53 protein-coding genes and 1 pseudogene (2 of these 54 cut by a window edge) are annotated in these 56,965 nt (G+C 58.4%); 32 read left to right on the forward strand and 22 right to left on the reverse strand.

Going from position 1 to position 56,965, the window contains the following annotated elements:
- The 17 genes from DQ405_RS13310 to DQ405_RS13390 form a co-directional block, all read left to right on the forward strand.
- On the forward strand, positions 1-222 hold the end of the coding sequence (locus DQ405_RS13310; RefSeq protein WP_168424653.1) for a CheR family methyltransferase. 603 nt of this gene lie to the left of the window's left edge; only the last 222 of its 825 coding nucleotides appear in the window; the start codon falls outside the window, past its left edge; it ends in the stop codon at positions 220-222.
- A gap of 215 nt (positions 223-437) precedes the next feature.
- Positions 438-842, forward strand: a complete 405-nt coding sequence (gene flgB / locus DQ405_RS13315) for a flagellar basal body rod protein FlgB (protein WP_168424654.1) — start codon at positions 438-440, stop codon at positions 840-842.
- Between the two features lie 14 nt (positions 843-856).
- Positions 857-1,300: a flagellar basal body rod protein FlgC gene (flgC, locus tag DQ405_RS13320; RefSeq protein ID WP_168424655.1), complete on the forward strand. Its 444-nt coding sequence runs from the start codon at positions 857-859 to the stop codon at positions 1,298-1,300.
- A gap of 19 nt (positions 1,301-1,319) precedes the next feature.
- Positions 1,320-2,000, forward strand: coding sequence for a flagellar hook assembly protein FlgD (gene flgD / locus DQ405_RS13325; RefSeq protein WP_168424656.1), 681 nt, complete (start codon positions 1,320-1,322; stop codon positions 1,998-2,000).
- Positions 2,001-2,031: 31 nt separating this feature from the next.
- Positions 2,032-3,396 (forward strand): flagellar hook protein FlgE, encoded by a 1,365-nt coding sequence (gene flgE, locus DQ405_RS13330; RefSeq protein ID WP_168424657.1) that lies wholly within the window; start codon positions 2,032-2,034, stop codon positions 3,394-3,396.
- Positions 3,397-3,592: 196 nt separating this feature from the next.
- Positions 3,593-4,333: a flagellar basal-body rod protein FlgF gene (gene flgF, locus DQ405_RS13335; RefSeq protein ID WP_168424658.1), complete on the forward strand. Its 741-nt coding sequence runs from the start codon at positions 3,593-3,595 to the stop codon at positions 4,331-4,333.
- A 45-nt stretch (positions 4,334-4,378) separates the two neighbouring features.
- The gene (flgG, locus tag DQ405_RS13340; protein WP_025241209.1) at positions 4,379-5,164 is read left to right on the forward strand and encodes a flagellar basal-body rod protein FlgG; all 786 of its coding nucleotides are present in this window, start codon (positions 4,379-4,381) and stop codon (positions 5,162-5,164) included.
- Between the two features lie 29 nt (positions 5,165-5,193).
- Complete coding sequence (gene flgH, locus DQ405_RS13345) at positions 5,194-5,889, forward strand: flagellar basal body L-ring protein FlgH (protein WP_168424659.1); 696 nt, start codon at positions 5,194-5,196, stop codon at positions 5,887-5,889.
- A gap of 13 nt (positions 5,890-5,902) precedes the next feature.
- Positions 5,903-7,006, forward strand: a complete 1,104-nt coding sequence (locus tag DQ405_RS13350; protein WP_168424660.1) for a flagellar basal body P-ring protein FlgI — start codon at positions 5,903-5,905, stop codon at positions 7,004-7,006.
- 10 nt (positions 7,007-7,016) lie between these two features.
- The gene (gene flgJ / locus DQ405_RS13355; RefSeq protein WP_168424661.1) at positions 7,017-8,216 is read left to right on the forward strand and encodes a flagellar assembly peptidoglycan hydrolase FlgJ; all 1,200 of its coding nucleotides are present in this window, start codon (positions 7,017-7,019) and stop codon (positions 8,214-8,216) included.
- Positions 8,217-8,218: 2 nt separating this feature from the next.
- A complete protein-coding gene (flgK, locus tag DQ405_RS13360; RefSeq protein WP_168424662.1) occupies positions 8,219-10,216 on the forward strand; it encodes a flagellar hook-associated protein FlgK in 1,998 nt (665 codons plus the stop codon).
- An 11-nt stretch (positions 10,217-10,227) separates the two neighbouring features.
- Positions 10,228-11,442 carry a flagellar hook-associated protein FlgL gene (flgL, locus tag DQ405_RS13365; RefSeq protein WP_168424663.1) on the forward strand — a complete coding sequence of 405 codons (1,215 nt, stop codon included), beginning with the start codon at positions 10,228-10,230 and terminating at the stop codon, positions 11,440-11,442.
- A 127-nt stretch (positions 11,443-11,569) separates the two neighbouring features.
- Positions 11,570-11,884, forward strand: coding sequence for a ComEA family DNA-binding protein (locus tag DQ405_RS13370; protein WP_168424664.1), 315 nt, complete (start codon positions 11,570-11,572; stop codon positions 11,882-11,884).
- 486 nt (positions 11,885-12,370) lie between these two features.
- Positions 12,371-12,838 (forward strand): YkvA family protein, encoded by a 468-nt coding sequence (locus DQ405_RS13375; RefSeq protein WP_168424665.1) that lies wholly within the window; start codon positions 12,371-12,373, stop codon positions 12,836-12,838.
- A gap of 141 nt (positions 12,839-12,979) precedes the next feature.
- Positions 12,980-13,303, forward strand: coding sequence for a helix-turn-helix domain-containing protein (locus DQ405_RS13380; protein WP_168424666.1), 324 nt, complete (start codon positions 12,980-12,982; stop codon positions 13,301-13,303).
- Positions 13,285-13,680 (forward strand): hypothetical protein, encoded by a 396-nt coding sequence (locus DQ405_RS13385; RefSeq protein ID WP_168424667.1) that lies wholly within the window; start codon positions 13,285-13,287, stop codon positions 13,678-13,680. Before DQ405_RS13380 ends, DQ405_RS13385 begins: the two co-directional genes overlap by 19 nt.
- Positions 13,680-14,147 carry an SEL1-like repeat protein gene (locus DQ405_RS13390; protein ID WP_168424668.1) on the forward strand — a complete coding sequence of 156 codons (468 nt, stop codon included), beginning with the start codon at positions 13,680-13,682 and terminating at the stop codon, positions 14,145-14,147. The genes DQ405_RS13385 and DQ405_RS13390 overlap by 1 nt, the downstream gene beginning before the upstream one ends.
- Here the strand turns inward: DQ405_RS13390 and DQ405_RS13395 are convergent.
- Positions 14,114-14,584: a diguanylate cyclase domain-containing protein gene (locus tag DQ405_RS13395; protein WP_342030416.1), complete on the reverse strand. Its 471-nt coding sequence runs from the start codon at positions 14,582-14,584 to the stop codon at positions 14,114-14,116. The genes DQ405_RS13390 and DQ405_RS13395 overlap by 34 nt on opposite strands.
- A gap of 191 nt (positions 14,585-14,775) precedes the next feature.
- Here DQ405_RS13395 and DQ405_RS13400 point away from each other — a divergent pair, with 191 nt between their 5' ends.
- On the forward strand, positions 14,776-16,392 hold the full coding sequence (locus DQ405_RS13400) for a hypothetical protein (RefSeq protein WP_168424670.1): 1,617 nt from the start codon (positions 14,776-14,778) through the stop codon (positions 16,390-16,392).
- A gap of 59 nt (positions 16,393-16,451) precedes the next feature.
- Here the strand turns inward: DQ405_RS13400 and DQ405_RS13405 are convergent, their stop codons facing one another.
- The 4 genes and pseudogenes from DQ405_RS13405 to DQ405_RS13420 form a co-directional block, all read right to left on the reverse strand.
- The gene (locus DQ405_RS13405) at positions 16,452-18,227 is read right to left on the reverse strand and encodes an ATP-binding protein (RefSeq protein ID WP_168424671.1); all 1,776 of its coding nucleotides are present in this window, start codon (positions 18,225-18,227) and stop codon (positions 16,452-16,454) included.
- 819 nt (positions 18,228-19,046) lie between these two features.
- A complete protein-coding gene (locus DQ405_RS13410) occupies positions 19,047-19,424 on the reverse strand; it encodes a hypothetical protein (RefSeq protein WP_168424672.1) in 378 nt (125 codons plus the stop codon).
- Between the two features lie 267 nt (positions 19,425-19,691).
- A pseudogene (locus DQ405_RS13415) lies at positions 19,692-21,035 on the reverse strand (GGDEF domain-containing protein); the annotation flags it as partial.
- A 99-nt stretch (positions 21,036-21,134) separates the two neighbouring features.
- A complete protein-coding gene (locus DQ405_RS13420; protein ID WP_168424674.1) occupies positions 21,135-23,231 on the reverse strand; it encodes a carboxy terminal-processing peptidase in 2,097 nt (698 codons plus the stop codon).
- A gap of 300 nt (positions 23,232-23,531) precedes the next feature.
- Between DQ405_RS13420 and DQ405_RS13425 the strand changes: the two genes are divergently transcribed.
- A complete protein-coding gene (locus DQ405_RS13425) occupies positions 23,532-24,494 on the forward strand; it encodes an NAD(P)H-quinone oxidoreductase (RefSeq protein ID WP_168424675.1) in 963 nt (320 codons plus the stop codon).
- A gap of 33 nt (positions 24,495-24,527) precedes the next feature.
- Here DQ405_RS13425 and DQ405_RS13430 read toward each other — a convergent pair whose 3' ends face one another.
- From DQ405_RS13430 to minC, 5 genes are all read right to left on the reverse strand, one after another.
- Positions 24,528-25,817: a M18 family aminopeptidase gene (locus DQ405_RS13430; RefSeq protein ID WP_168424676.1), complete on the reverse strand. Its 1,290-nt coding sequence runs from the start codon at positions 25,815-25,817 to the stop codon at positions 24,528-24,530.
- Positions 25,818-25,926: 109 nt separating this feature from the next.
- Positions 25,927-26,562, reverse strand: coding sequence for an RluA family pseudouridine synthase (locus tag DQ405_RS13435; protein WP_168424677.1), 636 nt, complete (start codon positions 26,560-26,562; stop codon positions 25,927-25,929).
- Between the two features lie 82 nt (positions 26,563-26,644).
- Positions 26,645-26,902, reverse strand: a complete 258-nt coding sequence (minE, locus tag DQ405_RS13440; RefSeq protein ID WP_019341568.1) for a cell division topological specificity factor MinE — start codon at positions 26,900-26,902, stop codon at positions 26,645-26,647.
- Complete coding sequence (minD, locus tag DQ405_RS13445; RefSeq protein ID WP_168424678.1) at positions 26,899-27,714, reverse strand: septum site-determining protein MinD; 816 nt, start codon at positions 27,712-27,714, stop codon at positions 26,899-26,901. Before minD ends, minE begins: the two co-directional genes overlap by 4 nt.
- 92 nt (positions 27,715-27,806) lie before the next feature.
- A complete protein-coding gene (gene minC, locus DQ405_RS13450) occupies positions 27,807-28,538 on the reverse strand; it encodes a septum site-determining protein MinC (RefSeq protein ID WP_168424679.1) in 732 nt (243 codons plus the stop codon).
- 159 nt (positions 28,539-28,697) lie between these two features.
- On the opposite strand from minC, the gene DQ405_RS13455 reads away from it, so the two are divergent.
- Positions 28,698-29,648, forward strand: a complete 951-nt coding sequence (locus tag DQ405_RS13455) for a lipid A biosynthesis lauroyl acyltransferase (protein ID WP_168424680.1) — start codon at positions 28,698-28,700, stop codon at positions 29,646-29,648.
- On the opposite strand, the gene DQ405_RS13460 is transcribed toward DQ405_RS13455, so the two are convergent.
- From DQ405_RS13460 to DQ405_RS13475, 4 genes are all read right to left on the reverse strand, one after another.
- Positions 29,638-30,483 (reverse strand): pirin family protein, encoded by an 846-nt coding sequence (locus tag DQ405_RS13460; RefSeq protein WP_168424681.1) that lies wholly within the window; start codon positions 30,481-30,483, stop codon positions 29,638-29,640. The two genes, DQ405_RS13455 and DQ405_RS13460, sit on opposite strands and share 11 nt — an antisense overlap.
- A gap of 94 nt (positions 30,484-30,577) precedes the next feature.
- Entirely contained in the window at positions 30,578-31,333 is a 756-nt protein-coding gene (locus tag DQ405_RS13465; RefSeq protein ID WP_168424739.1) for an MlaA family lipoprotein, read from the reverse strand.
- Between the two features lie 7 nt (positions 31,334-31,340).
- On the reverse strand, positions 31,341-32,633 hold the full coding sequence (locus DQ405_RS13470; protein WP_168424682.1) for a serine/threonine protein kinase: 1,293 nt from the start codon (positions 32,631-32,633) through the stop codon (positions 31,341-31,343).
- Positions 32,634-33,136: 503 nt separating this feature from the next.
- Positions 33,137-33,361 (reverse strand): DUF2061 domain-containing protein, encoded by a 225-nt coding sequence (locus DQ405_RS13475; RefSeq protein WP_168424683.1) that lies wholly within the window; start codon positions 33,359-33,361, stop codon positions 33,137-33,139.
- A 256-nt stretch (positions 33,362-33,617) separates the two neighbouring features.
- Between DQ405_RS13475 and DQ405_RS13480 the strand changes: the two genes are divergently transcribed.
- The 5 genes from DQ405_RS13480 (at position 33,618) to DQ405_RS13500 (ending at position 38,406) form a co-directional block, all read left to right on the forward strand.
- A complete protein-coding gene (locus DQ405_RS13480) occupies positions 33,618-33,932 on the forward strand; it encodes a DUF485 domain-containing protein (RefSeq protein WP_168424684.1) in 315 nt (104 codons plus the stop codon).
- Complete coding sequence (locus tag DQ405_RS13485; protein ID WP_168424740.1) at positions 33,932-35,587, forward strand: cation acetate symporter; 1,656 nt, start codon at positions 33,932-33,934, stop codon at positions 35,585-35,587. The genes DQ405_RS13480 and DQ405_RS13485 overlap by 1 nt, the downstream gene beginning before the upstream one ends.
- Before the next feature lie 202 nt (positions 35,588-35,789).
- Positions 35,790-36,596 (forward strand): SDR family oxidoreductase, encoded by an 807-nt coding sequence (locus DQ405_RS13490; RefSeq protein ID WP_168424685.1) that lies wholly within the window; start codon positions 35,790-35,792, stop codon positions 36,594-36,596.
- A 110-nt stretch (positions 36,597-36,706) separates the two neighbouring features.
- The gene (locus tag DQ405_RS13495) at positions 36,707-37,852 is read left to right on the forward strand and encodes an MFS transporter (RefSeq protein WP_168424741.1); all 1,146 of its coding nucleotides are present in this window, start codon (positions 36,707-36,709) and stop codon (positions 37,850-37,852) included.
- 131 nt (positions 37,853-37,983) lie between these two features.
- Positions 37,984-38,406, forward strand: coding sequence for a hypothetical protein (locus DQ405_RS13500; RefSeq protein WP_168424686.1), 423 nt, complete (start codon positions 37,984-37,986; stop codon positions 38,404-38,406).
- 3 nt (positions 38,407-38,409) lie between these two features.
- Here the strand turns inward: DQ405_RS13500 and DQ405_RS13505 are convergent, their stop codons facing one another.
- The 5 genes from DQ405_RS13505 to DQ405_RS13525 form a co-directional block, all read right to left on the reverse strand.
- Positions 38,410-38,640 (reverse strand): YheU family protein, encoded by a 231-nt coding sequence (locus DQ405_RS13505; RefSeq protein WP_168424687.1) that lies wholly within the window; start codon positions 38,638-38,640, stop codon positions 38,410-38,412.
- 143 nt (positions 38,641-38,783) lie between these two features.
- Positions 38,784-41,552, reverse strand: a complete 2,769-nt coding sequence (locus DQ405_RS13510) for a hybrid sensor histidine kinase/response regulator (RefSeq protein ID WP_168424688.1) — start codon at positions 41,550-41,552, stop codon at positions 38,784-38,786.
- A 219-nt stretch (positions 41,553-41,771) separates the two neighbouring features.
- Positions 41,772-42,971: an osmoprotectant NAGGN system M42 family peptidase gene (locus DQ405_RS13515; protein WP_168424689.1), complete on the reverse strand. Its 1,200-nt coding sequence runs from the start codon at positions 42,969-42,971 to the stop codon at positions 41,772-41,774.
- A gap of 124 nt (positions 42,972-43,095) precedes the next feature.
- Entirely contained in the window at positions 43,096-44,838 is a 1,743-nt protein-coding gene (ngg, locus tag DQ405_RS13520) for an N-acetylglutaminylglutamine synthetase (RefSeq protein ID WP_168424690.1), read from the reverse strand.
- A gap of 89 nt (positions 44,839-44,927) precedes the next feature.
- The gene (locus DQ405_RS13525; protein WP_168424691.1) at positions 44,928-46,700 is read right to left on the reverse strand and encodes an N-acetylglutaminylglutamine amidotransferase; all 1,773 of its coding nucleotides are present in this window, start codon (positions 46,698-46,700) and stop codon (positions 44,928-44,930) included.
- A 220-nt stretch (positions 46,701-46,920) separates the two neighbouring features.
- On the opposite strand from DQ405_RS13525, the gene DQ405_RS13530 reads away from it, so the two are divergent.
- Complete coding sequence (locus DQ405_RS13530; RefSeq protein ID WP_168424692.1) at positions 46,921-47,394, forward strand: MarR family winged helix-turn-helix transcriptional regulator; 474 nt, start codon at positions 46,921-46,923, stop codon at positions 47,392-47,394.
- 34 nt (positions 47,395-47,428) lie between these two features.
- On the opposite strand, the gene DQ405_RS13535 is transcribed toward DQ405_RS13530, so the two are convergent.
- Positions 47,429-48,283 (reverse strand): LysR substrate-binding domain-containing protein, encoded by an 855-nt coding sequence (locus DQ405_RS13535; RefSeq protein ID WP_168424693.1) that lies wholly within the window; start codon positions 48,281-48,283, stop codon positions 47,429-47,431.
- Positions 48,284-48,377: 94 nt separating this feature from the next.
- Between DQ405_RS13535 and DQ405_RS13540 the strand changes: the two genes are divergently transcribed.
- On the forward strand, positions 48,378-48,617 hold the full coding sequence (locus DQ405_RS13540; protein ID WP_168424694.1) for a DUF1127 domain-containing protein: 240 nt from the start codon (positions 48,378-48,380) through the stop codon (positions 48,615-48,617).
- Between the two features lie 64 nt (positions 48,618-48,681).
- Here the strand turns inward: DQ405_RS13540 and mnmC are convergent, their stop codons facing one another.
- On the reverse strand, positions 48,682-50,655 hold the full coding sequence (gene mnmC, locus DQ405_RS13545; RefSeq protein ID WP_168424695.1) for a bifunctional tRNA (5-methylaminomethyl-2-thiouridine)(34)-methyltransferase MnmD/FAD-dependent 5-carboxymethylaminomethyl-2-thiouridine(34) oxidoreductase MnmC: 1,974 nt from the start codon (positions 50,653-50,655) through the stop codon (positions 48,682-48,684).
- Between the two features lie 199 nt (positions 50,656-50,854).
- Here mnmC and pap point away from each other — a divergent pair, with 199 nt between their 5' ends.
- Positions 50,855-52,342, forward strand: a complete 1,488-nt coding sequence (gene pap, locus DQ405_RS13550) for a polyphosphate:AMP phosphotransferase (protein WP_168424696.1) — start codon at positions 50,855-50,857, stop codon at positions 52,340-52,342.
- Positions 52,343-52,471: 129 nt separating this feature from the next.
- Positions 52,472-53,656 (forward strand): thiolase family protein, encoded by a 1,185-nt coding sequence (locus DQ405_RS13555; protein ID WP_168424697.1) that lies wholly within the window; start codon positions 52,472-52,474, stop codon positions 53,654-53,656.
- A 224-nt stretch (positions 53,657-53,880) separates the two neighbouring features.
- On the opposite strand, the gene DQ405_RS13560 is transcribed toward DQ405_RS13555, so the two are convergent.
- Entirely contained in the window at positions 53,881-55,272 is a 1,392-nt protein-coding gene (locus DQ405_RS13560) for a class II fumarate hydratase (protein WP_168424698.1), read from the reverse strand.
- 190 nt (positions 55,273-55,462) lie between these two features.
- On the opposite strand from DQ405_RS13560, the gene DQ405_RS13565 reads away from it, so the two are divergent.
- From DQ405_RS13565 to trhO, 3 genes are all read left to right on the forward strand, one after another.
- Positions 55,463-55,930, forward strand: coding sequence for a DUF2059 domain-containing protein (locus DQ405_RS13565; RefSeq protein ID WP_241729996.1), 468 nt, complete (start codon positions 55,463-55,465; stop codon positions 55,928-55,930).
- 15 nt (positions 55,931-55,945) lie between these two features.
- Positions 55,946-56,245 carry a BolA family protein gene (locus DQ405_RS13570; protein ID WP_168424699.1) on the forward strand — a complete coding sequence of 100 codons (300 nt, stop codon included), beginning with the start codon at positions 55,946-55,948 and terminating at the stop codon, positions 56,243-56,245.
- A gap of 133 nt (positions 56,246-56,378) precedes the next feature.
- On the forward strand, positions 56,379-56,965 hold the 5' portion of the coding sequence (trhO, locus tag DQ405_RS13575; protein WP_168424700.1) for an oxygen-dependent tRNA uridine(34) hydroxylase TrhO. The gene runs 349 nt beyond the window's last position; 587 of the gene's 936 nt are visible here — the first part of the coding sequence; the start codon lies at positions 56,379-56,381; its stop codon lies beyond the right edge, outside the window.

A 56,965-nucleotide genomic window follows, 5' to 3' on the forward strand; every position in this document is an offset into this window, starting at 1 on the left:
CTCGATAGTTATGCGGTGCTGGGAAAATTCGATGTGGTGTTTTGTCGAAACGTCCTGATCTATTTCTCGGCCGATGTTAAGAAAGACATTCTCAAACGCATCCATGCGACTTTGAAGCCGGGCGGGTATCTATTTCTCGGGGCATCCGAGGCGCTTAACGGGCTGCCCGAGCTGTACCAGATGGTTCAATGCAGCCCAGGCATCATCTATAAAGCGAAATAGCTCTGTCTGTTTCCGTGTGCCCGCGGCAACGCGGCGGCAGAAATCTGTCGGAGGCGAGTAAGGGAGGGCGGCAAAGCTGGAAAAAGCTTGCCGCTTTTGACGCGTTGCTCGTTGGGCCCTCTATAAAAATCCTTATAGATCAATTATCTAAAGTTATGGCATGACCTTTGCTGGCGGTTTGCTAAGCAGACCTGTATCCGGCAGAGGGCCAGATCATGACCATCAGTTTCGACAAGGCACTTGGCATCCACGAGAAGGCGCTCGGCTTTCGCGCTCAGCGTGCCGAAGTGCTGGCGAACAATATCGCGAACGCCGACACGCCTAACTACAAAGCACGTGACCTTGAGTTCGGCGCCGTTCTCGCCGCGCAGCACAGCAAGAATCAGGGTGGGTTCGGCGTCGCCATGACTAGCAGTAAGCACATTACTGCCGAAGGCATGGAAATTGCCGATCCGGGATTGCGGTTCCGCACCCCTGCACACGCCTCACTTGACCAGAACACTGTCGATGCACAGGTCGAACAAGCCGCCTATGCCGAGAACGCCATCGACTTCCAGGCAAGTTTCACCTTGCTCAACAGTAAGTTCAGGGGGCTCATGAGCGCCCTGCGCGGCGAATAAAAGGAGCGGATTCCATGTCCCTTAGCAGCGTATTCAACATTGCCGGCAGCGGCATGAGCGCCCAGAGCACTCGTCTAAATACCATATCGAGCAACATCGCCAACGCCGAAACGGTTTCTTCCAGCGTTGACCAGACCTACCGTGCGCGCCATCCGGTGTTCGCCACGATGCTCCAGCAGGCCAATGGAGAGCCGAATCAATCCCTCTTCGCTGAGCAGGACCAGGCGGGCGCAGGTGTTCAGGTGCTAGGTGTCGTTGAGGACCAGAGCGAGCTGCAAGCCCGTTATGAGCCTAACCATCCGGCTGCGAATGAAGAGGGGTATGTGTATTACCCGAACGTCAATGTCGTGGAGGAAATGGCCGACATGATTTCCGCGAGCCGCTCGTTTCAAACCAATGCCGAGCTGATGAATACGGCCAAGACCATGCTGCAGAAAGTTCTGACGCTGGGCCAGTAACCCCTTACGAGAGATAGCCATGAGCACGACAGGCGGCGTCAGCGGTACCGGTTCGGTACTCGACCAGTATCAAGTGAAGGATCGCGAGGTCAAAAGCAACGATCTCGGCAAGAATGAATTTCTCGAACTGCTGGTCACCCAGCTGAACAATCAGAACCCGCTAGAGCCGCAGGAAAACGGCGAGTTCATCGCCCAACTGGCGCAGTTCAGCACCGTTGAAGGTGTGGAAAAGCTGAATTCAAGCATGGAAACCATGCTGTCGGGCTATCAGTCGTCACAGGCGTTGCAGGCATCTTCGCTGGTTGGTCGCAAAGTGATCGTGCCGACCGACAAAGCGGTTGTCGATACCAGTGAGACCTTCAAGGCCAGCCTGGTGCTGCCAACATCGAGCAGCAACGTTGCGGTCAATGTCTATGACAGCGCCGGTACCGTGGTGAACCGGATCAACATGGGGCAGCAAGAGGCCGGCAACGTTTCGTTCATGTGGGACGGCAAGGACTCGAACGGCAAAACGTTGCCGCCGGGTACCTATAAATTCGAAGCACAAGCTACCTACCAAGGCGAGACCAAGGGGTTGTACACCATGCTTCCCGCCAACGTAGACAGCGTCACTCTCGGACAGAACGGCGGGGAGCTGATGCTCAACCTGGCCGGTGTTGGCAGCATTGGGCTGTCTCAAGTCCAAGTCATTGGTCAGTAACTGCCGGCACACCCGGTAACAGGAGCAATTCATGTCGTTCAATATCGGCCTTAGCGGCATGCGTGCCGCCAGCAAAGACCTCAACGTTACAGGTAACAACATCGCTAACGCCGGGACTGCTGGCTTTAAACAGTCACGTGCGGAGTTTGCTGATGTGTATGCCTCGTCTATGGGCGTAAACAAGAACTCGGTCGGAAGCGGGGTACAGCTGGCGAATATTTCCCAGCAATTTACCCAGGGCAACGTCAACTACACCGGAAATGCGCTGGATTTGGCAGTTAATGGAAAGGGTTTTTTCCAGGTCAGTAACAACGGCGCAATGAGTTACACCAGGGCCGGTTATTTTGGAACTGACCGCGAGGGTATGTTAGTCGACAATTTCGGCTATAAGCTTCAGGGCTACATGACTGATGCCAACGGAAGACTTGGCGACACCGTTGGAGATTTGCGGATTCAATCCGACAGTCAGGAGCCCAAGCCAACCAGCACGATGGATCAGGTGTTTAACCTGAACTCCACTAGCGCTCCACTGGACCCGACGTTGTTTAGTCCGTCCGACCCCTCCACTTACCATTCGTCGACCTCGACCAACGTTTATGACTCTCAAGGCAACGCGCATGTGCTAACCCAGTACTTCGTTAAGACCGATGCAAATACTTGGAATATGAACGTACTGATCGATGGGCGAAATCCGGCCGATCCAGCGAGCGAGACTCCGTACCATATGGCGCTTGGTTTCACGTCCAATGGCACATTGTCAAGTGTGGAGAATCTTGATGCCGACCCTGATGCCACGCCGCCCGTTTTGCCGCTCTTTAACGTTGGCGCTGATTTGAAGCTGACTTTATCTGGTGACACGAACCTCGCTGATAATTCCACTCCTCAAGGTTGGGTCCCTGCCATGTTTGATGAGGCGGCAGGTGGCTGGGTTTCGAACGGCGCTATGGCCAATCCGGATGGTGTCGTCATGGATTTTTCCAAGTCCACCCAGTACTCCAGTGCTTTCGCCGTAAACAGCGTTAGCCAAGACGGCTATACAACTGGTGAATTGGCTGGCTTGGAAATCGACGAGGGAGGGAGAATCTTCGCTCGGTATACAAACGGCCAATCTAAGGTTCAAGGTCAAGTGGTACTTGCCAGTTTCGCCAACGAGCAAGGCCTGACCCCAGTTGGCAAAACTCAGTGGGTGCAATCCTTTGAATCTGGCGAACCGGTGCGCAATCCGCCAGGTGTCGGCACGATGGGTGCCTTGCAAGCCGGCGCCCTGGAAGACTCCAACGTCGAGCTGTCGGACCAGCTTGTCAACCTGATCGTCGCACAGCGTAACTATCAGGCAAACGCCAAGACCATCGAAACTGAAAGCGCCATTACCCAGACGATTATTAATCTACGTTAATCCGAGGTGGGGCAGCCCTGCCGCATGCGGCGGGATTCTGCCGCCTCTCTCTTTCTAAGGCCCTTCGGGGCCTTTTCTTTTTAAAGAAATCGTCTGGTAATTACGCAGTTAGGTATTTTTTTTAGTTCTGGCATGAGCATTGCTATTTCGATCCTATTAGACCAGAAAGTGTCAATTACCGCGTCTCGGAGGTTCGATGGACAAGATGCTCTATGTGGCCATGACAGGGGCGAGCCAGAACGCTCGCGCTCAGCAGGCCCATGCCAACAACCTGGCGAATATCTCGACCACCGGATTCCGTCGTGACTTCGAACAGGCGCGATCCATGCAGGTCTTCGGCGACAGTTTTCCGGCACGCGTCTATGCAATGACGGAACGACCCGGTACCGATTTCAGCGCCGGCACCTTACAGGAAACGGGGCGGGACCTGGACGTTGCCGTCGAAGGCGAGGGCTGGATCGCGGTGCAAGCGCCCGATGGCAGCGAGGCTTATGCCCGTACCGGCAGCCTCAATATCGACACGCTCGGCATGCTGCGGACCGGCGACGGTTTGCCGGTGCTCGGCAATGCCGGGCCGATTGCCGTGCCGCCGGAAGAGAAGGTGGAGATCGGCGCCGACGGGTCCATCAGCATTCGTGCGCTCGGAGAAGACCCGAACGTGGTGGTTACGGTCGACCGTCTCAAGCTCGTCAATCCCGATCCAAAGCAGTTGGAGAAGGGCACCGATGGTTTGATTCGGATGAAGGACGGCCAGCCCGTCGAGGCTGACGCCGCGGTCCGTGTGACGTCCGGTTTTCTCGAAGCGAGCAACGTCAACGCGGTGGCCGAGATGACCTCGATGCTGGCGCTGTCCCGACAGTTCGAGCTTCACGTGAAAATGATGCGCACCGCCGAAGAAGATAGTGCCGCTGCGGCCCGAGTCTTGCAGATCAGCTAGTAAACAACGCGTTGCGCCCGATTTCCGGCGTACGAGGAGAAGAACATGCTTCCAGCACTGTGGGTGAGTAAGACCGGTTTGTCCGCCCAGGACATGAACCTGACGACCATTTCCAACAACCTGGCCAACGTTTCCACCACGGGCTTCAAGAAAGACCGCGCCGAATTCCAGGATCTGCTGTATCAGATCCGTCGGCAGCCAGGTGGCCAGTCGACCCAGGACAGCGAGCTTCCGTCCGGCCTGCAGCTGGGGACAGGTGTTCGCATTGTCGGCACGCAGAAGCAGTTCACCGCTGGCAGCCTGCAGACCACCGAGCAGCCGCTCGACATGGCGATCAATGGCCGCGGCTTCTTCCAAGTGCTGCTGCCCGACGGCACCGTGTCCTACTCGCGTGACGGTAGCTTCCACCTGAACGCCGACGGCCAGATCGTGACCTCCAACGGCTATGCCCTGGAGCCGGCGATCGTCGTACCGCCGGAAACCCAGACCTTCACAGTCGGCGAGGACGGCACCGTCTCGGTTACCACGCTCGGCAACCCGGCGCCGCAAATCATCGGCAACCTTCAGACCGCCGACTTCGTCAACCCGGCGGGCCTGCAGGCCATGGGTAGCAACCTGTTCCTGGAAACCGCCGCAAGCGGCGCGCCGCAAGTCAGTACTCCCGGTCTCAATGGGCTGGGCACGGTGCTGCAGAACACATTGGAAAACTCCAACGTCAGCGTCGTCGAGGAGTTGGTGAACATGATCACCACTCAGCGCGCCTACGAGATGAACTCGAAAGTCATCTCCACGGCCGATCAGATGCTGTCTTTCGTTACCCAGCAGCTGTAACAGCTGTCAGCCGCTGGATTGAGGTGAGTATGCGCCGCTTGTTGATCGTTTTTCCTCTGATGTCCGCCGTGGTCCTGGCCGGCTGCGTGGCGCCAGCCCCGAAGCCCAATGATCCTTACTATGCCCCGGTGCTGCCACGCACGCCGCTGCCGGCTGCGCAGAATAACGGTGCTATCTATCAGGCGGGTTTCGAGACCAATCTCTACGACGATCGTAAGGCTTATCGGGTTGGCGACATCATCACCATCACGCTCAACGAAAGGACTCAGGCGAGCAAGAACTCCAACTCGAAGATATCCAAGGACAGCAGCGCCAATATTGGACTCGGATCGCTGTTCGGCGGCGCCGTTTCGATGGCCAATCCGCTGACAGGAAACAGCATGAGCCTCGGTGCCGAGTACGAAGCGGCGCGTGATACCTCCGGTTCCGGCCAGGCGGGACAGAGCAATAGCCTGTCCGGCTCGATCACCGTGACTGTCTCGGACGTGCTGCCCAACGGCATTCTGGCGATCCGCGGCGAGAAATGGATGACGCTCAATACCGGCGATGAGCTGGTACGCATTGCCGGCCTGGTGCGTTCGGACGATATCGCCACCGACAACACCGTACCTTCGACCCGTATCGCCGATGCGCGCATCACCTATTCCGGCACTGGGGCCTTCGCCGATGCCAGCCAGCCTGGTTGGCTGGATCGTTTCTTCATCAGCCCGTTGTGGCCGTTCTAAGCAGGTGCAGGCAATGAAATTGTTCAGCTCGATCGTAGTTGCCCTGCTGTGCCTGGTCGCCTTTCCGGCCCAAGCCGAGCGGCTCAAGGACATCGCTACCATTCAGGGCGTGCGTAGCAACCAGTTGATCGGCTACGGCCTGGTGGTCGGCCTCAATGGCAGCGGCGACCAGACCACTCAGACGCCGTTCACGGTGCAGACCTTCAATAACATGATGGCGCAGTTCGGCATCAAGGTACCGGCGGGTGGCAACGTGCAGCTGAAGAACGTGGCGGCCGTGTCGATCCATGCCGATCTGCCACCCTTCGCCAAGCCGGGACAGACCATCGATATCACCGTTTCGTCGATCGGTAATGCCAAGAGCCTGCGTGGCGGTAGCCTGCTGATGGCGCCGCTAAAGGGTATCGACGGCAACGTTTACGCCATCGCCCAGGGCAACCTCGTGGTGGGCGGCTTCGATGCGGGCGGTGCGGACGGTTCGCGGATTACCGTCAATATTCCGTCTGCCGGCCGTATTCCCGGTGGCGCGACGGTCGAGCGGCCGGTGCCGAGCGCATTCAATCAGGGCACGACCCTGACAATGAACCTCAACCGCCCGGACTTCACCACGGCCAAGAACATCGTCGACCACATCAATGAGCTGCTTGGCCCGGGCGTGGCCCAGGCGCTGGATGGCGGCTCGATCAGCATTACCGCGCCTCTGGACCCGAGCCAGCGCGTCGATTACCTGTCGATCCTGGAGAACCTCGAAGTCGACGTTGGTCAGGCGGTGGCCAAAGTGATCATCAACTCGCGTACCGGCACCATCGTGATCGGCCAGAACGTCCGTGTGCAGCCAGCCGCCGTAACCCATGGCAGCCTGACGGTAACCATTTCCGAAGATCCACAAGTCAGCCAACCGAACCCGCTGTCGGACGGGCAGACGGTGGTCGTGCCCAACTCCAAGGTGAAGGCGGAGCAGGAAGCCAAGCCGATGTTCAAGTTCGGCCCGGGCACCACGCTGGATGAAATCGTTCGAGCGGTGAATCAGGTGGGTGCAGCGCCCAGTGACCTGATGGCGATCCTCGAGGCGCTCAAGCAAGCCGGTGCGCTGCAAGCCGATCTGATCGTGATCTGAGGAACGGGACATGGAAAATCGTCTGGGACAGGGTCGGCGTACGCCTGACAGCGGTAGCTACTCCGATCTGAATCGGCTGAATCAGCTCAAGGTGGGCAAGGACCGTGACGGTGCGGAGAATGTGCGCAAGGTCGCGCAGGAGTTCGAGTCCTTGTTCATGAACGAGATGCTCAAGTCGATGCGCTCGGCCACCGAAGTCCTGTCCCAGGACAATCCGTTGAACAGCCAGGCAAGTAAGCAATATCAGGACATGCACGACCAGCAATTGTCGGTCACGCTTTCCAAAGAAGGCGGCGGTATTGGCCTGGCCGACGTTCTGATCCGTCAGCTGAGCAAACTGCAGGAACCCGACGAGAAGCCCAACCCCTTTGCCCAGGTTGCTGCGCAGACCGAAGACGTCACGTGGTCGAGCAGCAACCCCAACGCCACGCTCGCCAAGGTGGATCCTGCTCGCAACGATTCTCAGCTGCTCAATCAGCGTCGTCTGGCGCTGCCGGGCCGTCTGGCCGAGCGTGAAGCGGTTGAAGTTGCAGCCACGAACTTCCAGGCCGAACAGACCAACCAGAGCGGCGGCGTCCAGCCGCTGGTCAATCTTGATTGGAAGCCGGCTACTGCCTTCGCGGCGCCGCAGGACGTTCCGTTGATCGTCAACGGTGTCGAGGCAGCGGCTCCGAGCGCGCCGAGCAAGACGCGTTTCAGTTCTCCGGCCGAATTCATTGCAACCATGCTGCCTATGGCTGAAAAAGCGGCCAAGCGTCTCGGCGTCGAACCACGCTTCCTGGTTGCACAGGCTGCGCTGGAAACCGGCTGGGGCAAATCGATGATCAAACAGAAGGATGGCAGCAACAGCCACAACCTGTTCGGTATCAAGGCAAATGGCTGGAACGGAGAGTCGGCGAAAGTCACCACGACGGAATATATCAACGGAAAAGCGACCAAGCAGGTAGCGGGCTTCCGGGCTTACGACTCGTTTGAGCAAAGCTTCAATGATTACGTCCGGCTGCTAGAGAACAATGATCGCTATAAGCCTGCGATTCAGGTGGCGAGCGCCTCGGGCGACTCCGAGCGTTTCGTCAACGAATTGCAACGGGCGGGTTACGCAACCGATCCGCAGTATGCGCGCAAGATCAACCAGATCGCCCGCAAGGTACAGACCTACCAAACCATCGCCGACGCCAGTTCGGCTCCCGCCATGCGGACTAGAGGCTAATCATGGCTGATCTATTGAATATTGGCCTGTCGGGCTTGAGTGCGAGCAAGAGCCAGCTGTCGATCACTGGCCACAACATCAGCAACGTCAATACTCCCGGCTACAGCCGCCAGGATGCGACCCAGGCAACCCGGACCCCTCAATTCAGCGGGGCAGGTTATGTCGGCTCGGGCACCACGCTGGTGGAAATTCGCAGGACCTATAGCGAATTCCTGACCAGCCAGTTGCGCAGCAGCACCTCGCTGAGCAGTGACGTTGAAGCCTACAAGAGTCAGATCGACCAGCTCGATTCGCTTCTGGCAGGCAGCACGACCGGCATCACGCCCTCGCTGCAAAAGTTTTTCTCGGCATTGCAAACGGCAGCGGAAGACCCCGCCAACATTCCGGCACGTCAGTTGGTACTGGCGGAGGCTGAGGGGCTAGCGCGCCGATTCAATACCGTTTCCGATCGGCTGACCGAACAGAACAGCTTCACCAACAAGCAGATGGCTGCGGTCACTGACCAGATCAATCGTCTGGCAGGTAGCATCGGTAGCTTGAACCAAGCCATCGCGACAGCTTCGGCCAACGGCAAACAACCCAATGACCTGCTCGATGCGCGCGACGAGGCGGTGCGCCAGTTGTCGACCTACATCGGCGTCACCGTAACGCCGCAGGACGACAATAGTTTCAATATCTCGGTCGGTACTGGTCAGCCCCTGGTAGTGGGGAGCGCCGTCAGCCGGCTGGAAATCGTGCCGGGGCAGGGCGATCCCAACCGTCATGAGATCCAGTTTGTCAGTGGCGGCTCACGCCAGGGAATTACGTCGCAGATCACCGGTGGCGAGCTGGGTGGGCTGATTCGCTATCGACAGGAAGTGCTGGACCCCACGCTCAATTCGCTGGGGCAGCTGGCGTTGGCTGTGAGTGATCAGGTCAATACGCAGCTGGGACAAGGGCTGGATTTGAAGGGCAACGTTGGTGCTGCTCTTTTCAAGGATATCAACGCAGCCGATTTGATCGATAAGCGCAGTTATCCGACGGGTTTGGATGTGCGTATCGAAAATACTTCTCGCCTGACAACCAGTGACTATGAGGTTGAGTTTCTTGATGGGTCGACAGATGAGTTTCGTATTCGTCCGATAGGTGGATCTTGGATCAGCGACGCCGGTGGGCCGAGAACCTTTCGTGCCAGCGAAGGAGAAATAGGCGGCTTGGGTTTCAGTATCAGCGCTGCCGATGTGGCTGGGGCAACCTACACCGTCATGCCGACCCGTCGTGGCGCCTCTGAAGTCGGCGCAGTGCTCGATCAGGCTGATCAGCTTGCTTTCGCGGCGCCCCTGCGGGCCAAAGCGGAGTTGCAGAACGGAGGCAATGGCGTGATTGGCCAGCCTTCCATCGACAACGTACAGAATCCACTTGTCCCGAAGGATCTGAGTGATCTGTCGCCATTGACCCTCACCTACGCTGCGCCAGTCGCACCGGCTACAACGGGGACGTTCACGCTGAGCGCGCCTGCTGGTGTCACTATCTCACCGGCCACCCTGAGCATTACCCCTGGACAAAGCAACACGCTCAGATACACCGTTACCTCTGGTGGCAGTAGTGTTGAAATTTCGCAGACCTTCAGCGGCCGCCCCGCCGAAGGGGATGAGTTCACTGTGGAATATAACCAGAGCGGTGTTTCGGACAACCGCAACGCGCTGAAGCTGGTCGATTTGCAGACAAAGCAGACGATCGGAGTTGATGGCGCTGTTGTCGGCTCGGGCTTCAGCTTTACCGACGGCTACGGTGAGCTGGTCGAGCGAGTCGGCACGCTAACCGCTCAAGCGCGCATGGATAGTGATGCCACTGGAGCGATCCTCAAGCAGGCGACCGACAACCGGGACTCACTCTCGGCCGTGAACCTCGATGAAGAAGCCGCCAACTTGATCAAGTTCGAGCAGTACTACAATGCCTCGGCTCAGATCATTCAAGTTGCGCGCTCTTTGTTCGATACATTGATCAGCACCTTCAGGTAACAGGCCCGCCCATGCGCATCTCGACCTTGCAAGCATTCAATAACGGCGTGACCGGCATCCAGCGAAACTATGCCAACGCCACGCGCACCCAAGAGCAGATCAGCACTGGCAACCGCATCCTTACGCCGGCGGACGATCCGGTTGCCTCGGTGCGCCTGCTGCAATTGGAACAACAACAGAACGTGCTTGGCCAGTACAACTCCAACCTGACGGCTGCGAAGAACAGCCTGACCCAGGAAGAAGTGACACTTAACTCGGTCAATACTGTGCTGCAGCGTGTCCGCGAGTTAGCAGTGCAGGCCGGCAACGGTGCGCTCGATCCGCAGGATCGCAAAGCGATCGCCGCGGAGCTGGGTGAGCGCGAGGATGAGCTCCTGTCGCTGATGAATACGCGCAATGCGCGCGGCGAGTATTTGTTCTCGGGCTTTCAAGGAAAGACCCAGCCCTTTGTTCTCGAAAATGGCAACTACGTTTATAAAGGCGATGAGGGGCAGCGGAAGCTGCAAATTGCCAGTTCGTTGAACATTCCGATCAGCGATAACGGCAAGTCCATTTTTGAGAACGTAACCAACGCCGGTCGTCTTGGTGCTGCTGTGTCTGACCAGGCTGCTTCGACTTTGAATGTTTCAGGCGCGCTGGTCAGCGATGAGGTCGCTTTTGCAGGCCTTGGAGGATTGGAAATCACGTTCGGCGCGAGTCCGAACGAGAAAAACTATAGCGTGGCCGACGCCAACGGAAATGTCCTCAGCACTGGTAGCTTGGATAGTGACGGTGAAAAGGAGAACAAGCTGGTAGTGGGCGGAGTGACGCTTTTCATCTCTGGCGAGCCGACTGCTGGCGAGGTAATTGCGATTCCTGAAAGCGAGAATCCAAAGCAAGGTGTTCTCGACACGATTGCCAACCTCCGTAAGGCCTTGGAGGATCCTTCATCCGTCAACACCGGTGTACGCGACGCCGTGGCCGTCGCCCTGACCAACCTCGACCACGGCATGGTCAGCGTCGACGCGGCGCGCGGCAATATCGGCGCACGGTTAAATACCATCGACACCACCCTGACCGACAACGAAGACGTCGCGCTGGTTAACAAAGGCGTCCAGGCTGAGCTGCGCGAACTGGATTACGCCGAGGCACTGTCCCGGCTATCCATGCAGACGGTCGTACTCGAGGCCGCGCAGCAGAGTTACGTGAAGATCGCCGGCCTGAGCTTGTTCAACGTCATGCGTTGACCGGGCCAGCGGGGCCTGGATCACAGAATGATGGCCCGGATTTGACTTGCCATTGTCACGGCTTAGAGTGTCGGTGCGGCGCATGGAGTACCGCGTCGACAATCCACCACTCATAGGGATGTGAACAATGATTAAGTCTTTTTTCTCCGCCGCCATCTTTGCACTGGTCGCCAGCGTTTCCATTAGCAGCTACGCAGCCAAAGCTGAGCCTGTTCAACCGGTGAAAGTTGCAGTAGCCCAAACTGGGGCAATCAACCTTAATACCGCCGATGCCGAAACCTTGACTCGTGAGCTCAAGGGAATCGGTGCAACAAAGGCCAAGGCTATCGTCGCGTACCGTGAAACTAACGGTCCATTCGGCTCGATCGATGAGCTCTTGGAAGTCAAAGGGATTGGCGCCGCAACCTTAGAGAAAAACCGAGCCAAGCTCAGCTTGAATTGATAAGGCGAATCACCTCAGAAGCCGGTCTCTTGACCGGCTTTTTTGTTTTGATATTTCCTGCGCATACCGTTTCGATGGCTTTGATGATGGCGGCCGGAGCTGTAGCCAAGTAAGGGCATGACTGGAAGTCCCACCTGAACGCCAAAGGCCGGAGAGTGTCTTTGTTAGATCGACCAGCCGGACTTGTTCACCCCTCATCAAGCCAAAATCGACTTAAAAAAGCGTTGACATGTTACGGTTATGCACATTCTTGAAATCGTAACCTATCGCTTCAGCTCATAAGGTTATGTAACTTGCTGGATATTCTTAAATCATTGATTTTAAAGGGTTTTGTGTCGCTGAGCAAAAACTCGCCGATCTGTTTGTAGGCCGCACCAGACGGGCGTTTGAGGCAGCCATCCAGAATTTGTTCACAAGGTTATCCACAAGAACTGTGGATAAACCGTTCGGCTCTTTGTGTGGCATGGCTTTGAGCGGGAGGTATCGATGAAAGCACCTTGGAAATTTCTCAAATACCTACCAATGGCACAGCGGGTGCTCGCTCGCGGACGGTTACCGGTAGTGCTTCTTGCTGTCGCGCGTAAGCGCTCGGCGCGAGGAGGGCTCATCAAGGGATTGCGAGAGGATCTTGGCCTGCTACAGGCATTGTGCGTGGCTTGGTGGCGCGGAGAGTACCGGGCTATCAGCAGGCCCGCGCTGGTCGCTGCGGTGGCTGGTCTGCTGTACTTCCTGTCACCGATGGATGCCATCCCGGACTGGATACCCGGTCTGGGTTTCATCGACGATCTAGCGGTACTCGGGTGGGTAATGCGCAAGTGGTCCGGCGAGCTGCAGGCCTTCCGGACCTGGAAGGACAGCCAATCGGCTGATGTTCAGGCCGATATGGACCGCTTACCATCGGCAGATGAGCCGATGGCGGACGGCGTTAGCCAGGCGCGCAGCAACCAAACATAGGAAACGGCAGTTAGGATTAATCCTTTCGTGTGGTTTGGGCTCGCTGGCGCTTTCACTCTTAAGTGCGGCTTCGTAGCCTAAAAAACCGCTCTCAGGCTGTTAAGATCCGCTTACATTCTCGGACAATGAGCGGAGTAGCGGATGAGTATCCAGGTCATCATGCGTGACGGCATGCCAGAGTATGCCGTGCTGCCTTGGGATGAATATCAGGCTTTGCTGAATGCGAGCGCTCAATGCGTTGCTGTCCCGGCCGGATCTCATGCTTCGGTCGCCCTACCCAGATTCAATGAGCTGTCTGAGCTGCGCGAAGCCAAGGGTATAAGTCGGGAAGCCTTGGCGCGTTCTGTAGGCATCAGTCCTTCCTATCTGGCCCTTATCGAAAACGGTGAGCGCGATCCCGGTGAGGCCATACGCCGCTCGCTGGCGCGCGCGATGGAGATTGAAGGATGGGAACAGGAAGCTTGAACGACGCCGCGCCGTTAATTCGCATTAGTCGGCCGCACTGGCAGGCGTTACTGGCCGAGCTGACCGAAGCCCGGCGTCAACGGCATCTGGTGACTTATCGTGCCCTGGTGGAGCGGCTCGAGCTTCCACCGCCCGCGATGCAGACGCTGACGGCTGCGCTAGAGCATCTGGCGGCGCTGGACGCGCGGGCTGAGCGGCCGTTGCGTAGTGCTCTGGTTATCAGCCAGGGAGCCAGCCGGTTGCCCAGGACGGGGTTTTTTGAATGTGCTACCCGTCTTGGGCGCTTTTCTGGCCCAGCGGACGGGGCAGCCGCCGCTTCCTGGCATGCAGGCGAAGTTGCCCGCGTATTCGAATTCGATTATCCGGAGGTGCCCTGATGCTGCAGGCAATTCGGGCGAAAGCCGGCTATTGGACTGCTCGAAAACTGTTGGGCATGCGTTGGGCTGTGCGGAGGCCGAAGTTATGGCGCTGGATGGAGGGCCAGTTTTCTCGCATGGCCGCTATTGGTGATCGGAAGGCGCAAAGCTTTTACGGTCACATCCTGCTTTTTCGAGGTCAGGGATACGGTGCAAAGCAGGAGGGTATCCGCTTGCTGTGTTTGGCTGCCGAGGGTGGCGATGCCAAGGCTGCCTATCAGATGGGTGTCATCAGTCTTGGCGAAGATGCCAATCATGGCCCGGACGGCGCTCAGGCGGCACGGTGGTGGAAGATGGCTGCCGACGCAGGCCATCCGCTGGCGGCGACTCGTCTGGCTCAGCTCTATACAGCGGGGGGGTATGGGTTGCCTCCTGATCGGCAGCAGGCTGAGCGCTACAAGGCTGACGCCGCCAGGCTCGGACTCTGATCTACGGCCAGTCGCTGTTCAACGTCAATTGTGTACAGGCTGAATCCCGCGTCTTGCTTGGCCTGGCGCTTGGCTTCGGAGGCCAGGCTGGCAAGGCGGGCCGCGCCGAGTTCGGCGGGCGGATCAGGCTTCAGGTGAACCGCACCGACGGAGAGCGAAAGCAGGGGATAGCGTTGCTGGCCGCCTTGCCGACCCTCGGCAATAAAACACCCCTCAATAAGATGCTCGGCACGGTAGAACGACCGACAACGTCGTTCGAATGTCTCGAATAGTTGCTTAACCCTCGCTGCCCAGTCGTTTGAGCTGATCACTAGCATGAAGTCGTCTCCGCCGATATGGCCGACGAAGTCACAACTCGAGTCGATTTGCTCACCGAGACAGTGAGCGAGACACAGCAGGATTTCGTCACCCTTGGCGTAACCGTAAAGGTCGTTCAACGGCTCAATTCGTGAAATTTCATGCCCTGCTGCACAGGCATACCGCAACAAGACCGTTGAAGTATCGTGTTATACGAAACTACTATGAGTATCAAAAGCTGATCTAAATCTAGGTTAGTGTTTTGGCCCAAGCGTGGCTGTCTGATCAATTAATATTGAGTGCTTTTGGTTAAAGCTATTAGGAGTGGTGAGTGGCCAAAAAAGACGCTAAGAAAAGGGATGACTTTAGCCCAGCGACAATTAGAAAAATTAAAGAAATGGCTGGGGATGTGTGTTCTATGCCCACCTGCAGAGTGATAACGGGTGGTGCAAAGAAGCTACGCGACAATTCATTCAGCATTGGTGTTGCTGCTCATATATGTGCAGCCTCTCCCGGTGGCCCTCGTTATGATTCTAATATGAGTAAAGAGGAACGGAGAAGTTATGGGAATGGCTTATGGTTGTGTCAAACACATTCTAGGTTGATTGATGTTGATCCAGCTAGATTTCCTACCAGCATGTTGAAAGCTTGGAAGGAAGAAGCTGAAGCATGGTCGATGAGTAATGTGGGGAAGAAATTAATAAGTCAGTTTGAGCACGACAAGGCCATTAGAGTCGCAGTTGGGCGTTCCATTGCTGAATTCGTAGGTGGCGGAGACTCTATAAAAGCACCAATTCAAGATATTGTTCTTGGTTATGAAGAGGGGCTTAATGAACTGGACTCAAGATTTCTTGTTAAGGTTGCAAGGCGAAGTGACGGAGTTCTAGAACATCAGATATTTTCAAGGCCCGGTGAACAGGGGCGATTCAAATTAGAATTTAAAAAGGAATCGATTAAAAGCGATATAGCGGGGTCGATTCGACGTATGATTGAGTCTGGGGAAAGGGTTAGCTTTGATCGGGGTGATTTTGAATTTTCTGGGTCAAGGTTGCTTGAGGAGATTTCTGCCGGGAAAAGCGGTCGCTTGCATATGGGGGGGGAGGGTAAGGAAGTTGAGTTTGTTGTTTATTTGATGTTGAGGGATGGTGACGAAGAAGAGTTTGCTAATTTTAAATCTACTATGGTGTCAGGTACGAAGTATGGGAAGGTCACTGGGCAAGCTTTTTCCGGTTTGCTGTCAGTAAATTTCAACTTTTCACTGCTTGGAGAATTGCCAAGTTTAAACATCACTTTCAACTCCAGTGCGTGGGTTGGTCAGGATGTTAGCCGGCTGGGGTATTTTTCCAATATTAAGAGAATTGCAAAATATCTGCGTGGGAGTGATGTTGTTGGTTTTGCTTTTGAGGTGGTTAGAGATAGGCAGGCATATAGGATTGGGAAAGGAGATCTAGAAGGTGTAACGCCATTTGTTGAAGCGATGATTTGGCATGTTGATGTGCTGCTCGCTGTGCGGAAAATTTCGAATTTTATTTTTCAGCCAATTATTGTCAAGAATTTCAATATGTCTACTGAGGATGAAGAATCGTTGATGAGATATGCCTCACTGTTGGAGGGGGATATAGTCGAGTCCGTTCGCTCGGGGCATGAATTTTGTCAGGGGGCTTTCTCTTCTGATGGGCTTAAAAATTTTGATGAGGTGCAGCATAAAGATGGTGAATTTGAGGTGCGTTTCGTTGAGGACGAAGGGGGGTTCTTCAATGTTCTTGGTAATGAGATAAAACCACCACCCGTTGATGTGAATATCGAAAAGTGTGTAGTAAATAGATTTAGTTATATTGAGCGTGATAATTTTAAAGGAAATGGGTTTGTTGTTTATGCCGTTGACGATACGAAGTGTGTTGTTTCGCTTCAAAAGGATCGGCAATGGGTGTTGGACTCGGTAGATTGATATTTTGAAAAGCCGACCATTTTCGTGATCGGCTGATGTGTTTTTCTTAAATTTTAGATTTACTCTTTTCTCCAGCGTTTAATTACGTCATCGAATTTAATATCCTTCCAGTTCTCTTTCCACTCCTTGTGAACCTTTACGCTTGATGAGTGTGGCTCTGGCGAAGGTAATGGCATTTTAATGACTGCTGGAAGTAATATTGCGTCGCCTACGGCAATGCATTCGCCGGGGGAAAGATTTGGCAGGATGTCTGTAATAGAATTGGTGTTGTCTGGGAAAAGTCGTTTGACGTAATTTTGGTCGGCATCATTGGTTAGTCTGAGTGACAGAAAATTGTTGCACTGGGCAAAAATAGTTTCCGATACTTCGGATGGTCTTTGGCTGACAATCATTAAGCTAAGGCCGTATTTTCTGCCTTCTTTCGCAATTCGTTCGATAGATTTTCGAGATGACCTGTAAGCGACATCATTGCTTCTTGGTATATAATTGTGTGCTTCTTCACAAACAATCATCACGGGAATGTCGTTAAGAGACTGCTTTGCATGTTGTAGTTTTGAATAATGAAAGCAGAAGTCAAAGATTAGTCTTGATACGAGGCTGACGGTGATGCTAAGAACCTCAAAGGGTATTCCGCTAAGGTCTATGATGGTGACGTTAGATTTATTTAGGTAACCAATAAATTGCTTCATTAAATTTGTGAAGTCATCGGTTTTGTACGGAGTGCCGTCGCTCTTTTCTGCATCAAGAAGGAACTTCAGCCTTTTATCAGAGAGCTTTGTCTCTAGCCTAGAGACAAATCTATTGAACTCTCCATTGAATGGGCCATTGCCTGCTTTTGTTGCCGCCGCTGTAGATGGTGCAACGAAAGTTAATTTCTTATCAAAATAAAAATCGGATCGGTTGGTTATAAGTTGTCCATCGGCAAGCTTCGGGCGGTCTTCTCCGTCGAGTCGACCAATGACTTCTCGATTTAGATTTTCAATATATTGATAGACTTCCTTGATGCTGAAATATGCAGGTGTGTCGTATGTTATTCCTAGTAGAGAAGGATTGTGCTTCTCTTTGTTTAGAGTTACGGCGTTTTTGAATTGACTCACTTGGTTGTGTGAGTTTGACTCGTTACTCTCTATAAACATGCTCTCCAGTTCTTCTGAGTTCATTAGCCAGTAGGGGAGCTGTAATGAGTCAATGTCTAATCGGTTTAGTGAGAATTTCTCGTCTTCATGTAAGTTACATGCTGCTGTGTATTCGTCGTGAATATCGAAAATTACAATGTGAGAGTTATTTTGAGCTGTGATGCTCTTGTTCTGTGATTCTGAAATTCCGACTGCATCTTGTAAGATTTTAGCAACAGTGCAGGATTTTCCGGAGCCAGTTGATCCAACAATTGCTATATGTTTTCCGAAGAATCGATTTCCATTAATTTTTAGCGAAATGTCTTTATTTAGGGATAAGTTTCCCAGTGGGAAATCATGCTCGTTATCTTCAGCGAAAAGCTTTTCTATAGTGTCGTGGTCTGCTATATATGCAGGCTCTGTGGGTACGGGTAATAAAAGACTACCTCTGTCAAACTTCCCGTCGAAACTCATTGTTCCTATTGCTTGGCACTCTACCTGAAATTGCCAGAAGAGAGTGCCATCACTTTGGTAGGCGTCAATACCTTTTATGTTTCTTATCGTGGCAATGGTGAAGTCGCTGTTGCCTTGGGATATTTTTAGAAGTCTCCCTATTTGTAGATCTTTCTTGTTTTCCTCGAATGTCTCTAATCCATCGATTGCGATAGATATTGAGCTGGGTGAGCAAGAGATTACTTGTCCTATTTTATTCAAAGACATGGCTTATCCCCATCATGTACTTGATTTCTTGTAAGGATCGGGTGGAAAGAACCTCGACGTTTACGTCTCTTGTGTCCAGTTCTTTGGGAGTCGAGCTGGCTATAACAAAAATGTCGTCTGCTTTCCTATTGTTTAAAATTTGAGTCGCGTTATCCCAGCATATGATTCTAAGATCGAACTCCCTTTGCATTTCTGCTCCCTTGGGTTTTTTTATAATAGGATCTTTGAAAAAACGACTCTCATCAAATTTAATCCCTGCAATTATTCCGTCGTGGCATGTGATGCCTTTCATTTCAAGCCGGAGCTGAATTTCTTTGGTTTCATCAGGTGTTGATAGTAAGCAAAGGATGGGGGTTTGGTTGTGTGCAGGCTTGAAATGGTATTTTTCTTGGTAGTCTTGGATAAATAAGATGAAATCATCTTCGAAATTATCTATCTCGTCGGGTGCGACTATTAGATAGCGAAGTCGAGAATTTTTATCCAGATTTTGTTTTAATTGTTTTCTTCTTTCTCTTAGTAATTGGCTCTTCGATTTTAGTGCGAGCGTCCATTTAGAAATTGCTGTTTTCTTTATGTCATTCAGAAGTTTTACTGTTTTGTGTCTTGTTGTTTGGCGTTCTTCGGAGGCATGCTTAATGCTTAATTCAGCTATGTGCTGAATTGCGTTGGGGTAGGCGAGTATTTCTATGTCGTCGGCAGGGATGCCTAGCTGTTCTAAAAGTAGGTGGATTTCTTTTGTTAGATCTTCTAGTGAAGAGCCTATCTCAATAGAGATATTGTTTTAGAAAGCTGTCTAGATCTACTTTTCCATTAAGTTCCTCAACATATTTTTCGAATAATTTGTTTTTGGTTTTTTAATGTTGTTTCTAAATCGGTTTTTGTAATGTCTATTTGAATGTTTGGGTCTAATGGGAAATGACAGAAAAGCTTGTATTTTATTTGTTTGTCATTGTTCAAATGAAAGTGTTGCATCATTTGAAGGAGAGGTTTGTATATGGTGCTTAGGGAGAACTTATCTTGTGTTTCGTGATATTTACATTGAATCGCCTCTATGCTTGAGGTCGTATGTACTTCAATGTCTTCAACTATGCCTTCTATTTTTATTATCGCATCGTCAGGAGATTTGAGTATTTCAAGAAGGGTTTTGTTGAACTGGTATAGGAAGCCCTGGATCGTATAGTCGGCAGTCCTCGACATTTAGCTAGCTCTCCGTTGCCATTCATATGATCAGCTAGACATTATCGGATTCAGCTTGTGATGTCGATTGGCTATTGGTCTGGCTTAGTTTGGTTACGCCTGGTCTGGGGGGAGGGGATGACTAAGGTGACAGCGAAGAGTGAGGTCAACTCTGGCCCGTGCAGATCTAGCTGAATCTCCATGCGGAGCCAAAGCAGCTTTGCTCACCCCTCCGCAGCATTTGCATATCCTGACAGTAGAATTGAGCAATTTCAGGTCATAGTGAAGCCCAACCAAGTCGTTGAAGGGCTTGAAGTGATCGATGTCCACGTAGCAGATCACCGCCTCGCGGCCCTGTCGTAGTAGGCGCGTCAAGCATTGCTGAATCGGCACATTGCCCGGCAGCAAGGTCAACGGGTTCGCATGGCGGGCCTGTTGGACTTTCAGTTCGGTAATCAGTCTGAGTACGTCGATCACCCGTCCCAGCCCGTGATAACGGCCGTTGCAGGTGATGACAAAATCTTCGTCGATGCGCTGCCGGGCTCGACTGGTCAATAGTCGGCTGACTTGTTGCAGAGACTGGCCAAGCTCCACTGCGAGGTAGTCATTGCTCATCAGCCTGCTGATGGGTTTACGCGCCATTAGGTCGGTTGCAAAGGGCTTTAGCAGTGCGTCGGATAACAGGCTCCGATGAACAACACCGATGGGCACGTTCATGGCATCGAGCACGGCGATGGTGTTCAGATTGACCTGCAGGCGGAATAGCTCCAGTACATCCACTATCGGATGCGAGGTGGTCACCGCGGATTGCTTCATGACCAGCACCGATAAGTCGGGATGGTTCTCGTCAGAGGTCTCGTCGCGATTGTCGGCGGCAGGTAGAAGGACCGCGGCATCCGTGGCTGGTAGCTCTTCTGGCCGGCCGAGCAGATAGCCCTGTACCAGGTCGACGCCCATGTCGGAGAGGACTCGGAATTCCTCGATCAGCTCGATGCCTTCTGCGACGACCTGCGCACGCGAAGCCCTGGCGATTTTCATGATCGATTCGACGAATTCACGTTTGACGGCGTCCCGGTGAATGCCGTCCACGAAGTAGCGATCGATCTTGACGTAGTCGGGGCGCAGCTCCGACCACATGCGCAGGCTGGAATAGCCGGCGCCGAGATCATCTAAGGCGATTGAAAACCCCATGTTGCGGTAGTGATGCAGAGCGGCATCGAGCAGTTCGAAGTCGTCGGTGGGGGTCTGCTCGGTAAGTTCGATCACGACTCGGTCCGCCGAAATGCGGTACTTTTGTAGCAACTCCAGCGTGCGACCCGGCTTGTGGGTTGCGTCCAACAAGGTTTCCGGCGATGCATTGAGAAACAGCTTGCCTTGCAGCTGCAGTTGGCTATAGCGGCGGCACGCATTTTCGCGGCAGATCATCTCCAGCTCATTGAGCCGACCCGCGTGCCGAGCCGCAGCGAGAAGGTTGATGGGGGAGTGCAGGGCCGTATTGGACGGCCCGCGTGTCAGTGCTTCGTAGCCCAGGATGCGTCGCTCGGAAAGCGAGACGATCGGCTGAAAAAGGCTGGTGATGTCGCCGTGAGCAAGGATGTTAGCTAGCGTGCTCAACTGCTCGGTGACGGTCATGGTGGTCTCGTGGTGGCCGTTGAAATGCGAAGGGCCGCACAACGGCGGCCCTTCGTATTTCACGACGGAATGATGTCATTTTGATGACATTTAGGGCTACTACCGCTCTACGGCGCTGTTTTTCGCCATTGCGTTGTCCAGGCCCAAATAGTCCAGCAGAATTCGGCCGGTCTCAGAGAGATAGGCATCGTCCTCTGGCTTGATCTTCTTCTCGTCGACCGGTGGCATCGCTTCATCTTCCCGTTCGAGTTTAGCCAACGGCTCTTCACCCTTGGCCTGGCGCAGCGTATTTTCCAGCGCCAGCTGACGTTTCTCGATACGTTCCTGCTGCGCGCGGCGCTTTTCTTCGTTGAGGCTGACGGTTGTCTCGTGCGTAAGCTCCTGGGTGAGCGCAAGGCGATCGCGAGTGAAGACGAAATCAGGGTTCTCGTTGGTCCGCGCTTCGTGGCGCGCCTTGAGTTCGGCGAGGAACGGCTTGAAGGGGTTCATGTCCGGATTGATAGCAGCGCGGATGCTGTCCCACGGTAGTGCTTCGGGCAGTGCGCTTTCGCCGATTTCCTTGGTGTCGACTTCGGCTGGATAGGAAATGTCCGGAATTACCCCCTGGTGCTGAGTGCTCTGTCCGGAAACCCGATAGAACTTGGCGAGTGTCAGCTTCAACTCCCCATGATTGAGTGGCTGGACCGTCTGCACGGTGCCCTTGCCAAAGGTCTGCCCACCGACGATGAGTGCGCGATGGTAGTCTTGCATGGCGCCTGCGAAGATTTCCGATGCCGACGCGGAAAGACGATTGACCAGTACGGCCAGCGGCCCTTTGTAGAAGGCGCCTTGCTGCTCATCAGCCAGGACATCGACACGGCCGTCGCTGTTGCGAACCAGGACCGTCGGCCCTTGATCGATAAACAGGCCGGTCAGCTCCGTGGCCTCCTGGAGCGAGCCTCCACCGTTGTTGCGCAAATCGATAACGACACCGTCGACGTTTTCTTCCTTCAGCTCCGTCAGCAGCTTCCTCACGTCTCGCGTGGTGCTCTTGTAATCCTTCTCGCCAGCGCGCAGCGCCTTAAAGTCCAGGTAAAACGCAGGGATCTCGATGATCCCGAGCTTGTAATCGCGGCCGTCCTGCTCGAGATTGAGCACGGATTTCTTCGCTGCCTGCTCCTCGAGTTTCACCGCTTCGCGGGTGATGGCGACGGTCTTGCTGCTTTGGTCGTTCGGCGCATTGCTCGCCGGGATGACTTCAAGGCGGACGACCGATCCCTTCGGGCCGCGGATCAATTTGACGACTTCATCGAGGCGCCAACCGATCACATCGACCATTTCCTCGTCTGCCTGCCCTACGCCGACGATCTTGTCGGCCGGAGCGATCTGCTTGCTCTTTTCGGCAGGGCCGGCGGGGACCAGGCGTACCACCTTGACGTACTCGTTGTCGCTCTGCAGTACGGCACCGATGCCCTCCAGGGAGAGGCTCATGTTGATGTCGAAATTTTCCGCATTGTCGGGCGACAGATATTGAGTGTGGGGATCGTAGGATTGCGCGAACGCATTGATGTAAGTCTGGAAGACATCCTCGCCACGGGTCTGCTCCAGGCGCGATAGCTGGTTCTTATAGCGCTTGGTGAGCAACTCCTCGATGGCCTTCGGCTCCTTGCCAGCGATCTTCAGTCGCAGCACCTCGTCCTTGACGCGTTTGCGCCAGAGATCATCGAGTTCCTTTTCATCCTTGGACCAGGCGGCGTTCTCGCGATCGACCAGCAGCTCCTCGTCGAGGGTGAAGTCGAAGCTTTCCACGCCTTTTTCCAGCAGGCTCAATGCGTACTGGAGCCGGCTCTGCAGGCGCTCCAGGTGGACCTTGTAAATCGCAAAGCCGGGCTCAAGGTTGCCATTCTTGAGGAAATTATCGAACTCGTTGCGCCAGGCCTTGAACTCGGCCAGATCACCGGCGGTGAAGTAACTGCGCGACGGGTCGAGCATCTGGATATAGCTGTCGAAGATCTTTGCCGAGCGGGCGTCATTGAGCGGTGGCTTGTTGTAATGATGGCGCTTGAGCAGTTCGACAACGTTGAGGCTGGCAATCACCTGATCGCGGTCAGGCTGCAGATAATCCCAATCGTGCCCATCGGCAGGTTTTGCCAGGGTGGCGTTGGCCTGAAGCCCTAGCAGCAGGGCTAGAAAGCCCGCGGTCAAAGATCGTTTCATTTTGATTGGGCGACGCGAGGCTGAGTAATAACGCATATTAGGCCATCAAATCAGGCGCCGGGCGGGATCCGTCCGGCGGAAAAAACAAACAGCCCGATGGTACCTGGCGGCTAGCACGCCGCGACACAGATCGCACCAGGATGGCAGGGCGAGCCCTGTACCACACCATACCTAATCGGTAATCAATGGTTTTAGACGGGCGTATCGCTATGTAGCCTGAAGCAGAAATTTATCAGCGGCCTGCACTGCCAGCGGAGTAACGGTTGAGCGGGCGCAGGTGTGAACCACTATGGAGGCAGCATGAAGGCATTGCAAGGCGTCGAGGGACAGGTCGAATGGGCGGAGCGAGCCGCCCCGGAGTGCGGTGAAGGGCAGGTTAGGATCCGCGTGGCGGCTGCAGGCTTGAATAGAGCCGATCTGCTGCAGCGCGCGGGGCATTACCCGCCACCCGCAGGCGTGACTGATGTCCTGGGATTGGAGTGCGCCGGGGTGATCAGCGAGGTGGGGGCTGGCGCGTCATACAAGATCGGCGATAGGGTTTGTGCACTGTTGGCGGGTGGAGGGATGGCCGAAGAAGTGGTGGTCGATGCCCGCCATGTCCTTCCGGTACCGCAAGGCTTGTCATTGGCGGAGGCGGCCGTCATTCCGGAAGTCTATGCGACGGCGTGGCTGAATCTGTTCCGCCTAGGGGCGCTGCAGCCCAGCGAGAAGGTGCTGTTACATGCCGGTGCCAGTGGTGTTGGCTCAGCGGCGATTCAGCTGTGCAAAGCGTTTGGCAATCCGTGCTGGGTCAGCGTCGGCTCGGCAGAGCGTCTGGCCTACTGCGAGTCGCTGGGTGCCCAGGGGGGTGTGTTGCGGGGGGAGTCGCTGGAAGCACTGCGCGATTTCGGTCCCTTCAGCATGATCCTCGATCCGGTCGGTGCCAAGTACGCTGCGCTCAATAGCCAACTGCTTGCAACGGATGGGCGCTGGGTGATCATTGGCCTGATGGGCGGCCGCAAGACCGAAATGGATCTGGCGAGTCTGCTGGCCAAGCGCATTCAGTTGATCGGATCGACGCTGCGTAGCCGCAGCGCGGACGATAAAGCCGGCCTGCTGGCGGAAATGCACGAAAAGCTCTGGCCGTTATTCGTTGATCAGACCCTGTCGCCCCGATTGGAGCGAAGCTACCCGGTCCGCGATGTGGAAGCCGCGTTTGCGGCGTTGGCAAGCAACCAAGTCTCCGGCAAGGTCGCCTTGGTGATCGACGGCAATCTTGAGTGAACGATCCAGGCGCATGCGCCCGGATGTCTGGTGTCAGGGCAGCTCGGCGCTCGAATAGAACGCGCTGAGCACCTTGACCAGCTGCGCCAGGTCCTGGCTGCCGGCCAGTTCGCGAATCGAATGCATACCAAAGGTCGGCAGGCCGATGTCCACGGTCCGCACGCCAAGCTGGCTGGCCGTGATCGGGCCGATGGTCGAGCCGCAGCCCATATCGCTACGAGTAACGAAGCTCTGTACCGACACCTCGTTCTCCAGGCACAGATGACGGAAGAAACCGGCGGTTTCGCTGCTGGTGGCGTAACGCTGGTTGCTGTTGACCTTGATCACCGGCCCGGCATTGAGTTTCGGGCCGTGATTGCCGTCATGCTTGTCAGCGTAGTTCGGGTGCACCGCATGCGCGTTGTCTGCCGAGATCAGCAGGGAGCGATTGATGCTGCGTTGAAATGCCTCGCCCTCGGGCAGTACGCGTCGCAGTACCTGCTCCAGGAATGGTCCGTCCGCGCCGCACATCGATGTGGAGCCGACTTCTTCATGATCATTGCACACCAGTACGCAGGTTTGCTCCGAGCCGGCCCGTAGCAGGGCCTGAAGGCCGGCGTAGCAGGACAGCAGATTGTCCAGGCGTGCGCCGGCGATGAAGTCGCCATTCAAACCGATGACGGCCGCGCTCTGGGTGTCGTAGAAGCTCAGCTCGAAATCCAACACAACGTCCGCTACCAGCCCGTGTTCGCGGCTGAGTTGATCAGCCAGCAAGGCGCGAAAATCCGGACTGTCTTCGCTGGCGACCTGCGCAAGTATCGGCGGCAGCTCGGTCTGAGGATTGATCGCCCAGCCTTGATTGGCGTCCCGGTTGAGGTGGATCGCCAGGTTCGGGATCGTCGCGATTGGCAGCTTGAAATCGATCAGCTGGCTTTCGATCCGGCCGTCACGGCTATAGGTCACACGGCCCGCGAGCGACAGATCGCGGTCGAACCAGGGCGCAAGCAACGCGCCGCCGTAAATCTCCACGCCAAGTTGCCAGAAGCCGTGGCGCTGCAGCTCCGGCTGAGGTTTCACCCGCAGGCAGGGGCTATCGGTATGGGCACCAACCAGACGCATGCCCTGCTCAATGACCGATTTGCTGCCGAGTTGAAAGGCGATGATCGCGGAGTCGTTACGAGTAACGTAATAACGGCCGCCAGGCTCTGTATGCCACGTCTCGCTTTCGTCGAGTGCTTTGTAACCGGCGGCCTGTAGGGCCTGGGCAAGGCTGGCGGTGGCATGGAATGGGGTGGGGGAGGCCTTGAGGTAATCGATCAGGCCCTGATTGAGTTCATCGCGCATGGGGGACTCCGGACGGCAAGGCTACGGAGTTTACCGTATTGACGGCCATTGGCTCGACGACCGTGCGCCGGCTGACGGCTATCGTTGTCAGCGCGTCGGGCCTCGGTGTCTAGAACGGTGAGGGGCACTCGAAGCGTAGGCGCTCGCCGCTGTGCGGGTGGGTCAGTGCAAGCATGCTGGCGTGCAGGCAGAGCCGTTCATGGGCAACCAGCGCCTGTTCGTGTGCATAGAGCCGGTCGCCGAGCAGTGGATGACCAATCGATAGCATGTGGACGCGCAGCTGGTGGGAGCGCCCCGTAATTGGTGTCAGCTCGACGCGACTGTAGTCGCCGTAGCGTTCCAGTACGCGCCAATAGGTCAGGGCATGCTTGCCCAGCTCATGGTCGACCACGTGCCGCGGCTTGGTCGGCGGGTCGTAGCGCAGCGGCAGATCGATGCTGCCGCTGTGCTGCTGTGGTTCGCCCCAGCACAGTGCGGTATAGGCCTTTTCGGTTTCGCGGTCGTGAAACTGCCGCGACAGCTCGCGGTGACTATCGGCATCGCGCGCGAGCACGATCAGGCCGGAGGTTTCCCAGTCTAGGCGATGGACGATACGCGCTTCGGGGTAGCCGTTTTCCTGCAGGCGGGTAACCAGGCAATCCTTGTTGTCATCGGCGCGACCGGGCACCGACAGCAACAGGGTGGGTTTATTGATGACCAGCAGGGTGGCGTCCTGGTGGACGATCTGGATGTTGCTCAGGGGCATCTTGGGATTCCGCAAACGCAATCGGCGACCGAAGTCGCCGATGATTCTGCCGTGGCAAGCGAGCGGGCCGCTGCCCGCTCGATCAACGATCCGGCAGGGTGATGTTCAGCTCGAGGATCGAGCAGCTGCCCTGGTCTTCTAAGGCAACCTGAACCTGATCGCTGTCGATGTTGACGTACTTGCGGATCACCTCGACAAGCTCCTTCTGCAGCGCTGGCAAGTAGTCTGGCTGCGTCCGTTGGCCGCGCTCATGGGCGACGATGATCTGCAGGCGTTCCTTGGCGATGTTGGCAGGTGTTTCCTTCTTCTTGCGTTCGCGAAAGAAGTCGAGAAGGTTCATTCGCGGCCTCCGAACAGTCGTTGCAGAAAGCCCTGCTTTTTAACGTCGAGGAAGCGATGGTTCACTTCCTTGCCCAGCAGGCGGTCGACGGCGTCGCTGTATGCCTGGCCGGCGTCGCTCTGGTCATCCAGAATGACCGGTACGCCCTGGTTGGATGCCTTGAGTACAGCCTGCGACTCGGGAATAACGCCGAGCAGACGGATCGACAGGATCTCTTCGACGTCTTCGACACCAAGCATTTCGCCTTTGACCACACGCTCCGGGTTGTAGCGGGTCAGCAGCAGGTGTTCCTTGATCGAATCTTCGCCATTCTCGGCGCGGCGGGACTTGCTTGCCAGTAGGCCCAGCATACGGTCCGAGTCGCGAACCGACGAGACCTCAGGGTTGGTCACGACGATCGCCTCGTCGGCGTAATACATCGCCAGGTGCGCACCCTTCTCGATGCCGGCCGGGGAATCGCAGATGACGTACTCGAAGGTCTTGGCCAGCTCGTCGATGACCTTACCGACGCCTTCGAGAGTCAACGCGTCCTTGTCTCGGGTCTGGCTGGCGGCCAGCACATAGAGATTTTCGAGGCGCTTGTCCTTGATCAGTGCCTGGCTCAGGGTGGCGTCGCCCTGAATGACGTTGACAAAGTCATACACCACGCGACGCTCGCAGCCCATGATCAGGTCCAGGTTACGCAGACCGACGTCGAAGTCGACGATGACGGTCTTATGGCCGCGCAGGGCGAGGCCGGTACCGATGGCGGCGCTGGTAGTGGTTTTACCGACGCCACCCTTGCCGGAAGTGACTACGAGGATCTTGGCCAAGGTGATTCACCCTAAATATGGAGGTCGGGACCTTCAGCCGAGTCGGCGTCAGGAGGCCCGTTTTGGTGCTTGAAAATTCGCGGCAGTATCCGTTAAAGGCGGGTGATGTTCAACACATCGCCAGATAGCTGCATCTGTACGGCTTCAGTCCACAGCGGGTCACGGCGCAGGTCTTCGGCGACCTTGTAATGCCCGGCGATGGAGACCATCTCGGCGGCGAGCTGCTGACAAAATATTCGCGCGCTGGTGTCGCCTTTGATGCCGGCCAGCGCCCTCCCGCGAAGCGGACCGTACACATGGATGTTGCCATCGGCGAGAAGTTCCGCACCCGGGCTGACGGCAGCCAGTACGATCAAATCGCCATCTTTGGCATAGACCTGCTGGCCACCGCGAATCGGCGTGGTGACTACGCGGGTGGGGCGGTAGGTCGGCTCGGCTGGCTTGGTCGGTTCTACCGATGCTTTGCTGGTGAGATCCAGCTTGCGCTCCTTGGCACCGGACGGTGGTAACACCGGAAGGTCAAGGGCGCCGGCCGCTTCGATGATCTGCGCATCGCCGGCACGTAGCGCCAGGGTGCGCAGGCCGTGCTTGCGGCACAGTACGATGAGGGCTGGCAGATCGAGATTGCAATCGGCGGGCAGCTTGTCCAGCGCAAGTACCATAGGCGTATTGTTGAAAAAATCCGGCGCCTGCTCGACCTTCACGGCCAGTTGTTGATCGAGGCGTTCCAGATCGTTCTGCGCCAGCTCCAGCACGGTGATGGCGAGCATGCTGCCCTTGAGCTGGAACACGGGGGCTTGGTCGAGAAGATCGGCTTGGCTCATGGTCTGCCTGCTGCGGTAAATGGCGAGGACTTATAGCGGGGCAGATCGACGCCTGCAAGTATCGCCGTGCTGAACGGGCGGTTGCCGTGTATCGAGACGCCGCCGCATCAGCAGGCGATTTATCGCTAGAATGCGCGCTTTTATCGGTTCGAGTTGCCAATGGATCGTCCTCGTTTTCGCGCCTTCTTTTTTCATCCGCGTTTCTGGCTGCTATGGCTGGGCCTGGGTCTGCTATGGCTGGTGGTGCAACTGCCGTATCGGGTTCTGCTGTTGCTCGGGCGCGGTCTTGGCGCGTTGATGTATCGCGTTGCCCGCTCGCGGCGGCATATCGCGCGTCGCAACCTGCAGTTGTGCTTTCCGGAACTGAATGACAAGCAGCGTGAGCGGCTGCTGCGCGAGAACTTCGTATCGACCGGCATCGCCTTTTTCGAAATGGCGATGAGCTGGTGGTGGCCCAAGGCGAGGCTGCAGCGGTTGGCACGGATCCAGGGCCTGGAGCATTTGCAGCAGGCGCAGGCGGAAGGCCAGGGTGTAATTCTTTTGGCGCTGCATTTCACCACGCTGGAAATCGGCGGGGCGCTGCTCGGCCAGTGGCACACCATCGATGGGATGTATCGCGAGCATAAGAATCCGGTGTTCGATTTCGTGCAGCGGCGCGGTCGCGAGCGCCACAACAAGGACGCAACAGCAATCGAGCGTGAGGATGTGCGCGCTATGCTCAAGGTGCTGCGTGCGGGGAGGGCGATCTGGTACGCGCCGGACCAGGACTACGGCCGCAAGCAGAGCATTTTCGTGCCCTGGTTTGGTATCCCGGTGGCGACTGTTACGGCAACCACCAAGTTCGCGCGCCTGGGGCGGGCTAGGGTGGTGCCCTACACGCTGGAGCGCTTGCCTCGCTGCCAGGGGTATAGCCTGGTGGTACATCCGCCGCTCGCCGATTTCCCCGGCGAGAGCGAGGAGGCCGATTGCCGGCGCATCAACGAATGGATCGAAGACGCGGTCAGGCAACACCCTGAGCAGTACCTATGGGCGCACCGTCGTTTCAAGACGCGTCCGGCAGGGGAGCCGAGCCTTTACCGCAACGTGCCGAAAAAGCCGGTCACTCCGTAAGGACACCGTCGCGAAAGTCGCGCAGGGCTTGCTCGATTTCCTCGCGGCTGTTCATCACAAACGGACCGTACTGGACGATCGGCTCACCAATGGGACGCCCGGCTAGCAGCAACACCCGAGCCCCACTGCCCGACTCGAGCAGCAGTTTGCCCTGTTCTGTGAGCCTGGCCAGCTGGCCTTTGACGAGGTGCTGGCCAGAAATCGAAATCTCTCCTTCGTATACGCAGAGCAGCAACCGATGCCCATCGGGCAACTGGGGTTCGATTCTGCTCCCGGCGGGCAGGTTCAAATCGAACAGCTGCGGTTCGGTATCGGGCCGTTGCATGGCGCCTGGCTGATCGATGCCCTCGGCCTGGAGTCGTCCGGCGATAACCACTGCTTCGATTCCGCTCGGCAGCGTCACACGCGGAACTTCCGCAGGTGCGAAGTCGCGATAACCGGGATCGCCCAGCTTGCTTTTCGCCGGTAGGTTCAGCCAGAGCTGGAAACCGCGCATCAAGCCGCGTTTCTGCTGTGGCATTTCGCTGTGGATCACCCCGCGTGCGGCGGTCATCCATTGCACGCCGCCGCTTTCAAGTAGGCCGACATTACCCAGATGATCCTCGTGCCGCATGCGGCCCTCAATCATATAAGTGATCGTCTCGAAGCCTCGGTGCGGGTGCGGCGGAAAGCCGGCTATGTATTCGTCGGGGTTGTCCGAACCGAATTCATCAAGCATCAGAAAGGGGTCGAGTTGCTCAGGCGCGGTGCCGCCGAACAGACGGGTCAGGCGAACACCGGCCCCGTCAGAGGTGGCGCGGCCGGTGCTGATGGAAAGAATTTCACGTACGGACATGGCAGATCGCCCTCGTTGCGGATTGAGCGAAGCATACTGCTGGCCTGCCGATCAAAGGACGCGAAATTCCTCTGATTCCTATCTGGAAACTAGATCATTCCTCGATCTGCAGCTCCCGCGCCCGGGTGTAGACGTAACGGACCTTCTCATACTCGAACGGCGAATTGAGCTGCCCATAACGCAGGCTTGTCGTATGGCGAAGGTCGATCAATCGCAGAGCAGTGACGCCGAACTCGCCGCCGCTGGCCTCGGCGTAGCTGAAGTAGTCAACTTGTCGCTCGACGCCGAAATCAAAGGCCTGGCCCGCGGTGTCGCGCAAATTGGACGGGCCAAGCGCCGGCAGGATCAGGTACGGGCCATGCGGGACGCCATAAAATCCCAATGTCTGGCCGAAGTCCTCGCTGTGGCGGGGCAATCCCATGCGGGTCGCCGGATCCCAGATTCCGCCGACGCCAAGAATGGTGTTGAACAGCAGGCGAGCGGTGGTGTTCATCGCCCGCTTGGCCTTGAGCTGCGCCACGCTGTTGAACAAGGTGGGTATCTCACCAAGATTACTGAAGAAGTTGCTCACCCCGGTGCGTACGACCCGCGGGGTCACATATCTGTAGCCACGTACCGCCGGCAGCATTACCCATTGATCCAGCCGGTAGTTGAAATAGTACATGCGTCGGTTCAGCGACTCCCAAGGGTCGTAGATGTCCAGTGCATGGAAGGTGGCGCGTTCGAATTCGCGCTGATCCAGTCCGGGATTGAAGTCCAGGTTGCGTAGTGGATGGGTGAAGCCATCCTCGTCGGGGACAGGCGTCTGGGCGCCGGCGAGGCTGCTGGCGAGCAGCAACAGCCCAAGCAGGTAACGTCTAGCCACGGAAAAACTCCAGCATGTCTTGGGCATTGACCCGGTAATCGAGGTTGCCGCAATGGCCGCCGCGTGGGTAAAGCGTCATGCGCTCGCCGAAGGTGCGGCGTAGAAAGCCCAGATCTCCAGCGCCGAGAATGATGTCGTCGGCATTATGCATGACGGCGATCTTCTGGCTGTCGCGCAGATAGTCTTCCAGCGCATAGAGGCTGACTTGCTGCACCAGCTGTGCCAGGCTGCCGCCATCCTTTTGAGCGCGCCACATGGGAATGAGCTGTTCGGTGATATAGCAGTCGAAGTCACAAAGCAAAGCGCGCCGGAAGAATGGCTCGAGGCTGGTTCCTTCGTCGATCGGATGCTTGGGCGGAACGATTAAGCCTCGGCGGTTGATCAGGTCCGAGGTAAAGACGATATCGGCCGCCGAGAATCGGAACACCGAGCCAATCAGCATCGCCATCTGCTCGTCCGTCAGCCGCAGGGCTGATCGTTGAAAGTCGAACAGCATGGCTTCGTCGAGATTGATCGATCCATGCTGCCGATAGTAACGAGTCAGCTTTTCCAGAATGACTTCATAGAAGGTAGTGGTGCTGTCGATTGCCTCGACTTGAGTCTGCACCAGCTTGTCGAGGTTATTGATGGAGGTGTAGAGGTTTACCGGCGGGTTCAGCATCAGCACGCGCTTGAAGTTGAAACTCTGCCGAGTCTCGTCGAGCTTGCTGACGAAGGCGGCGTTGAGCGCGCCGAGACTGTAGCCGGTGAGGTTGAACTCGGTGATGGGCAGCTCATGCTGTTGCGCCCGGACCGCCTGCATGACCCGGTACAGATCCTTGGCATCGTCAGGACTGTAGCCCGGCGTGGCGAAGCGTGAAGCGGCGGCAATGAAGTCGAAACTGGTCGGCGAAGACAGCTGCACCACGTGATACCCAGCCCCGTAGAACAGTCGCTTCAGGTATTCGGTCTTGCCGGCCGCATAGCTCGCGCCGGTGCCAGAAATAATGAACATCAGCGGGGCCGGGCCGGGTTGCCGCGCCAGGCGGTAGGTCAGTCGTTTCACGGCCCAGAAGTTATCCGGCAGCGTGAACTCGCGTTCGGGGTGCAGTCGCAGATGGTAATCGGCCTGATCGATGTCGTCGTCGCCGGGCACCTCGGCACGCAACGCGGCCGGGGTTGTGGCGATTGTCGCTTCGAACGGGTTGCTCAACGGATAGCCATATTCTTCGACGCTGATATCCGCGGCGTAGGCAGGCGCTACGGCCAGCGAGAGCAGTGCGGTCAGGCACAACAGCAACGGCATGTATGGGGCTCTCCTGGGACTGGCTTGGATGTTCGGCAAACTCGTGATCCTGGGGTTGGCTGACGAAGATCGGTGCTGCCATAGGAAGCGCAGCCGGCGACGGACGGCGATCCGACGCAGCGGATTCTCGTTCATGGTTGGCGAGTGTAGATTGGTTTCTGCACGGCGAGCCGGTCCTTTGGCGACGGCAGCTGAGGGTCTTAACATCCTTATCGAAGCATGTCCGGCCGTCTATTCGGCGTTCCGGCGCGTGTGGTTTCAGCGGCGTGGTGCACTTCTGCTGTGCATGTTCGCTTTATCCTTGCCGTCCTTTGCGGAATTAAACCGCGGGAGGCGCAAGGCGTTACCCATTGACCACAAGTTGGCCGGCTGGTTGCGCTCATGATCGCTCGTTGAACGTTCGCATCTTCCTGGTCACCGCCGGTATCCCATCTTTCGCCCGGTAAATGGGCCGTTAAGCACGCGGCGCGTCGGACCACGGCTGGCGGCGTCCCACCGGCTCGTCAGGCCTGATGATGCAGCCACGCATGGGCGGGAATTCCATCGTGCGGAGCCGGACGCTTTTCCAGCTTTTGCCAGACTTTCTCGTGAAAATAGAAGCCAACCGAATTGCAGAGCGGCTCGATGGCGGCGACCAGACCGCCCGCGGCAAGACTTCCGGTCAAGGCATAGGTCACCGTGAAGGCGATGCAGAAGTGCATCAGGGTGAACGTGATTGTCTTGGTCATGGAGTGGCTCCGAGATGCGGTCGAGATTTATTCTCTGTTGGGCGATAGTCTCGCTCCGTCATCCCAGATTGAAAAATCGTCGTGTTCGATGATCGGTATAGTCTCGCTCTATGTCCGCAAAATGAACCTCCGGAGGCTCTAGAACGGCTGTTTCGGAAAATAAAAACCAGACTATGGTCGAGTGGTGTTCGGTCTGTCGGGCTCTACAGTAGCCGCCTGCCCTCATCAGTGGGTAGCGATCGTGTGGAGACAGACAATGCAAAATGAAGATGTTTACCGGCAGATCTATGCCAATCCGCGCTTCCAGGAATTGGTCGCGAAACGCGGTCGCTTCGCCTGGCTGCTCTCGGCCGTGATGCTCGGTGCTTATCTCGCGTTTATCCTGCTGATCGCTTTTGAGCCAGCAATCCTGGGCATTCCTCTGGCAGCAGGCACCGTTACCACTTGGGGTATTCCGGTGGGCGTCGGTGTGATCTTTATGGCGTTCATTCTCACGGGCGTCTACGTCCAGCGCGCCAACGGCGAGTTTGACCGTATCAACCAGGAAATCCTCAACGAGGCTCAGCAATGATGGTCGTGCGTTTATTGATGGCAGCGGTTCTGCTGGTTGCCTCGCCGTTGTTGCTCGCCGATGCCATCACTGGCGAGGTGCAGAAACAGGCAGTCAACTACACGGCGATTGCCATGTTCGTTGCGTTCATCGCGTTCACCATGGGCATCACCAAGTGGGCAGCCAAGCGCAACACGTCCACCTCCGACTATTACACGGCCGGCGGCAGCATCACTGGCTTCCAGAACGGTCTGGCAATTGCCGGCGACTTCATGTCCGCGGCTTCATTCCTGGGCATTTCCGCGCTGGTTTATACGAGCGGCTACGACGGCCTGATCTATTCCATCGGCTTTCTGGTCGGCTGGCCCGTGATCCTGTTTCTGATGGCGGAGCGGCTGCGTAATCTCGGCAAGTTCACCTTCTCCGACGTCGCGTCTTATCGCCTCGGACAAACCCAGATTCGCATCCTCTCGGCCTTCGGCTCGCTGATCGTGGTGGCCTTCTATCTGATCGCGCAGATGGTCGGCGCCGGCAAGCTGATCCAGTTGTTGTTCGGTCTCGATTATTACGTCGCCGTAGTTCTGGTCGGCGTACTGATGGTCATGTACGTGCTCTTCGGCGGCATGCTGGCGACCACCTGGGTGCAGATCATCAAGGCGGTTCTGCTGCTATCGGGCGCCAGCTTCATGGCGGTCATGGTAATGAAAGCGGTGAACTTCGACTTCGGCAGTCTGTTCGCCGAAGCGGTGAGCATTCACGAGAAGGGCGCTGCGATCATGAGTCCGGGCGGGCTGGTATCTGATCCAATCTCGGCGATCTCGCTCGGTCTGGCCCTGATGTTCGGTACGGCCGGCCTACCGCACATCCTGATGCGTTTCTTCACCGTCGCCGACGCCAAGGAAGCGCGCAAGAGCGTGTTCTACGCCACTGGCTTCATCGGGTATTTCTACATCCTGACCTTCATCATCGGCTTCGGCGCCATTCTGCTGGTCAGCACCAACCCCGAGTTCAAGGACGCCGCCGGCGCCATTATCGGTGGGACCAATATGGTCGCCATCCATCTGGCCAACGCGGTTGGTGGCAATCTGTTCCTCGGCTTCATCTCCGCGGTAGCCTTCGCCACCATCCTGGCGGTCGTGGCCGGTCTGACGCTGGCGGGCGCCTCGGCCGTTTCCCATGACCTCTATGCCTGCGTGATCAAGAAGGGCAAGGCCAAGGAAGAGGACGAGATGCGCGTCACCAAGATCACCACGCTGACCTTGGGTGTCGTGGCGATTCTGTTGGGCATCATCTTCGAGAAGCAGAACATCGCCTTCATGGTGGGGCTGGCGTTCTCGATCGCGGCCAGCTGCAACTTCCCGGTGCTGTTCCTTTCCATGTACTGGAAAGGCCTGAGCACCCGTGGTGCGCTGATCGGCGGCTCGCTGGGTCTGGCTACCGCGCTGGTCCTGACTATCATCAGCCCGACCGTATGGGTCGATGTGTTCGGCTATGCCGAGGCCATCTTCCCTTACAAGTACCCGGCGTTGTTCTCGATGATCGTCGCGTTCGTGGGGATCTGGTTCTTCTCGGTCACCGATAAGTCCAAGTCGGCCGGTCTCGAGCGCGAGCGCTTCTTCTCGCAGTTCGTCCGGTCGCAGACTGGTCTGGGTTCCAGTGGGGCGGTCGCTCACTGATCGCTGAGCCGGACACCGAAAAGGGCAGCCATGAGGCTGCCCTTTTTGCTTTCTACCCCTTTCGAATCTGCCTGGCCGGCGGCGTGACCGGCGCCAATCGGGCGCGGAACATGGCCGTCATTCAGCATTTCGATAGAGGCCGGACCCGGCGTTTGCTTTCGCTAGACTCGCTGCAACACAACGGACAAGAAGGCAGCAAACGATGCAAAATCGCATGATGGTCACTGGCGCCGGTTCTGGTCTCGGTCGTGAGATCGCCCTGCGCTGGGCACGAGAGGGCTGGCAGCTGGCGCTCTCGGATGTCAACGAGGTCGGTCTGGCCGAAACCCTGAAAATGGTTCGTGAGGCCGGCGGCGACGGCTTCACCCAGCGCTGTGACGTACGCGACTACAGTCAGTTAACGGCGCTGGCACAAGCCTGCGAGACCAAACTCGGCGGTATCGACGTGGTAGTCAATAACGCCGGTGTTGCTTCCGGTGGCTTCTTCGACGAGTTGTCGCTGGAAGATTGGGAATGGCAGATCGCCATCAACCTGATGGGGGTGGTCAAGGGGTGCAAGGCCTTCCTGCCGCTGGTGCAGAAAAGTCACGGCAAGATAATCAATATCGCCTCCATGGCGGCGCTGATGCAGGCGCCCGGCATGAGCAACTACAACGTGGCCAAGGCCGGCGTGGTCGCTTTGTCGGAGAGTCTGCTGGTCGAGCTGAAGCAACAGGAAGTGGGCGTCCATGTGGTCTGCCCGTCGTTCTTCCAGACCAACCTGATGGACTCGTATCGCGGGCCGACGCCGAATATGAAGGCGCAGATCAGCAAGCTGCTGGAGGCATCGCCGATCACTGCTGCCGATATTGCCGACTACATCTATCAGCAGGTGGCCGAAGGGGTGTTCATGATCCTGCCGCATGAGGAAGGTCGCATGGCTTGGAAAATCAAGCAGCAGAATCCGCAGGCCATTTATGACGAGATGGGTGCACTGGCGGAGAAGAAGCGCAATAAGAGCAGAACCTGACCAATCGGTCCGTTCTACTTGCCGTGTCCTGGGGTCGGGAGTAGGGTTGCCGGTTCGACCCCGGACCGACCCTTGGATTCACTGTGAAAAACCCATCCCGCTGGCTGCTCATGCTGGCTTTGGTGCTTGCCGCCATCAATCTTCGCCCCGGTATTACCTCCTTTGCGCCCCTGATCGAACGCATCGCCGCGGAGCTGAGCCTCAGCCGAAGCGTGATCAGCCTGACCACGGCCCTGCCGGTCCTGCTGATGGGATTGCTGGCACCGCTGGCGCCACGCCTGGCAGTGCGTTTCGGTCTGGAACGGACCATCAGTCTGTGTCTGGCCCTGATCGGTCTGGCGCTGGTGTTGCGTCTGTTCGCTGAGAACGCGGCGATATTGATCGGCACGGCGGCTATGGTCGGTGCTGGTATAGCCGTTGCCGGGCCGTTGCTGTCGGGCTTCATCAAGCGGTACTTCCTCGATCGCATGGGCAAGACGGCGGCCTTTTATTCGCTGAGCATGGCTGTGGGCGGCACCATTGGCGTGGTGCTGACCGCACCGGCGACGCAGCTACTGGGTGAGCGTTGGACCTTTGGTCTTGCGCTCTGGGCGATCCCGGCCATCCTGGCGCTGATCATATGGTGGCGGTTGCCCAATCAGCCGGAGGCAGCCGCTGAGCACCGGGCGGGATTGCCCTGGGGCGAGCCTCGCGCCTGGCTGGTCAGTATTTATTTCGCTTTGCAGGCCGGGTTGTTCTACGCCTTGGCAACCTGGCTGGTGGCGCGCTACCACGAGGCCGGCTTCAGCCTGCTGCAGAGCAACGCGTTCTTCAGCGGCTTCATGCTGATTGGTATGCCGAGCGCCTTCGTCATGCCCTGGCTAGCGCAGCGCTTCGGCAACCGGCATCTTCTGATGGCCGGCTGCGGGGTGCTGGCGACGGCCTGCCTGCTGATCATCGCCTGGCTTCCGCAGGTCCAGCCGCTGGTGGTCTGCATGTTCTTGGGCGTGGCGCTGAACGGCACGTTTTCCATGTCGTTGGTGCTGCCCATGTACGAAGCAAGCACGCCGCTGGCGGTGAGCCGGCTGACCGCGATGATGCTCTGCACCGGCTATTGCCTGGCATGTTTCACGCCGGTCCTGACCGGGCTGGGGCGTGACATTGCCGGCGATTACCGGTGGCCGTTTCTGGTACTAGCCGGCATGTCAGCGGTGATGTCCGTGCTCGCCTTGCGACTGGCGTCTCGTCGCGATGTGACGGCAGCGGTTGCGACCTGAAGATACGAGGGCAGTGAGAAGGTGTGGCCTGCGTCACTCCTGAGCAGTGCGAAGCTTTTATGGCCGCAGCGCATGCTGGAACGCCGGCTGGATTTGGTTGAACATGTCGGGCTTTGGTCTGGAGTATCCCTGTGGAGCCGGAATCCATCGTCTACGGCAGCATCCGCGACTGGCCCTCGCCCGATGTCGAGCAATGTCGGTCGCGTCGCGCCGTCAATCGCCGTGCATTGGATAGCCTGCCGCGAGGCGAGGGTTGGCCCTTCATCGGACGGGAGATGTTTTCCTTCTGTGCGGACGAAGGCCTGTATCAGACCCAGGTGATTCACTTCGGGGCCAGCTATCGTGCGGTGGAATATGAGTGGGCGCTGTGGGTGCGCAATTTCGAGGCGCTGCTCAACGAACTCTACTGGACCAGCGCGGTGGTCCATCTGGAAACCGAGCTTAACGGCACGCACACCTTTCGCTGGGAGACCGACAGCGGCTCGCATAGTCCGCATCAGCGTGAACTGCGTATGCGCTGCGCCTGGGAACGCGACGGAGGCGTGCTGGGCTGAGGTTCAGTCTTCCAGCCATTCCTTTGGCACGTCGCGCCTGAGCGCCAACTGGCATTGCTGGTGTTCCGCATCGAAGACGATCACGGCCGTACCCCTGCTTAGCGCATGACGTACCCGCTCGACACGGGTCACCAGCGGTGTTTCGTCACCGTTGTCAGTGCCTTCGCGCGTTACGAAGTCCTCGATGAGGCGGGTGAGGGTGTCGGGTTCGAGCTGGTCGTGGGGAATGAGCATGGATTCGAATCAGGTAAGAGGTTCGGGTTCGATGATCGAATTGCGGAGGATCCATTGGCGTTTCGCGAAAAATAAAGGCCTTTTGCGCCGCACGGCGATATTCGGCGCTGACTCGGCATAAGCCGGCTACGCGTTCCGCGCGGTCAAACGGGCCAACGCCGTGGTTGAAGCGAGGCGTCAACAGGCCCCAGGAAACGATCCAGGCAAGCATACAGCTGCTCGCTCTCCAGTGGCTTACCAATGAAGTCATTCATGCCGGAATCACGGCCTTGCTGACGATGATCTTCGAGGACGTGAGCAGTCAGAGCGACGATGGGGACTGGCGTGAGCCCCTGTTCGGTCTCGAGGCAGCGAATCTGTCGGCTCGCCTCGAAACCGTCCAGTTCCGGCATCTCGCAGTCCATCAGAATCAGCTGAACGGCAGAGGGGTTATCGCTGTAGGCCGTTACTGCCCGCCGGCCGTTCTCGGCAATGGTGACCTCGTAGCCACGCTTGCGCAGCAGGCTGGAAACCACCATCTGACTGACGGGGTTATCTTCGGCGATGAGAATACGTGACTGCGGTGCCGCCTCGTGGCGCTCGGGCACTGTCGCATCAGGTGGTCGGGTGCCTGAGGGTTGATAGAGCCGATGCAACGCATCGCGCAGCGGGCCTAACAAGAGTGGCAAGGGCAGGTTGCTCAGCCGCAGCGTAGGCGCAAGAACGGGGTACTCGCTTTGCGGCGGGTAGAGCAGCATCACGCGCTGATTCGGCTCGAGCTGGTTGCCCAGTGTGATCAGCCAATCCTGAGGCTTTCCGGGCCAGGGTGCCATCATCACCACCAAGGGCGTGCAGGCGTGGTTATCGAGATAGCGTGGCAGGCGTTTCGGCTCCTCACAGCGCACCACGCGCATGCCCCAGCGCGTCAGCAGATTGCCCATCGCATCGAGCGCATGGATATCCTGGGAGGCGATCACCGCGGTACGGCCTTCGAGCAGCGCGGTAAGCGGGTCATGGTTGCCGCCCGCGTCGTGCAGCGGAATGTCGAAACTGAAACGGCTACCCTGACCAGGCGCGCTCTGAACGTCGATCTGCCCCCCCATCATTTCCACCAGTTCTTTGCTGATCACCAGCCCAAGCCCGCTGCCGCCATAGCGGCGAGTGGTGCTGGAGTCGCCCTGGGAGAAGGATACGAACAGCTGTGCGAGCACTTCGGCGCGCATGCCGATACCGCTGTCGGTCACCGAAAAGATCAGTCTCCGAGCGTCTGACGGCCCCTGAACGGCCACCTCGAGCATGACGCAGCCATTGTCGGTGAACTTCAGTCCGTTGCTGAGCAGGTTCAGCAGGACCTGTTTGAGCCGGGTCGGATCGCCGCGGATGCGTCGCGGTACGCCCGCTGCGAGGCTCACATGCAGGTGGAGCTCCTTTTCCAATGCCTTGGCTGTGAACAGGCTGACGGCTTCGGAAACCAGTGCTTCGAGATCGAACTCGATATCCTCCAGAACCAGCTTGCCGGCGCCGATCCTTGCGTAGTCGAGAATGTCATTGATCACCGACATCAGCGAGGCGCTCGAGCTGGAGATCGTATCGAGATAGAAGCGCTGGTTACGGTCCAGCGAGGTTTCGCGCAACAACTGCAGCATGCCGAGCACGCCATTGAGCGGGGTGCGGATCTCGTGGCTCATCTTCGCCAGGAAGCGGCTCTTGGCCTGGTTCTCGCTCTCGGCGCGCGCAGCAGCCTGGCGGGATTGGAAACCTTCTTCCTTGAGCATATTGATCCGGTCGGCAAGTCCGATGGACAGAGTGATCAGCTCGAAGGCTATGCCGGCCTTGACGATTGAGGAGCCGTACAAACCGAACAGGTTGAAGCCCAGGGAGCCGGCGGTGACGATGACGAAAGTCACCAGCAGTACGCCCCACGCGAGGGTGTAATAAAGCCCATAGCGAACACCCCGGCGCCAGACGAATGCACCGGTCAACAGCAGGCCAATGGAGGAGGTGATCACCATGACGCTGGCCAGCACACTCCAGGTCTGCAGCTCCAGGACCACCCCGGACAGCAGCGCGCCAAACGAAATCAGGAACGCCACACGCAGGGCGAAATCGAGTCGCGGGAAATGCTCGCGGGTATGGAGGAAGTGGCGACTGAACTGGATCGAAATCAGGCAGTGGCTGAGCATCAGTGCATAGATGCCCAAGGTTATGGCACCACCATCATCACTCAGCCATTTGACCAGCAGGCCGTCAAAGCTGAGTGCGAACAGCCCGACATTGACGTTGTAGATCAGGTACCAGAAATAGGCCGGCTCGCGGAGCGACAGGAACAGGAAGAGGTTGTAGCAGAACATGGCGAACAGCACGCCGTAGAAAGCGCCGGCGAGCCCCATCGATTCTTCGGCTGCCGCGGCGCTCGCTTCGTAGCTACTGAAGTAGAGGGGCATGTACAGCGTGCTGGAGCTTTTCACGCGCAGCAGTAAGGTCGAGGTGCCGGGCTCCAGGGCGACCGGGAACCAGAAATTGCTGACTTGGACCGGGCGTGCGCTGAAGGGCAGGCTGTCCCCGGATCGCTGTTGGCTTATGCGGCCGTCCGGGTGGCGCAGATACAACTCGATGTGGTCGAGCAACGGGTAGTTGATCTCGAAGAAACCGCCGATGGGTGTGCTGAGCTGATTATCAAGATCGACGCGAAACCACCATATGTCCTTGTTCTTGCCTTTGTTGGCGTGCATGCCGCTGACCGGTTCGAAGGTCTTTCTCGGCAGGTCGAACACTTCGGCAACCTTCAACTCGGCTGCGGGGTCGCGCAGGAAATACGTCCAACCCCCAAGTGGCTCGCGAAAATCCTCCGAGGCTATGGGGACGGGGGTGAAGGCCCAGACCTGAGCAGATAGGCAATAGAGAAAAAGGACCAGGCAAAGACGCGGCAGCATGTAGGGACCCGGAATCGTGCAAAGTCGCAGGCGGTCAAGCAGAGCAGGCAGTCACGGGACTGTGCGCGGTATCAGTTGCGCGAGCGACAGCCCGCTTCGACGGACGCCTGGTCGGGCCAGGCATCCATATATATCAGCGACTTGCGACTTTGCCCGGATCGAAGCCGTCTCGCAATCGGCAAATGCTCCAAGTAGGCGGCACATCATGAAACCTGACGCTCAATCGGACGAATCGTCAGAACGCCTGTCCAAGATCGAATCGACTGGCGGAACGCGGGTGTCATTCTCCATCTGTGCGTCGTGCTCGAGTTGATGACTGAAGCTTTCCAGGGATCCCTGGCCAGTGTGCGCATCGCTGGCAAAAACGGGAGGGCTGAGCAAATAGCGGCATAGAAGCCGGCTCATCGCCGCCAAGCTGTCGATGTGGGTCCGCTCATAGCCATGGGTCGCATCGCAGCCGAAGGCGAGCAGGGCGGTGCGGATGTCGTGCCCGGCGGCGATCGCTGACTGGGCGTCGCTGTGATAGTACCGAAACAGATCCCGGCGAACCGGAATGTCGTGCTCGTTGGCCAGTTTGATGAGATGTCGCGACAGATGGAAATCGTAGGGTCCACCGGAATCCTGCATCGCGACCGTGACGGCGTGCTCGCTGGATTCCTGCCCCCTGGCGGTGGGCGCGATGTCGATCCCAACGAACTCGCTTACATCCCAAGGCAGTGCGCCGGCCGCTCCGGAGCCGGTTTCTTCGGTGATGGTGAACAGCGGGTGACAGTCGATCGGCAGTTCCTGCCCGCTCTCGACCAGCGCCTTGAGGGCCGTCAGCAGCGCGGCCACGCCGGCCTTGTCATCCAAGTGGCGGGCGCTGATGTGACCGCTATCGGTGAATTCCGGCATGGGATCGAAGGCGACGAAATCGCCCACGTGGACACCTAGCGCAACGGTATCGGCACGGCAAGCGGTGTGGGCATCCAGGCGCAGTTCGACATGATCCCAACTGATGGGCATCTCATCGACTGCTTTATTGAAGGCGTGTCCCGACGCCAGCAGAGGCAGCACGCTGCCGCGGATCACGCCGTGATCGGTAAAGACGCTGACTCGGCTGCCTTCGGCAAACCGGCTCGACCAGCAGCCGACCGGCGACAGGCCCAGCCGGCCAGTGTCGTGGATCTCGCGAACGCTGGCGCCGATGGTATCCAGGTGCGCGGCAATGGCGCGGTCGGGGCTGTCCTGGCGGCCCTTGAGCGTTGCGCGGATAGTGCCGCGGCGTGTCAGCTCGAAGGGAATATCCAGCTCCTTCAAGCGCTCGGCCACGTAACGCACGATCGTGTCAGTGAAGCCGGTGGGGCTAGGGATCGCCAAGGTTTCCAGCAAGACGCGTTGCAGGTAATTAAGGTCGGGTTCGGGAAGCTTTGCAGTCATGATCATTCCTGTGGGGGCAAGTGATGGCTGCCGCCATGCGGTGAATGAATGCGAGCGATTGCCGCGATAAGGATGGCGCCCCCCACGGATGGCGGCGAGGGCCATTTTCCGTGGGCGCCTTTGTCTAGTTCGTGTTGTGACTCAGCGGGAAAAGCAGGTCAATGAAGCGCTCTGCGGTTGGCTGCGGATGATGGTTCGCAAGGCCGACGCGCTCGTTGGCTTCGATGAAAACGTAATCCGGCTGATCTGCAGCAGGGACGAGCAGGTCGAGCCCGACCACCGGAATGTCCAGCGCACGAGCGGCGCGAACGGCCGCGTCAACCAACTCAGGATGCAGCTGATCGGTGACGTCATCCAGGGTGCCGCCGGTATGCAGGTTCGCGGTGCGTCGGACAGCGAGGCGCTGGCCGCGTGGCAGTACGGTGTCGTAATCGAACCCGGCATCTTCGATGCAGCGCTGGGTTTCCCTGTCTATCGGGATACGGCTCTCACCGCCTGTGGCAGCCTGGCGTCGACGGCTTTGGGCTTCGATCAGTTCGCGGATGCTGTGGCTGCCATCGCCCACCACCTCGGCAGGTCGACGGATGGCGGCTGCCACCACCTCATAGCCGATCATCACGACGCGCAAGTCGAGCCCGGGATGGTAACTCTCGAGCAGTACACGTTGATCGAACTGACGTGCTTGGGCGATGGCTTCCTCCAGGTCCTCGGCGCTGCGCAGATCTACCGACACACCATGACCCTGTTCGCCGTCGACCGGCTTGACCACGACGCTGCCGTGCTCCTTGAGAAATGTCGCGTTGTTCTCTGCCGAATCTGCCAGTTGTTGCGCCGGTAGTTTCAGGCCTGCTCTGGCCAGGGTGCGGTGGGTCAGGCGCTTGTCCTGGCACAGCGTCATGCTCACGGCGGAGGTCAGATCCGAAAGCGACTCGCGGCAGCGAACTCGGCGGCCCCCTTGGGTGAGCGTGAACAGCCCGGCTTCCGCATCGTCGATGCTGATCTCGATGCCGCGTCGACGGGCCTCGTCAACGATAATCCTGGCATAGGGGTTCAGTTCGGCTTCGGGGCCGGGGCCCAGGAACAGCGACTGATTGATCGTGTTCTTGCGCTTGACGGTGAAGGTCTGCAACTCGCGGAAACCAAGCTTGGCGTAGAGCGCCTTGGCCTGCTTGTTGTCGTGTAGCACCGACAGATCAAGGTAGGTCAGGCCGCGGCCCATGTACTGCTCGATCAGGTGACGCACCAGCGCTTCGCCGACACCCGGGCGGGTGCAATTCGGGGCGACCGCCAGGCACCAGAGGCTGGATCCGTTTTCCGGGTCGTTGAACGCCCGGTGATGATTGATGCCCATGACGCTGCCGATGACCTGCCCGGAGTCGTCATCCTCTGCCAGCCAGTAGACCGGACCGCCGTTCTCGCGCGGTGTGCACAGCTCCGGATTGACCGGCAGCATGCCGCGAGACTGATACAGGCAGTTGATCGCCTTCCAGTCAGCCTCGCTTTGTGCCCGGCGAATACCGAAACCGCGAAAGCTGCGACGCGCAGGGCGGTAATCGGTAAACCAGATCCGCATGGTATCGGAGGGATCTAGAAACAGTTGTTGCGGTGCGTACGCCAGCACCTGATGCGGCGCGGCAACATAGAGTGCGATGTCGCGCTCACCTGCCTGCTCGTGAAGCAAGTCCGCGGCCAGGTCGGCCGGGTTGGAATAGGTATGGCCAATCAGAATGCGGCCCCAGCCACAATGCAGCGTCACCGGACCCTGGGGTTCTTCCTGTCCATCTTCGGCGAGACGGGCCTGCAGCCGCTCATAGGTCGGTGTCTGGCCGCGCAACAATCGCTGTCCGTAAGCTTGAGACTTCTGCATGGTGTTTTCCTTGGGGCTTGTCCTGACGGCACGGAAACAAGCGGAGCACAGGGCGCCCACTATGGTTCGGCGCCGTCACGATCGAGTGCTTATAGGCCTTGTTCGCTCAACCATAGGTTGACTGCTGCCAGTTGCCACAGTTTCGAACCACGCAGCGGCGTCAGCTGACCCTCCGGATCACTGAGCAACTTTTCGAGCATCGCAGGGTTGTATAGGCCTCGATCTTGGCTCGGGTCTGTCAGCAATTCACGCACCCAGTTCAGCGTATCGCCCTGCAAGTGCTTGAGTCCGGGCACCGGAAAATAGCCCTTCGGCCGGTCGATCACCGCCGCCGGGATTACCTTGCGCGCCGCCTCCTTGAGCACGTACTTGCCGCCTTCGGGCAGCTTGTACTTGGCAGGAATGCGCGCTGATAGTTCGGCCACGTTGTGGTCGAGGAACGGCACCCGTGCCTCCAGGCCCCAGGCCATGGTCATGTTGTCGACGCGTTTTACCGGGTCATCCACCAGCATCACCGTGCTGTCGATGCGCAAGGCCTTGTCGACCGCCGCGTCGGCGCCCGGTTGAGCGAAGTGCTGCCGTACGAAGTCGCCGGAGAAATCGCCCTTTACCCACTGCTGCTGCATGGTTTCGGAATATTCCTCGTAGCTCCGGTCACGGAAGGCCGCCAGATAGGCTGCCGCCGGGTCCTGCGCGCCATCGACCTGTGGATACCAGTGGTAGCCGGCGAACAGCTCATCGGCGCCTTGGCCGCTCTGCACCACCTTGCAATGCTTGGAGACTTCACGCGACAGCAGGTAGAAGGCGATGCAGTCATGGCTGACCATCGGCTCGCTCATGGCCTGAAAGGCCGCGGGCAACCGTTCGAGAACCTCCTTCTCCTGGATGCGCAGCTGATGATGGCGTGTCTGGTAGTGCTCGGCGATCAGGTCGGAATACTTGAATTCGTCTCCGCGCTCGCCACCGGCATCCTCGAAGCCGATGGAGAACGTCAGCAGATTGTCCGCCGCGCCGGCCTCACGAAGCAGGCCGACCAGCAGACTGGAATCGACACCACCTGAAAGCAGCACGCCGACGTCGACGGCCGCGCGCTGGCGCAGGGCGACGGATTCACGCAGGGTAGCCAGGGTGCGCTCTTGCCAATCTTCGAAGCTGTATCGCTGCTCTTCTTCCGTGGCGCCGAATTCGAGTTGCCACCACCGGTGCTGACTGGATTTGCCCGTGGCGTCGACGCGCATAAAGGTGCCTGGCGGCAGCTTGTCGATGCCGGCGATCAGTGTGTCTGGCGCCGGCACTACCGCGTGGAAGCTCATGTAGTGGTTCAAGGCCACGGGATTCAGTACACCGGCGATGTCGCCGCCTTTGAGCAGCGCCGGCAGCGCGGAGGCGAAACGCAGACGGTCACCGGTTTTCGACAGATACAACGGCTTGATGCCAAGACGATCGCGGGCGATGAACAGCTCCTGCGTATCGCGCTGCCAGATGGCGAAGGCAAACATGCCATTGAGCCGCGGCAGCAAGGCCTCGCCCCAGGCGTGGAAGCCCTTGAGCAGCACTTCGGTATCGCCCCCGGAAAAGAAGCTATAGCCCAGTGCCTCGAGCTCGGCGCGCAATTCCGGGTAGTTGTAGATCGCGCCGTTGAAGACCATCGACAAACCCAGCGCGGAGTCGATCATCGGCTGGCCCGAGGCCTCGCAGAGATCCATGATTTTCAGGCGGCGGTGCCCGAGCGCGAGAGGACCCTGGCTATTGAAGCCACACGCGTCGGGTCCACGGGACATGAGGTGTTGGGTGATGCGTTCAATGGCGGCCAGATCGGCCGGTTGATTATCGAAGCGAAGTTCGCCAGCTATGCCACACATAAGATCCTTACCGGTTTTGCCGTTGGGGAGTGTGACTGACGTGCGGAACGCGAAGTTCAGGTTTCCAGACCAGCGTGCGCGCCTCTGGATCGATGCTTACGGGGATTGCTGGGCGCTGCGAGCGCCTCCTGAATCGCATCCGTTCGGGTCAGTCGGATTTTACAGAGAAACAAACAAATGCTTTCATGTCAAACCGTAGCGTTAGCAAAGATTATGGCTTATGAGTGATAAAACACTTCTGGATCAAACTACCGGCACCGGAGTCGCCACGCTTGAGCTTTCGTTGTTTCAGGCCTTTCGAAGGATACAGCAGGACGCTGAAGTCCACGCTAAGCGGCTCGCCCGTTATGGCGGCCTGAGCCCGGTGCAGCTGATGATTTTGCAGGTGCTGGCCAACGAGGGTCAGCTCACCGCCAGTACATTAAGCAAGCGGGTCAGCCTGACCGCCGCCACCCTGTCCGGACAACTCGACCGGCTCGTCGAGCGTGGCCTGTTGTTGCGCCAGCGGGACGATCAGGATCGGCGAAAGCAATGGTTGCTGCTGACGACTGAGGGCAGGGTGCTGCAACAACAGGCGCCCTCGTTGTTGCCACCGGAATTCGTCAAGCGATTCGCGGGACTACCAGAATGGGAGCAGCACAGTATCGCTGCGGCACTGCTGCGCGCCGCTTCGATATGTGGGCCGATGGAATAGCGAGCCGTGGCCGCCTGGCTGCCGAGCAAGGTGTCTAGGCGCGGAACCCTTCAACGATGTGCTCGGCCAATGTTTCGCTGACCTGCGACTGGTTGCGATCGTTGCGCAGCAGGACGATGCTGCTGACCGGCAACTCCGGAAAACCTTCGGCCGAACCCAGCTGGCGCATGTCTGGCGGTAGCAGGCTCTGCATTTGCGCAGTCACGGCCAGGCCGGCACCGACGATGGCCATCAATGCCGACAGACTCGGGCTGGTGTAGGCGATCCGGAACGGAATGCCCAGGCTGTCCAGCGCATTGCAGGCCCAGGCTCGGCAGAAACACTCACTGTTGAACACAGCCAGCGGTATCGGCCGCTGCTCGTGGGCGCTGAAGCCGGCCGCCTCGGCCCAGACCACCCGTTCGCGTCGCAGCAGCTGACCGATCTCTGCACCCGGCGCACGGGTGACGATCGACAGATCCAGATCGCGGCGCTGCAGGAGCTGGAAAGAGGGCTCGCAATGCACTTCCACCTGTACCAGCGGATAGGCCTGGGCAAAACGCGAAAGAATGCCCGGAAGAAAGCGCATCACGTAATCGTCCGGCGTCCCGATGCGCACCGATCCGACCATGTGCGGCTCGCGGAAGGTCGTCATCACTTCGCCGTGCAGCTTGAGGATCCGCCGGGCGTAGCCGAGCAGGACCTGACCCTCCGCTGTCAGCCGGACCTGGCGACCATCGCGCTCGAACAGGGGACGTTGCAGGACGTCCTCTTCGAGCCTTTTCATCTGCATGCTGATGGCCGACTGGGTGCGGTTGACCGCATCGGCCGCTCGGGTGAAACCGCCATGATCGGCAATGGCGACGAAACTGCGTAGCAGCTCCGCATCGATACTGGGATAGTTGGCCATTCATCAATCTCCGAGATGGATAACATCAGCAACATTCGTTGGATTGATCATAAGCCTCGCCGGACACTGATGCCATCCCACCCGGAGGTGCATCATGAAAAGCCATGTTGAGTTTCTGAAGACCGGCCATCCGCTTGCCAATCGCAGCACATCGCTTGTTGCGCTGTTGCGGAAGTCCTGGCAGCAAGCAAGCCGCTGGCACAGGCTGTACCAGCAGCGGCAGCAACTCGCTGCATTGAGCGATGAGATGCTCAAGGATATCGGGCTGAGTCGCGCTGATATCGAAACCGAAGCCAACCGCCCCTTCTGGGACGAACCCTATGGTCGGGGCTGAGGTTCGAGTGTCGGGCCTCTGTCGAGGCCTGGAACCTGCCGAGTGTGCGCCAGCTCAGGCCGAATCAGTCCGTTCGGCGAATGAGTTTACGCAGCAGGAATCGGTTCGGGTGACAGGCCTCGGCTATGGAGCGTGGCACGGGCAGCGGCTCGCCATTAAGCCAGGCGGCCAGCAGTTCGCCGGACAGTGGAGTGGTAATCAGGCCGCGCGAGCCATGAGCGGTGTTGACGTACAGCCCATCCAGCCAGGGGCAAGGCGTGTCCGGCACTTGTCGGGCATCCTTGCTCAGCACCGTGTAAGCATCGGCGAACGCTGCGGGATCGGCGAGCGGACCGACGATCGGCAGATAGTCCGGGCTGGTGCAGCGGAAGGCCACGCGACCAGGCAGATCCGCCATCTCGTGGGTGTCGGCCTGTAGGCGCTGAAACAGGTCGGTCGAAATCTCCTCGAGCATCTCCAGATTGGAACGGTGCTCCGCGTCGCTCGGGACCGAATCGGTCTCGGCGAAATTGAAGCTCGCGCCCAACGTATGCAGGCCGTCGCGTGGCGGGGCGACATAACCCTTGGCACAAAGCACGGTGCGCAATGCAGCGCTTCGTTCGGTTGTCGGCAATGCAGTGATCTGGCCGCGGATGCGCTTGAGTGGCAACCAGGCGCTCTGGCTGAATCGCGCGGTATCGGCCGCGCCGGCCAGGATTACCACGGGCGCTTCGGCCAGTACCTCATCGCCATCCAATGCCTGCCAGCGCTCGCCCTTGCGGCGCAGCTCGACGGGCTGCCGATTTCGGATGAGCTCGATGGCGGGGTGCGCGATTAACCACTGGCACAGCGTCGGCGGATGTGCCCAGCCGGCGTCGGGGTAGAACAGACCGCCATGATCCAGCGCCACGCCCGCCAGCTGCTCGGCTTCCGAGCGTTCAACGGCGCGCAACAGATCGGATGGGAAGGCGTCGGTGAGCGCGGCCTGTCGAGCGGCTTCCTTATCATCGAAGGCGATCTGCAACACGCCGCAGGCGTCCCAGTCATGTCCCTGCTGCAGGTTGCGTAACAGCCGGCGCGTGTAGCTGAATCCGCTGACGACCAGCTGCGAGAGCGCCGTGCCGTGTGCCGACAGCTTCAGATAGAGCACGCCCTGCGGATTTCCGGAAGCCTCGTGCGCGATATCACCATGTCGCTCCAGCAGCGTCACCTGCCAACCACGAGCCGCCAGGCTTGCGGCGCTGGCGCAGCCGGCCAATCCGGCACCGATTACCAAGGCTCTGCGCTGTGCCGGCCGGAACGTTGGCCGAGCGTACCAAGGCGTATCGGCTGGCGCGGCTACTCCAAGAAAGCGCCCCTGCGAACTCTCCCATTTCTGCCCGAAGCCGGGAATCCGCTTGATCTCGAAACCCGCCTCCTTCAGCGCGCGGCGGACGCTGCCCGCGCTGGTGAAAGTGGCCAGCGTCGTGCCCGCCGCGGAGAGACGCGCGACTTGCTCGAACAGCGCCGGCTGCCACATGTCCGGATTTTTTGCCGGAGCGAAGCCATCCAGAAACCAGGCGTCGATCTGCGCATCCAGATCGCTCAGACAATCGAGCGCATCACCAACCAGCAGCGTCAACACCACGCTACCGAAGCGAAACTGCTGATAGCCTGGATTGATCGCCACATACTGATCCAGCAGTTGGCGTGCCTGGACCTGCAGCTCGGGCCACAGCGCCAATGCGCGTTGCAGATCGTCAGCAGTGAGCGGATGCTTTTCGACACTGACGAAATGCAGGCTGGCGCCCGTAATTGCGGTACGTTCGAACAGCGCCCAGGCGCAGAGAAAATTCAATCCGGTGCCGAAGCCCGTTTCACCAATTACTAGCCGGTCTCCGGCCTTTAGCGCGGAGAATCGCTCGGCAAGCCGATTCGGTTGCAGAAAGACATGGGTGGTTTCCGCCATGCCGGAAATGCGCGAAAAATACACATCGCCATACAGGCTGGATTGCGGTTGGCCGCGCTCATCCCAATCGAGCTCGGCATGTCGGAAACCGGTGGTGACGTGAGCGGGCATTGTGCGCTTCCCGGGACGAAGAGTATGAAAGGGGTGCGATTCTAGCAGCGGTAGGGAAACCTGCTGCGGGCGCGCTTTGTCGCATCGATATGCGCTGGGTGTATCGCGCTCTGCATGGCCGCTGATCACGATACGTCGATCGCCATGAGTATGGTGGCGTTCCAGGGCCTACCACCGCCGTTCTTTAAGGGAGAGCACGATGTTCGAATCCGCGGAAATCGGCCACACCATCGACAAGGAAACCTACAACCTCGAGGTTCCTGTCCTGCGCGAAGCACTGCTGGATGCACAGTACCGACTGCGAGAGCAGGCGCGGTTTCCCGTGCTGATCCTGATCAACGGGATCGAGGGCGCGGGCAAGGGCGAGACGATCAAGTTGCTCAGCGAATGGATGGACCCGCGACTGATCCGCGTCGACAGTTTCGATGTGCCGACCGACGAGGAACTCTCGCACCCGCCTGCCTGGCGTTACTGGCGGCGCCTGCCACCCAAGGGGCAGACCGGCATCTTCTTCGGCAACTGGTACAGCAAGATGCTCGAGGACCGTGTCCACGGGCGTATCAAGAGCTCCGAGTTGGAGCTGGCGATCGACCGCGCCCAGCGCATGGAACGGATGCTCTGCAAGGAAGGCATGCTGATCTTCAAGTTCTGGTTTCATCTGTCAAAGAAACAGATGATGAAGCGCCTGGATTCGCTGAAGGACGACCCCTTGCACAGCTGGCGGATCAGCCCACTGGATTGGCAGCAATCGAAGACTTATGACCGGTTCGTCAAGCATGGTGGGCTCATCCTGCGCCGCAGCAGCCGGGACTTTGCGCCCTGGTATGTCATTGAAGGGAGCGATGAGCGCTATCGCAGCCTGACCGCAGGGCGGCTACTGCTTGAAGGGCTCAATGCCGCGCTGGATGCGGCCGACCGGCCATCCTTGCAGCCGCATGCGGCTCCGGTCGACCTGAACAATGATCATATGAGCCTGCTTGGCAGCCTCGATCTTGATCAGAAGCTCGGCAAGGATGAATACAAGGATTTGTTGGTCCAGGAGCAGGCACGCCTGTCCCAGTTGCTGCGTGACCGGCGCCTGCGCAAGCGTGGTGTGCTGGCCTTGTTCGAAGGCCACGACGCGGCGGGCAAGGGGAGCGCCATCCGCCGTGTGACGGGTGCATTGGATCCGCGCCTGTATCGGACGGTGCAGATCGCCGCGCCGAGCGAGGACGAGCGTGCTCAGCCCTGGCTATGGCGATTCTGGCGCAACGTGCCGGCGCGCGGACAGTTCACGATTTTCGACCGCTCCTGGTATGGCCGCGTGTTGGTCGAGCGGGTCGAAGGCTTCTGCCGCCCGGATGAGTGGCTGCGTGCCTACACCGAAATCAACGATTTCGAGGAGCAGCTCGTGTACGCCGGCGTGGTGGTGGTCAAGTTCTGGCTGTCTATCGACCAGGAAACGCAGCTGGAGCGCTTCAAGGAGCGCGAAAACACCGCGCACAAGCGCTTCAAGATCACCGAAGAAGACTGGCGCAACCGCGACAAGTGGGAGGACTACGGGCATGCGGTGGCGGATATGGTGGATCGCACCAGTACCGATATCGCGCCCTGGACGTTGGTGGAAGCCAACGACAAGCGCTTCGCCAGGGTCAAGGTGCTGCGTACCCTCAACGATGCGCTGGCGGCTGCCATTGGTGAAAAGTGACAGAACGATGGTCGACCATATCCCCGCTGAATGGTCGTCGCCTTTGGCGAAGCGCCGGAACTATGCTCGGGCAACCGTCAACAATCAGGTCGCTGCCATCGTGACCTGTCCAACAACTCGAGGTATGCCATGCGTGAAGTAGTGATCGTCGACAGCGTACGGACCGGCCTGGCCAAGTCCTTCCGCGGCAAGTTCAACATGACCCGCCCTGACGACATGGCGGCCCATTGCGTCAACGCGTTGCTGTCGCGCAACAACCTGGACCCCAAACTGGTCGAGGATTGCATTGTTGGCGCCGGCTCCAACGAGGGCGCGCAGGGCTACAACATCGGCCGCAACGTGGCGGTGCTATCGAACCTGGGCATTCAGTGCGCGGGCATGACGCTCAATCGCTTCTGCTCGTCCGGCCTGCAGTCGATCGCCATTGCCGCCAACCAGATCGCCTCCGGCTGCAGCGACATTATCGTCGCCGGCGGGGTCGAATCCATCACCATGACGGCCAAGAGCAAGAACACCGACAACCTGTACAACCCGATCCTGCAGGAGCGCGTACCCGGTCTCTATCACAGCATGGGCCAGACCGCCGAGATGGTCGCGCGTCGCTACAACGTGACCCGCGAGCAGCAGGACATCTATTCGCTGCAAAGCCAGCAGCGCACCGCCCGCGCGCAGGCCGAAGGGTTGTTCCAGGACGAAATCGTACCGATGAACGTCCGTTATTTCACCGAGGACAAGGCCACTGGCGAGCGCACCGAGCACGAAGGCGTGGTCGATCGTGACGATTGCAACCGCCCGGACACCACGCTGGAAAGCCTCTCGGGCCTCAAACCGGTATTCGCTGAAGACGGTTCGGTGACCGCCGGCAACGCCTCGCAGCTCTCCGACGGTGCCTCGATGACATTGGTGATGAGCCTGGACAAAGCCCTGGAGCTGGGCCTCAAGCCACGCGCCTTTTTCCGCGGCTTCACCGTAGCTGGCTGCGAGCCTGAAGAGATGGGCATCGGCCCGGTCTTTTCGGTGCCGCGTTTGCTCAAGGCCAAAGGGCTACAAGTCAGCGACATCGACCTGTGGGAGTTGAACGAGGCTTTCGCGTCGCAGTGCTTGTACTGCCGCGACACGCTGGAGATCGACAACGAGAAATTCAATGTCAACGGCGGCTCGATTTCCATCGGCCACCCGTTCGGCATGACCGGATCGCGTACCGCTGGTCATCTGATTCGTGAGCTGCAGCGTCGCAATCTGCGTTATGGGGTGGTGACCATGTGCGTCGGGGGCGGCATGGGGGCGTCGGGGTTGTTCGAGGCGGTGCGCTGAAGGCAGAGGCAAGCCCTCAATTGGAGCGTGCGGTGACGTATCGGTGGGCTGAAGCCCACCCTACGGTCTCGCATGTTCGGTAGGGTGGGCTTTCAGCCCACCGCAATGACACGAATGATGGCCTTCCCCTCAACCCGCGCCACGCATTTGTTGGGCTGAAGCTCCTACGACACTTCAGCCCTGCCATCCTCGATTCGTAGGGTGGGCTTCAGCCCACCGACCGTTCAGCCACGGCTGGTTTCCAGCATGGTTTCCGGCCGCACCCACTGATCGAACTCCTCGTCCGTCAGATATCCGAGTTCCAGCGCGGCTTCACGCAAAGTGGAGCCTTCGGCGTAGGCCTTCTTGGCAATCTCAGCGGCCTTGTCGTAGCCAATGTGCGGATTCAGCGCGGTCACCAGCATCAAACCGCGCTCCAGGTGCTCTGCCATGCGCGCGGCATCCGGCTCCATCCCGACAATGCAATGAGTGTTGAAGTTGCGGCAGCCGTCGGCCAGCAGGCGAATGGATTCGAGCATGTTGTGTACGATCACCGGCTTGAACACGTTGAGTTGCAAATGTCCCTGACTGGCGGCAAAGCCGACCGTCACGTCGTTGCCCATCACTTGGCAGGCGAGCATCGACAGCGCCTCGCATTGGGTCGGGTTGACCTTGCCCGGCATGATCGAGCTGCCTGGTTCGTTGGCTGGCAGGCGGACTTCGGCGAAGCCCCCACGCGGTCCCGAGCCCAGTAGCCGCAGGTCGTTGGCGATTTTCATCAGCGCCGTGGCCAAGGCTTTCAGCGCGCCGGAGAGGGCGACCAGCGGCTCATGCCCGGACAGCGCGGCGAACTTGTTCGGGGCAGAGACGAACGGCAGACCAGACAGCGCGGCCAGCTCCGCTGCGATCGCTTCGGCAAATCCGTGCGGTGCGTTGAGCCCGGTGCCCACTGCCGTACCGCCCTGAGCCAGTTCGAATACTGCGGGCAGTGTGTGGCGGATCGCTTCTTCGGCTATGTCCAGTTGGGCGACGAAGCCCGACAGTTCCTGGCCAAAGGTCACTGGCGTTGCGTCCATCAAGTGGGTACGGCCGGTTTTGACCAACTGCCCGTGGCGCGCCGCTTGCTCGGCGATGCCGCCGGACAGCTCGGCGATCGCCGGCAGCAAATCGTGGTGGACGGCGCGGGCAATGGCGATGTGCATGGCCGTCGGGAAGCAATCGTTGGAACTCTGCGCACGGTTGACGTGGTCGTTGGGATGCACCGGGCTCTTGCCGCCGCGGGTGCCACCGGCCAGCTCGTTGGCGCGACCGGCGATCACCTCGTTGACGTTCATATTGGTCTGGGTGCCGCTTCCGGTCTGCCAGACCACCAGCGGGAACTGATCATCGTGCTGGCCATGAAGGATTTCATCGGCTGCCTGCTCGATCAGGCGCGCAATGTCGGGCGGCAAGTCACCGATACGGTCGTTGACGCGGGCTGCGGCCTTTTTGATCAGGGCCAGCGCATGGCATACGGCCAGCGGCATGCGTTGATCGCCAATGGCGAAGTTGATCAACGAGCGCTGAGTCTGCGCGCCCCAGTAAGCCTGTTCCGGCACTTCCACTGGGCCCAGACTGTCGGTTTCGGTGCGTGTCATGCCGTACTCCATCGATGAGGTCTTCCTGTTAGGTCGTCGGCTGACGACACTGGTTCAATCCGCTGCTTGGCTGTTCCTTGAGCGATTGGAACTCCGCGCGCAGAATGTGTCCATTGAGGCTCATCTATCGTTCGGCAAGGATCACCTAATGCACATTCTCAATACATTCGGTCTGTGTGGCGCGCTGTCGATGGCGCTGCTCGCTGGTCAGGCCAACGCCGACAGCGCTAGCCATGCGGCTCAGGCCGAGCGCTTTCTCGAACTGGTCAACGCCGATCGCATCGCGGTCCCGGTGTATGCCCAGGTGCAGCAGATGTTTGCCGAGCGGTTCGAGCAGACCCAGGCGCCGGAGAGCAAGCGTGGGCTGCTGGAGAGCTACCAATCGAAGGCCGACGCTGCGCTCGACAAGGCGATCGGCTGGGAGCAGGTCAAGCCCGACCTGGTGGCGCTGTACACCGAGACCTTCAGCGAACCGGAGCTCGATCAGCTGAACGAATTCTACGAATCTGAACTGGGCAAGAAGATGCTCACGCAGCTACCACAGCTCAACGCCCGCTCGGCGCAGGTGACCCAGAGTAAGCTGGAGAGCGCCGTACCGCAGGTGAACAAATTACTGGCTGAAATGACAGCCGAACTCGATACCCAGAAGAAGCCTTGAGGGAGCCTGCCAGGCATGTCCAAACTATTCTCGATCGAAAACGCACTGGAAGCCGCCTTGCAACCGGTGTTCCTGCAGGTGCTGGATGAAAGCCACATGCACAGCCGTGGCCAAGAAACCCACTACAAGGCGGTGATTGTCAGCGAGCAATTCGCCGGGCTCAATGCCGTCAAGCGTCATCAGAAGGCCTACGCCGCCATGGGCGAGCTGATGCAGCAGATACATGCCCTCGCGCTACACACCTATACCCCCGAAGAATGGGCCGAGCAGGGCGCCGCGCCCGATTCGCCGGTCTGCGCGGGCGGCCATAAGTAAGCCGCCAGCTGGCGCTTGAAGCATGACGCTCGTTTATTGATAGAATGCGCGCCGCGCCGGCTCACGCCGGCGTTGCCGTTTTCGCATTCCCGGTCCGCCCTTTACGTGGGTGACCACTGGAGAAATTACCCGCATGACCCAGAACATCGTCGTCGCGGCGCTGTACAAGTTCGTCTCCCTGCCGGACTACGTCGCGTTGCGTGAGCCCCTGCTCGAAATCCTCAACGCCAACGGTATCAAAGGTACTTTGCTGCTCGCCGAAGAAGGCATCAATGGCACGGTATCCGGCAGCCGAGAGGGCATCGACGCCTTGCTCGCCTGGTTTGGCACCGATAGGCGCCTGGCCGACATCGACCACAAGGAATCCTACTGCGACGAACAGCCGTTCTATCGCACCAAGGTCAAGCTGAAGAAGGAAATCGTTACCCTGGGCGTGCCGGGCGTCGACCCCAATCAGCGTGTCGGCACCTACGTCGAACCGCAGGACTGGAACGCGCTGATCGATGACCCCGAGGTGCTGTTGATCGACACCCGCAACGATTATGAAGTGGCTATCGGCACCTTCGAAGGGGCGGTCGATCCGCAGACCAAGTCGTTCCGTGAGTTTCCCGAGTACATCAAGGCGCACTACGACCCGGCCAAGCACAAGAAGGTCGCGATGTTCTGCACGGGCGGCATCCGCTGCGAGAAGGCTTCCAGTTACATGCTGGGTGAAGGGTT

The sequence above is a fragment of the Pseudomonas sp. SST3 genome, from assembly GCF_003325755.1.

Bases quoted from the DNA above. Each gene is read 5' to 3' on its own strand.
- flgB (WP_168424654.1), top strand. From the start codon at position 438: ATGACCATCAGTTTCGACAAGGCACTTGGCATCCACGAGAAGGCGCTC.
- flgC (WP_168424655.1), top strand. From the start codon at position 857: ATGTCCCTTAGCAGCGTATTCAACATTGCCGGCAGCGGCATGAGCGCC.
- flgD (WP_168424656.1), top strand. From the start codon at position 1,320: ATGAGCACGACAGGCGGCGTCAGCGGTACCGGTTCGGTACTCGACCAG.
- flgE (WP_168424657.1), top strand. From the start codon at position 2,032: ATGTCGTTCAATATCGGCCTTAGCGGCATGCGTGCCGCCAGCAAAGAC.
- flgF (WP_168424658.1), top strand. From the start codon at position 3,593: ATGGACAAGATGCTCTATGTGGCCATGACAGGGGCGAGCCAGAACGCT.
- flgG (WP_025241209.1), top strand. From the start codon at position 4,379: ATGCTTCCAGCACTGTGGGTGAGTAAGACCGGTTTGTCCGCCCAGGAC.
- flgH (WP_168424659.1), top strand. From the start codon at position 5,194: ATGCGCCGCTTGTTGATCGTTTTTCCTCTGATGTCCGCCGTGGTCCTG.
- DQ405_RS13350 (WP_168424660.1), top strand. From the start codon at position 5,903: ATGAAATTGTTCAGCTCGATCGTAGTTGCCCTGCTGTGCCTGGTCGCC.
- flgJ (WP_168424661.1), top strand. From the start codon at position 7,017: ATGGAAAATCGTCTGGGACAGGGTCGGCGTACGCCTGACAGCGGTAGC.
- flgK (WP_168424662.1), top strand. From the start codon at position 8,219: ATGGCTGATCTATTGAATATTGGCCTGTCGGGCTTGAGTGCGAGCAAG.
- flgL (WP_168424663.1), top strand. From the start codon at position 10,228: ATGCGCATCTCGACCTTGCAAGCATTCAATAACGGCGTGACCGGCATC.
- DQ405_RS13370 (WP_168424664.1), top strand. From the start codon at position 11,570: ATGATTAAGTCTTTTTTCTCCGCCGCCATCTTTGCACTGGTCGCCAGC.
- DQ405_RS13375 (WP_168424665.1), top strand. From the start codon at position 12,371: ATGAAAGCACCTTGGAAATTTCTCAAATACCTACCAATGGCACAGCGG.
- DQ405_RS13380 (WP_168424666.1), top strand. From the start codon at position 12,980: ATGAGTATCCAGGTCATCATGCGTGACGGCATGCCAGAGTATGCCGTG.
- DQ405_RS13385 (WP_168424667.1), top strand. From the start codon at position 13,285: ATGGGAACAGGAAGCTTGAACGACGCCGCGCCGTTAATTCGCATTAGT.
- DQ405_RS13390 (WP_168424668.1), top strand. From the start codon at position 13,680: ATGCTGCAGGCAATTCGGGCGAAAGCCGGCTATTGGACTGCTCGAAAA.
- DQ405_RS13405 (WP_168424671.1), bottom strand. From the start codon at position 18,227: ATGTCTTTGAATAAAATAGGACAAGTAATCTCTTGCTCACCCAGCTCA.
- DQ405_RS13410 (WP_168424672.1), bottom strand. From the start codon at position 19,424: ATGTCGAGGACTGCCGACTATACGATCCAGGGCTTCCTATACCAGTTC.
- DQ405_RS13420 (WP_168424674.1), bottom strand. From the start codon at position 23,231: ATGAAACGATCTTTGACCGCGGGCTTTCTAGCCCTGCTGCTAGGGCTT.
- DQ405_RS13425 (WP_168424675.1), top strand. From the start codon at position 23,532: ATGAAGGCATTGCAAGGCGTCGAGGGACAGGTCGAATGGGCGGAGCGA.
- DQ405_RS13430 (WP_168424676.1), bottom strand. From the start codon at position 25,817: ATGCGCGATGAACTCAATCAGGGCCTGATCGATTACCTCAAGGCCTCC.
- DQ405_RS13435 (WP_168424677.1), bottom strand. From the start codon at position 26,562: ATGCCCCTGAGCAACATCCAGATCGTCCACCAGGACGCCACCCTGCTG.
- minE (WP_019341568.1), bottom strand. From the start codon at position 26,902: ATGAACCTTCTCGACTTCTTTCGCGAACGCAAGAAGAAGGAAACACCT.
- minC (WP_168424679.1), bottom strand. From the start codon at position 28,538: ATGAGCCAAGCCGATCTTCTCGACCAAGCCCCCGTGTTCCAGCTCAAG.
- DQ405_RS13455 (WP_168424680.1), top strand. From the start codon at position 28,698: ATGGATCGTCCTCGTTTTCGCGCCTTCTTTTTTCATCCGCGTTTCTGG.
- DQ405_RS13460 (WP_168424681.1), bottom strand. From the start codon at position 30,483: ATGTCCGTACGTGAAATTCTTTCCATCAGCACCGGCCGCGCCACCTCT.
- DQ405_RS13470 (WP_168424682.1), bottom strand. From the start codon at position 32,633: ATGCCGTTGCTGTTGTGCCTGACCGCACTGCTCTCGCTGGCCGTAGCG.
- DQ405_RS13475 (WP_168424683.1), bottom strand. From the start codon at position 33,361: ATGACCAAGACAATCACGTTCACCCTGATGCACTTCTGCATCGCCTTC.
- DQ405_RS13480 (WP_168424684.1), top strand. From the start codon at position 33,618: ATGCAAAATGAAGATGTTTACCGGCAGATCTATGCCAATCCGCGCTTC.
- DQ405_RS13485 (WP_168424740.1), top strand. From the start codon at position 33,932: ATGGTCGTGCGTTTATTGATGGCAGCGGTTCTGCTGGTTGCCTCGCCG.
- DQ405_RS13490 (WP_168424685.1), top strand. From the start codon at position 35,790: ATGCAAAATCGCATGATGGTCACTGGCGCCGGTTCTGGTCTCGGTCGT.
- DQ405_RS13495 (WP_168424741.1), top strand. From the start codon at position 36,707: ATGCTGGCTTTGGTGCTTGCCGCCATCAATCTTCGCCCCGGTATTACC.
- DQ405_RS13505 (WP_168424687.1), bottom strand. From the start codon at position 38,640: ATGCTCATTCCCCACGACCAGCTCGAACCCGACACCCTCACCCGCCTC.
- DQ405_RS13510 (WP_168424688.1), bottom strand. From the start codon at position 41,552: ATGCTGCCGCGTCTTTGCCTGGTCCTTTTTCTCTATTGCCTATCTGCT.
- DQ405_RS13515 (WP_168424689.1), bottom strand. From the start codon at position 42,971: ATGACTGCAAAGCTTCCCGAACCCGACCTTAATTACCTGCAACGCGTC.
- ngg (WP_168424690.1), bottom strand. From the start codon at position 44,838: ATGCAGAAGTCTCAAGCTTACGGACAGCGATTGTTGCGCGGCCAGACA.
- DQ405_RS13525 (WP_168424691.1), bottom strand. From the start codon at position 46,700: ATGTGTGGCATAGCTGGCGAACTTCGCTTCGATAATCAACCGGCCGAT.
- DQ405_RS13530 (WP_168424692.1), top strand. From the start codon at position 46,921: ATGAGTGATAAAACACTTCTGGATCAAACTACCGGCACCGGAGTCGCC.
- DQ405_RS13535 (WP_168424693.1), bottom strand. From the start codon at position 48,283: ATGGCCAACTATCCCAGTATCGATGCGGAGCTGCTACGCAGTTTCGTC.
- DQ405_RS13540 (WP_168424694.1), top strand. From the start codon at position 48,378: ATGAAAAGCCATGTTGAGTTTCTGAAGACCGGCCATCCGCTTGCCAAT.
- mnmC (WP_168424695.1), bottom strand. From the start codon at position 50,655: ATGCCCGCTCACGTCACCACCGGTTTCCGACATGCCGAGCTCGATTGG.
- pap (WP_168424696.1), top strand. From the start codon at position 50,855: ATGTTCGAATCCGCGGAAATCGGCCACACCATCGACAAGGAAACCTAC.
- DQ405_RS13555 (WP_168424697.1), top strand. From the start codon at position 52,472: ATGCGTGAAGTAGTGATCGTCGACAGCGTACGGACCGGCCTGGCCAAG.
- DQ405_RS13560 (WP_168424698.1), bottom strand. From the start codon at position 55,272: ATGACACGCACCGAAACCGACAGTCTGGGCCCAGTGGAAGTGCCGGAA.
- DQ405_RS13565 (WP_241729996.1), top strand. From the start codon at position 55,463: ATGGCGCTGCTCGCTGGTCAGGCCAACGCCGACAGCGCTAGCCATGCG.
- DQ405_RS13570 (WP_168424699.1), top strand. From the start codon at position 55,946: ATGTCCAAACTATTCTCGATCGAAAACGCACTGGAAGCCGCCTTGCAA.